Source organism: Mycobacterium sp. 1164966.3 (assembly GCF_001665395.1).
In the GTDB taxonomy this organism is placed as follows: Bacteria; Actinomycetota; Actinomycetes; order Mycobacteriales; family Mycobacteriaceae; genus Mycobacterium.
The window spans coordinates 57227-106518 of record NZ_LZSG01000023.1 but is presented as its reverse complement, the minus strand read 5'-3'; the positions used below and the strand labels follow the sequence as shown (position 1 = coordinate 106518).

Sequence of the window (49292 nt, the reverse complement as noted above, 5' to 3'; positions counted from 1 at the left end):
CGCCGAAACCCCGTCACATACCCCATATCGCTCAACACCTCTCGCTAAGGTGTTGCAGCGATCACTTGAGGCTAAGCGAGTGCGCCACGCCCTCAGCGCAGAATCAACGTGCCCGTGGCTGGAACCAGGCAAATTTTCGACATCGGGGTCGTCAGTTAACGCTGTGGTGACTCCCCTTGACGACTAGGTTTGTAGTCATGGACAGCGACCGGCGGACCCGCAATCGCCCGGCAGACCATCCGTGAGTCGGGTGAGCCCAGTGAATGAACAATTCGGCGAGCTGCAGGCAGCTCACGACCAAATGGAACAACTGGTGCGGGTCATCGTCGCAATCGGTTCCGATCTCGACCTCAATGTGACGTTGCAGCGAATCGTCAGTGGGGCGATCGAACTGACCGGTGCCCGATACGGCGCGCTAGGCATACTCGCCTCCGACGGCACCCTGGTCTCTTTCATCCACACGGGAATCGACGAGGGCACTGCGCGGCGGCTCGGGGGTGTCGAGGTAGGTGAGGGTCTGCGCCTCGATGATTTGAGTCAACATCCGCAGGGCACCGAACTGCGCGCAGATGGCGCACCGATGCGCGCATTCCTCGGAATACCGATCAAGGTGCGGGCAGCGGCCTTCGGCAACCTTTACCTCGCCGACGATCGGCCCGACCGCGTGTTTTCGGACGCGCAGGAGGGGGCCGTCCGGGCAATGGCGACTGCCGCGGCGGCCGCCATCGACAACGCGCGACTTTTCGAACGAGAACGTGAATCGGCGAGATGGATGAGGGCCAGTCGCGAAATCACGACCGCGCTGCTGTCCGGTGATCCACAGACGGGGCCGTTGCAACTCATCGTCAACCGTGCCCTCGAGCTGGCCGGTGCCGAGCAGGCCATCTTGCTCGTTCCGAAAGAGCCTGATGTGCCCGCCGACGAGGTCGACACCCTTGTCGTGGCCGCCACCGCCGGTCGTTACGCCTCGGAGGTGATTGGTCGCCAAGTCCCGATGGACGGCTCCACCACAGGCGGCGTTGCGCGTCGCGGATTGCCGCTGATCACTGAGTCCTTCCAATATCCGATCGAAGGATTCACCGATGTCGGTGAGCGCTCAGCGATCGTCATGCCGCTTATTGCAGACGATGCGGTACTCGGTGTCATCGCGGTCGCCCGCGATCCGCATCAGCCGCGATTCGGCGACGATTACCTCGACCTGGTCAGCGACTTTGCCCGACACGCTGCAATTGCGTTGGCGCTGGCGGCAGGTCGCGAACATGCGCTCAATCAGGAACTCGCCGAAGCAGACACCGTCAATGACGCCGTGTACGCCGCTGCCGAGGAACTGCGGCGACTATGGCGGGCACGACGGGTCCTGGCCGTTACCTTTCCGACGCAGAGCTCAACCGCGGAAAAAGCTTCTGGTGCAATGGACTTGGTATCGGTCGGGGAGGACACGCAGTGGGTGGATCTGCCGCCAGATACACGACAGATGCTCAGTTCAATGCGGGACGGCGACCTGCTCACCCCTAATACAACAAATCCCGGGACAGCGGCTATCGCGCTGCAGCATCCAGACGGCGTGCTTGTCGTTCGGATCGATCTGGCGGAGCAACGGCCATTCACTCTCGAAGACCAGACTTTGTTAACCGTGCTGGCCGGCCGCCTGGGTCAGGGCCTGCAGCGGGTGCACCAAGTTGATCAGCAGCGCGAAACCGCGCTTGCGCTGCAGCACGCAATTCTTGGTCCTGCCGCTCTGCCACACGGATTCGCGGTGCGCTATCAGGCTGCCTCCCGGCCTCTACAAGTCGGCGGTGACTGGTACGACGTCTTCGATCTGGAGGACGGCCGCATCGCTTTGATTGTGGGCGACTGTGTCGGGCATGGCCTCGCCGCGGCGACCATAATGGGACAGGTGCGCAGCGCTTGCCGCGCGCTGCTGTTCGAGAACCCGAGTCCCGCAGCCGCTCTCGCGGGGCTTGATCGTTTCGCATCCCGGCTGCCCGGCGCCCAAAGCACCACCGCCGTCTGCGCGGTGCTCAACCCCGAAACCGGTGAATTGGTGTACTCCAGTGCCGGCCACCCGCCGCCCATTTTGGTTCACGCCGATGGGACCACCCGGATACTCGATGATGGCCACACCATCGCGTTGGGAATACGATCCCACCGGCCCCGGCCCGAAGCCCACGTGACTCTACCGGCGCACGCGACCCTTCTGCTCTACACCGATGGACTGGTGGAACGTCGCCGTCTTCCTCTAGACGACGGGATCTCCCGTGCTGCCGGCCTGCTCAAGGCAGGCCTCACCTCGGACCTGGAGGATTTGGCGAACCAGATCATGTCGCGCCTCGCCCCAAGCGGCGGCTATCAGGACGACGTTGCCCTTTTGTTGTACCGGCACCCAGCCCCGCTGGAGTTGAAGTTTCCCGCCCATGCCAGCAACCTCGCCCCAACCCGAAAAGCTCTGCGCAGCTGGTTGAGTCGAGCTCGGGTAGACCCGGACCAAACTGTGAACGTGCTGATCGCGGCCGGGGAAGCTGTTGCCAACGCCATCGAGCACGGGCATCGTTTTGATCCCGAGGGCACAATCAGCCTCGGCGCCATCGCGCTTGTCGATCACGTGCACGTGACTATCACTGATACCGGCTCGTGGAAGCCTCCACAACCGGCCGCCAACCCTCATCGCGGCCGGGGCATCACCCTCATGCGCGGGCTTATGCACGACGTCACCATAAAGCTTGACACCGCCGGAACCACAGTTCGTCTATCCGCGAGGATCTCATGATGTCCACGTCTCTTACTCTCGACACCGCGCGCGACGACGACGGGACATTCGTGTTGGTCGCCGCCGGTGAAATCGATCTGAGCAATATCGGCGCATTCGAGCAAGCTCTTGCTACCGCCATGGCTGAGGCCACTAGTAGTGGCGAAAAGATCACTGTCGACCTCAGCGCCGTGGAATACCTGGACAGCGCTGCCATCAACGCCTTGTACACCCGGGCCGATTACATAAGTCTCATCGCCCACCCCACCCTGATGCCGGTCCTCACGGTCAGCGGCCTGATTGAACTGGTCGCCATCAAAGCGTCGGGCCCGACCACAGCACACTGACGCATCGCCCAGCCCCAAAATTACGTTGGCTCTGCGTCTACGACGCGAAAGTTCGAGTGCGCCACGCCCGTAGCGCAGAATCAACGCGCCTCAAACTAGTCAAATCCGGCGAGGGTGATGCGCAGCGCCTCTTCCAACTGGACATGGAAAGGAACGCTCGGGACGCTCTCCGGGACCAGCCACCGGTCAAGCACGAATTTGACGGTGGCCATGCTGGTGTGGACCATCAGCGCGGGACGAATGTCGGCAGACGGGTCCACGCCCATGCGGCGCGCGACATACTCTACAAATCGGCGCTCGTCGTCTTGGCTCACCAGCGATGATTTGCTCAACAAATGGGGAGCGGTCGAAACCGCTTGGTGCCAGGTATCGACGTTGGGCTGGCTGGCTTCCTCGGCGTGGGTGACGAAAAGCTGAATCAGCGCTTCAACCGCCGATTCTTCCGCAGGCCGCGCACTGTACGTGGTGACGATTTCGCTGATGGCTTCTCGCACCGGATCGACAAGCAGGCCTTCTTTTGTGGGCGCGTGCCGGAAATACGTACTGATCGAGATTCCAGTGGCGGCGGCGATGTCCTCGGTCGTGACCGCAGCAAATCCGCGTTCGGCGAAAAGTTGGTGCGCGGTGTGCTGGATCTCGGAAAGCAACTCTGCGCGCCGTCGGTCCCGCAACGAACCGCTGTTTGCTGAGGACATGTCCTCGCCTTCATCAAGCTGACTTTTCGACGCACGCGCGCGGGCCGGTGACGCTCGCGATTGAGTGACTCTACACTATTGAAAGTGGCTATCAACTAGGCTAGCGTGTTACCGCGTACCGGATGAGCTGCGGAATCGCGGTGCCTGATGATACTATCTTAGTCAAGATAGTAATCCAGGCACCAGACTTCTTCTGCTCGGCACTAAGGACTTAGTGGTGGGGGAGCGCCGATGGATGCGGCTGCTGGTGCCTGATGACCGATGACATCAATTTGCTCGACCAACTTCAGGTCGTGCAATGATCGCGCAACAAGCCGGCGTCACCGCGATCCAGGACTGGTCGGTCGGATACGTCCGACGCCATCCCGTGGCCTCTTTGACGACGGTCGGTGAGCAGTTCGTCCTGGGTGTGCGCACCGTTCAGTACTTCTTCTTCGATCTGGTGACCGGCCGATTCCAATGGCAGGAGTTTGTCCGGCAAGGCGCGTTCATGGCCGGCACGGCCGTGCTGCCGACGATCCTGGTGTCATTGCCAATCAGCGTCACCTTGTCAATCCAGTTCGCGCTACTGGCCGGGCAAGTCGGTGCCACCTCATTGGCCGGCGCGGCAAGCGGACTCGCGGTCATTCGTCAGGGCGCGTCGCTGGTTGCCGCGGTTCTCATGGCGTCGGCCGTCGGGTCGGCGATCACCGCCGACCTGGGTTCGCGGACCATGCGCGAAGAAACCGACGCCATGGAGGTGATGGGCGTATCGGTGATCCGCCGCCTGGTGGTACCGCGCTTCGCGGCCGCGATCATGATCGGCGTTGCGCTCACCGGAGTCGTATGCTTCGTCGGATTTTTCGCTAGCTATATGTTCAACGTGTACTTCCAAAACGGTGCGCCGGGCAGTTTCGTCGCGACGTTCGCGTCGTTCGCAACGACCGACGACATGATCCTGGCGCTGCTCAAGGCGATCGTGTTCGGTGCCATCGTGGCGGTGGTGTCAGCGCAAAAAGGCTTGTCCACCAAGGGCGGACCAACTGGTGTCGCGAATTCGGTGAACGCGGCCGTCGTCGAAGCGATCCTGCTGCTGATGATCGTCAACGTCGCCATCAGCCAGCTCTACATCATGCTGGTGCCCAGGACGGGACTGTAGCAGTGGCTGCGTCCGCTTACCTGCCCCTGGCGCCGGTCACGACGCGGTTGCTTCGGCTCTATCGCAGAATTGCAAGGCCGATCACTCGGCTGGGCCACATGCTGGTCTTCTTCGTGCGAGCGCTGGTCGCCGTGCCGATCGCAATGCGTCAGTACCACCACGAGTTTCTCAGGCTGCTGTCGAACATCACCTGGGGCAACGGCTCGATCGTCGTGGGCGGCGGCACCGCGGGCGTGGCCGTGGTGTTGGGTATGACGGTCGGTGCGCTGGTCGGCATCGAGGGTTACAACTTCCTCGACCTGCTGGGCCTGGGACCCGCGACCGGATTCGTGTCGTCGTTGGTCAATACCCGCGAGCTCGCCCCACTGATGGCCTCCCTCGCTTTTGCGATGCAAGGCGGCTGCCGGTTCACCGCACAGCTGGGATCGATGCGCATCGCAGAAGAGATCGACGCCATGGAATCGATTGCGATTCGGCCGATTCCGTTCCTGGTGACCACCAGGTTGGTTGCTTCCGTGGTGGCGACGGTCCCGCTGTATGCGGCGTGTCTGGCCATCGGCTACCTGACGACTCAGGTGGTGGTCGGGGTCAGCAGCGGTGGCTCCACCGGGTCGTATCTGCACTACTTCACGTTGATGCTGGCGGGCAAGGACATCGTCTATTCCTTATTCAAGGCGGTCATTTTCGTGTGGATCGCCTCGACGATCCAGTGCTACTACGGCTATTACGCCAGCGGAGGTCCCGAGGGCGTGGGAGTGGCGGCGGGCCACGGCATGCGAGCCAGCATCACCGTCGTGATCATGGTGAACATGCTGCTGACGATGGCGTTGTGGGGCGTCGACGCCGGCGCAAGGTTCGGTGGTTGATACATGCCGAATTCCTATGACACGGACGGTCGCGGCCCCTCTGACCGGCAGTTGCTGGGCTACGGTGTGGCGGTTGCGCTGGTGGCGTCCCTGCTCACCGCGGGGCTGTTGGTCAAGTCGACGGGCCGGCTCAACGACTACGTGCGGGTGGTCGCCGATCTGGTCAACGTGGGTGATGGCCTGCCGCAGAAATCCGACGTCAAGTATCACGGTGTGCTCGTCGGCATGGTCAGCAGCGTCGTGCCTGCGACCAACGGAAAACCCAATTACGTCCATATCGATCTGAAACCCGAGTATGCCAAGTCGATTCCGGCTGCCGTCACCGCTCGAGTGGTGCCTTCCAACGTGTTCGCGGTGTCCTCAGTTCAACTGGTGGGTAACGGGCCCGGGACGACAATCAGTGCGGGCGCCCACATCCGGGAAGACAAACAGCTGCCGACGGTGCTGTTCCAGACCACCGTCAGCAAGCTGCGCGATCTGCTCGCCGCCGCCGGACGCGGCCGCGAAGACAGGTCGGTGGGTATTCTCGCCGCGCTCGCGGCGGCCACCGATCATCGCCGGGCAGCGCTGCTGACCAGCGGAGCACAGCTGAATCGCCTTATCGATCAACTCAATTCGATCGTCAGCACCGACGCCGGACCCTCTACGGTTTCCGCACTCGTCGATGCGACGCGTGGACTGCAGGCGACAGCGCCCGATCTTGTCGACGCACTACACCAGGCCGTGGTGCCGATGCAGACCTTCGCCGAGACACGCGGGCAATTGGCCGAGCTGCTCTCCGGCGCCGATTACACGGTTGGCACCACGCGCCAATCGTTCGCCAACCACATCGATCAGCTCATCAGAATCTCGACCGATCTCACGCCGGTGCTCGGAGTGCTGGCGATGAAGTCCAACAACTTCGTGCCGGCGGTCACCAAGCTCGACAACTTGGCCAACAAATTCATGGAGGAAGTGTGGATGCCGGAGAACGGCCTCGGCAACATGCGCGCGCGGATCTCGTTCACCCAGACGTATGCATACACCCGAGCTGACTGTCCTCGTTACGGTGAGTTGAAGGGGCCCAGCTGTTTCACCGCTCCGCTGATTCCCAACAAACCTGACCTACCGGAAGTGCTTCTGCCGCAGAACTATCAGCCGCCCAAGGATCTGGCGCCGCCACCGGGAACGGTCATCGGTCCCAACGGCAACCTGGTGGCTGTGGGTCCGCCCCTGATCAACGGGCCGCCCAACCTGCAAGACCCCAATCCTCCGCTGCCGCCTTTCCATACCCCGTCGCCGCCGGTGCCGCAGAGCGCCAACCCCGACGACCCGAACCCTGGGCCGCCCGGCCGGGGAGTGGCGCCCCCGCCGCCGCTACTAGGGCCTCCCGCAGCAGGATCGATCAGGACGTCGTCCTTCGGCGGCAACGTCGGGCCCGTCGGCAGCGAGTACGAGCGAAACATGTTGAGCGTGATCACCGGAAGGCCCGCCACGGCCGCAACCGAGTTGCTGCTGGGACCGGTAGCCCGTGGGACGACGGTGTCGCTGGTTCGTTCACCGCCGGCTGGGGGACCCAAATGAAATTTCGTGGTCCCCTCATCGGCCTGACTCTCTTCATGGTCGTCGCGTTGACCCTTACCTGGCTGGTCTATGTGAGCCTTCGGCGTGACGTTGCCGGTCAGACGGCTTCGTATTCAGCCGTATTCAGCGACGTGTATGGGCTTCGCGAGGGCGACGACGTCCGGATGGCCGGGGTGCGCGTCGGCCGGGTCGAAAAGATCGATCTGCAAGGCAAACTCGCGAAAGTTTCCTTCGTGGTGCAGCAGGAACAGCACCTGTTCGGCAACACCGTTGCCTCGGTGATCTATCAGAACATCGTCGGACAGCGCTATCTGGGACTGTCTTTGGGCAAGGAAGGCAGTCCCGGCCAACTCGCGCCGGGCAGCACCATCTCGCTGGAACGTACGGAACAGTCGTTCGACGTCACCGCGCTACTCAACGGCTACGAGCCCCTGTTCAGCCTGCTCAACCCGCGCGACGCAGACAATCTCACCAAGGGTGTCATCGAGTCGCTGCAGGGCGACACCTCTTCTCTTGCCACCCTGGTCAGCCAAACATCGACGCTCACAGAGACATTCGCCGGACGGGATCAGGCGCTCGGTGACGTCATCACGAATCTCAACCGGGTAGTCGTCAATCTTGCCGCCCAAAACGACAATCTTGACGGCGTCCTCACCCAGACACGTGACGTCGTTGCCGCCCTCGACCAACGGCGTCCGGAGCTGGTGGCCTCGGTGGGCGCCATGTCACGACTGATGACCCACCTGTCGGCTGCCGCCGCGGAAGACTACCCGGCGTTGCGCGAATTCATCAGCCGCAGGCCGGGTGTCACGCGGCACCTGCTCGACGTCGAACCTCAGGTGGCCTTTTTCGGCGACAACGTTCCGCTGCTGCTGAAAGGGCTTGCCCGCATTGCCAATCAAGGCGCCTACGGCAACGCTTATCTGTGCGACGTGAACATCTTCGGGTTCTTCCCCGGGCTCAATGACGTGACGCCGATCATCATCAATGCGGCAACTCCGGGGAACAAGGCGTGGCACACCCCGCGATGCAGGAACACGGGCGGTGGGTGACCCAGATGCCTGATTCAACCGTGCGGTCTCGCCTCGAGCGCCTGAGAAAGCGCCCGCTCGAGAGCTACAACGCGACTTGGCTCGGCTTCATCGCGGCCGCCGTAGTCGCGGTGGTGATCGGGTCCATGCTGGTTGTCCACATGGTCGGTGTCGGCTATCGGCATTACACCGCAGAGTTCCTGCAGGCGGCATCCCTGCGAGACGGGAATCCCATCACGATTGCTGGCATACCGGTGGGCACCGTCACCAGCATGAAGTTGGATGGCGACCACGTCGAGGCCGGTCTGAAGATTCGCGACGACATCGTCTTGGGCAAGGATTCCAAGGCCTCGATCAAGGTCACCACCATCCTGGGTTCGCGTTATCTCGCGATCGAGCCCAATGGCCCGGGTTCCCTGCCGCGCAACACATTCGAGCTGTCGCACACCGAGGTACCCTACGACCTGCAGGCCGCATTGAAGGATGCCACAACGACTTTCGAGCAGGTCGACTCCGACCGGTTCGCGCAATCGCTTGCCGTCCTAGGCAAGCAACTCGAGAAGCTGCCCGCAGTTGTTCCCCAGGCAATGGCGAACATCAACTCGTTGTCGTCGATCATTGCGCAACGCAGAGACCAGTTGGGCCAGCTGCTCAAAAGTACCGAACGGGTCACCAACACCTTGCGCCGCCAGCAATCCAACATCGGCAACGTGGTCAACCAGGCGCAGGACCTGCTAGCCCAGTTCGTCGCGCGTCGTGCCGTGTTCCACGCCATGATGCAATCGCTCACCAGCGTGGTGAACACGATGAACCAGCTCGTGGTCAACGACCGGTCAGGTATCGATGCGTTGCTCAAAGACATCCGCGAGTTCACCGACATGATGTCTCACCACGACGATCTACTGCGCAATCTGATGCAGATAACCCCGATCTTCCTACGCGAGGGGACCAACCTCACCGGCGACGCCAACGCGGTCAGCTTCAATGCCCCCAACGCCCTACTCATCGATTCGTGGATGTGCGCAATCAGCGGCCGCGCCCAGCAGTTCGGGATGATTCCGTACTTCAAGGACTGCAAATGAGAGGCCGGGTCCTAACGATCGTCGCCGTCGTGGCATTGGTGGTGGCAGCCATCAGTGCGGGATGGTGGTATCTGGGCAGGGGCTCGGAACCGATCACGGTGACGGCCCAATTCGACAGTGCCTCAGGCTTATACGAAAGCAACGCGGTCTCCGTCCTGGGCATGCCGGTCGGCAAGGTGACCAAAATCAACCCGCGCGGCGGCTATGTTGAGGTCACGTTCACCGTGGATCGCAAAGTCAAGGTTCCGGCGAACGCGCAAGCGGTCACCGTGTCGACGTCGATCCTCACCGACCGTCACATCGAGCTCACGCCGCCCTATCACGGCGGCCCGGTGTTGGAGAACCACGACACCATCGGCTTGATCCGCACCAAGACCCCCATCGAATTCAGCCGCGTGCTAGCCGTTCTCGACAAGGTGACCAAGTCGCTGGAAGGCGACGGGCACGGTGGCGGACCCATCGCCGACGTCATCAACGGTGGCACCGAGGTCGTCGACGGCAACGGCGGCAAAATCAAGGGGGCACTCGACGAGCTGTCCAAAGCGCTGCGGCTGAGCAGTGACGGCGGCGCGCAGACCCGTGAGCAGATCACCACGATCGTCAAGAACATCAGCTCGCTGTTCGAGGCCGCCGCCACCAACGATGCCAAGCTGCGTGAATTCGCCTCAACCATCCATCAGGTCAGCCAGATCTTGGCCGACGAGGACATCGGCAGCGGCAGCACCGGAAAGAAACTCGACCAACTCGTCCAGCGGGCCGGCGACCTCCTCGACGTCAATCGCGAGGCCATCCGGCAAGCCCTGCTCAAAGGCAACACCACGGTGAAGGCACTCGCCGACCAACGGCGCGAACTAGCCGAAACCCTTGACCTGGCCCCGCTGCTGGCCGACAACGCCTACAACATGATCGACCGCGAGAACGGCGCGGTGCGTGCGCACTTCCTGACCGACCGAATGATCTTCGACAGCCAACTGACCAAAGAGATCTGCAACCTGATGGGCCTTCGACAACTCGGCTGCAGCACGGGGACCATTCAGGACTTCGGGCCGGACTTCGGGTTGACGTATGTGCTGGACGGCCTGGCAGCGATGGGCCAGAAATGACAAGCGCGCGAGGGAAAGCAGCTGCCGCGATCATTGCCGCGGCGGTCCTCAGTTCCGGATGCGCCACGAATGGCCTTGCCAGCCTTCCACTTCCGGCTCCAGGACTCGGTTCGGGAGGGTACAAGCTGACGGCCGTTTTCGGCAACGCGCTCAACCTGCCGATGAACGCCAAGGTGAAACTCGCCGGTGCCGACGTCGGCCAGGTCGAGGCGATGATCGCGCGCAACTATACCGCGGTCACCACGCTGCGCATCCGGGACGGCGTCCTCCTGCCGAAGGGCAGCACCGCCGAGTTGCGTACCGCGACACCGCTTGGCGACGTGTTCGTGTCCGTACGCCCACCCGCTGAGGCCGGCTCCGACGCACCCATGCTCAAGGACGGCGACACCATCGGTTTGGACTCGACGGCGTCCGCCGCCACTGTCGAGTCGGTGCTGAGTTCGGCGGCCATCCTGGTGAACGGCGGCGCGGTGCGCAACTTCACCAATATCATCAACGGTTTCGGCAGGGCCACCGGCGACCAGGGCCAGGCCTTCGGTGATCTAGTCCGCAAGTCCAACCAGCTGCTCGGCACGCTGGACTCCCGATCCGGACAGATTTCGAACGCGTTGACCGAATTATCCCGGCTCAGTGCGCAACTCGACGCCAAGAACCAGAGCCTCACCGAGCTTATGGCCGCCGCCAATCCCGCTACCGACGCCCTGGCCGCCAACACAACCGAACTATCCAACTTGGTGATACAAGTCGGTGACACCAGCCGGCTCCTAGCCAGGTTCCCGTCACTGGGGGGAACCGATACCAGCGGCCGAAGCATAATTCGTGACCTGAACACCATCGCCGGCGCCGCAAACGATGTCGTGGTGAGTCCGGATACCAGTTGGCTGTCCGTGAACAGGCTCATTCCCGCGTTGGTCAAATCGACTGCGGGGAACTCGATTTCGGTGAATGTGGGTGTCGACCAGCTAATCCTCGGGTCGATACCCGACATCGGATTCCCTGGTGACAGAGGGCTGCACGGGCCCAATAGGTACACCTGGAACCAGTTCGTCGGCTCGCTGAAGTACACCCTGTGGCGTCTGCAAGAACGGGTCGTCGGGCGCGGGCCCAACTCGGTACAGGTGCCGGTGATGCCCGATCCGAACGTGCCAGGCGAGATCGTTGTCGCTCCACCGCCTGCAGGAGCTCCGCCGGCTGAGCCGCCCGGGCCGCACCTGCCGGGCCTCCTGACACCAGGACCGCCGCCATGATCGAGTCGACCGCCAGCGCCATTGTCCGCGCGGTGCGGGCAATCCACCGTCGCCAGGTCTGGCTGTCGGTGGCCGGACTCGTGCTCACCTTGGTTGTCGCGACCGCCTACTTGTTAATCGGCGCGCTGCGCGTGACACCGTTCGCGTCGTCGTATCGGGTCACCGTTCAGCTGGCGGAATCCGGTGGGCTGCTGCCTAATCAGGACGTCGCGCTGCGCGGTGTGCGGATCGGACGGGTCGAGTCGCTGCAGATCACCGACCGGGGCGTCAATGCGGTCGCCAGCATCACGTCCAAGGTGAGGATCCCCGCGAACGCCGTGGTGCACGTGTCCGCGCTGTCTCCGGCGGGGGAGCAGTACATCGACTTCGAAGCCACATCCGATGCTGGACCGTATCTGCACGACGGCAGCTTCATCGCGCTCGACCGCACCACCGTGCCGGTCAGCTTGGCGCAACTGCTCGGCGATGCCGACGGACTTCTGGCGCAGGTCGATCCCCACAAGATCGAGCTGATCAAGAAGGAACTCAGCCTGAGCAAGGAGGGACCGGCCAAGCTGGCCGCGATCGTCGACGGTGGCACGATGCTGCTTTCGACACTGGATTCGGTGCTGCCCCAAACCACCAGCATCATCAAGACCAGCCGGGTCGTGCTGACCCTGGCAGCCGATAAGAACGCCGGTTTGGCTGCGGCGACCGTCGGCCTCAATCGAACCCTTGCGGGCGTGGCCAGCATGCAGGCCGGCTATCGGCGCCTGACCGAACGGACACCGCACACGCTTAACTCCGTCGACAGCCTGTTCAACGACAACTCCGAGACCATGGTGCAGTTGCTGGGCAGTCTGGCCACCACGTCGCAACTTCTCTACTTGCGCGTACCGGCGCTCAACGCGCTGTTTCCCAACTACCGCGGGTCGGTACTGGATGCCGTGGCGAGCGCTTTTCACGACCACGGCGTGTGGGCGACGGCCGAACTCTACCCCCGGTACGCATGCGACTACGGAACCCCGACGCATCCCCCTTCGTCCGCCGACTACTACGAGCCATTCATGTACACCTACTGCCGCGACGACGACCCAGGGGTCGGGATCCGCGGAGCCAAGAACGCGCCGCGTCCGGGTGGCGATGACACCGCCGGCCCGCCCCCCGGAGCAGACCTGGGAAGGAGAACCGACCCAACACCCAAGGGCCGCTTCACCATTCCCACGCCCTACGGTGGCCCGGTCCTGCCGATCGAACCGCCGCACTAAGCCCAACACATCTACGCCAAGGAGATGAGGATGACCGCCACGACCGAGAAGTCCGCCGAAGCCGAAGCCGAAGTCGAGGCTGAAAAGACCGAAGCCGCAAGCGAAGACGTGGAACCCGAAGAACTCGAGGCCGCAGACAGTGATGTCGACCATGTCGACGCCGAAGACGAGGATGACGACGGGCCGGTGCTGGGCAAGCGGGCCAAAAACGATACGGAGAAAGCCAAGCGCGGCAAACGGCCGTGGCGGAAGTATCTGCGTCGCAGTGTGCTGCCTTTGTTATTGGTTGCCTCCCTTGCGGTTTCCGGATTTCTCGGCTGGAAGCAGTGGCAAGAGCATCAGGTCAAGGTGGCCGGCCAGCAGGCGCAGCAAGCGGCGATCAAGTACGCGCAAGTGTTGACCAGCATTGACTCCAACAACGTCGACGAGAACTTTCGGCAGGTGCTCGACGGCGCGACCGGCGAGTTCAAAGACATGTACACCCATTCCAGCGTCCAGCTTCGGCAACTGCTGATCGACAACAAGGCCACGGCACACGGGGTCGTGGTGGATTCGGCGATTGCCTCCGCGTCCACCGACAAAGTCGTCGTACTGGTCTTCATCGACCAGACCGTGACCAACATGGCGGTGCCCGATCCGCGTATCGACCGCAGCAGGATCAAGATGACGATGGACAAGGTCGACGGCCGCTGGCGGGCAAGTAAAGTCCAACTGCTTTAAGCCATTCGGAGCTAACAATGTTCAGAAGATTCGTCGCCACCTCGATATTGGTGGCAGCGACCGGAATATCGGGAGTACTCCACCCGGGCACGGCCCATGCTTCGTCCGAGTCATTCTGCGGCGAGCTCGGCGGCGGCTGGGACGGCCAGTACTGCCACACCACGGTGACCTCCGAACGCAATGCCGTCCGTGACATCAAAGTCGCCGTCCCCGCCGACCTCGTCGACAACCCAACCACGGGCCCAACGGTCCGCGACTACCTGCGCACCCTGGTCGGCAACTGGCGAAACGCCAACGCGCACATGGCCGCAGACAGCTACGGCGAGGAGAATTACGAGGTTTTCCGGCACGGCAATTTGCTCAGCGCGGTCTTCCACGAGGACTATCACGCCGACGGGCCCAAGCCCAACAACGCGTACCGCACCTTCACCTTCGACATGGCTAGCGGCAGGCGAGTGCAGCTGGCAGATCTGACGAACGGCAACCCTCTCACCGCTATCCCGCCGTTGGCTCAGCCGTTCGTCGAAACCGCGCTCAATCAGGCTCCGCCACAGCATGATCCGGGTACCTACCCGTTCGTCGTCGATCGGTGGACTCCCGACAAGGTCTTTTCCGGCGCTTACAAGGCGTGGGCGATCACACCTGACGAACTAATCCTCTACATGCCCGACTATCCGGTGGCCCACGACGAGCCGATCAACTTCACACCCGGAGCGTTGCAGTGGTCAATGGACGGTGGCGCTGTCCAAGCGCATATCCCGTTGTCGGCGCTGGCTCCCGTTCTGCGTGCGGGGGCAGCCTAGGGCTAGTCCCCCTGGGGGCGGTCGCCCTGGGGGCGCCGCGCAGTTTTGGCTTCCGCCTCACGCCTTAACCGGACTGCCTTCGCGCGCGCTTCGGCGGCGAGCGCCTGGGCTTCGGCGGCTTCGGCGCCCGCCCACACCTCGGCGGCCCGCGCTTCGGCTTCGGCCGCTTCGGCCTCCGCCCTCGCTTGGGCCGCCACGGCTTCGGCTTCGGCGGCTTCGGTCCGTGCGCGCGCCCGGGCCTTCGCCTCAGCGGCCCGAGCTTGGGCTTCGGCGGCTTCTGCTTGCGCTTGTGCCTCGGCGGCCCGAGCTTGGGCTTCGGCCGCTTCTGCCTGCTTTCGCGCCCTGGCGGCCTGGGCCAGAGCTTCGGCGGCTTCTGCTTGCGCGCGCGCCTCGGCGGCCAGGGCCTCGGCTTCGGCGGCTTCGGCTTCTGCCCTCGCCTGGGCGGCCAGCGCTTCGGTTTCGGCGGCTTCGGCCCGCGCCTGGCCGCGTGCCCGGGCTTCGGCGGCAAGGGCCTGTGCTTCCGCGGCTTCGGCTTGCGCTCGTGCCTCCGCCGCCAGTGCCTCGGGTTCGGCGGCGAGTGCTTCTGCTGCGGCGGCTTCTGCTTGCGCGCGTGCCTCGGCCGCCAGCGCTTCGGCTTCGGCGGCCAACGCTTCGGCTTCGGCGGCCAAGGCCTGGGCTTCGGCGGCCTCCGCCCGCGCGCGTGCCTCGGCGGCCAGCGCTTCGGCTTGGGCTGCCTGAGCTTTGGCTTCGGCGGCTTCTGCCCGCGCCCGTGCCTCGGCTTCCAGCTCCGACGGCGGTTGCTTCAACTTGACCTGCGTCGGCGCTGGGGCCGGACGCGGTTGGGGGTTTCGCTTCGGTGGGCGGGCGGCGACCAGCGCCCGTTCCTTAGCCTCTCTTCGCTGGTAGCCATAGAAATCAACGACGACCAACGCAAAACCGGCCAGCACCAGCAGCGGTACGAAGAGTGCCGGATTCGTGGCGACCCCGGCCAGGCCGAGGACCGTCAACGGCACTGCGAACGCGATGGCGACCCACGGGTGTCGATCGCCCAACCCGACGGCCCATGGCCGCCGATCCGGTCTGCTTATGACCATTCTCGAAGACCCCACGATCCCGTCTTTTGAGGAGACGTCGGGATCTAAGCGTACTGTGAGAACCGCCACTGTGGTGGTTGAAAAATCAGGTTTATCGGCAGTGTCACAGCAGACCCATTCGTAACGGACCTGGACCCCGTCGCTGAGCGAGTCAGGGTGCCTGCAGAGCCGGTCAGTTGCCCTCTGCGGCGTACAAGAGTGAGTGCGTGACGCAAGTGCCATCGAAGCGAATTTCGTGCAGGGGACGCCGCAGCGGTTCGACGGTGCCATCTGGGTTCACGAGGGCTCCGCCACCGGCGGGGATGCCAACACCGGTGGCCGCTCCTTCGAGCGAACGGACGGCGGCCGACAGCCTCGCCCACTCGGTTTTCTCGTCGTGCGTGTCGATCACCAGGGGGACCAGCTTGAACACGTCGAGCAGTCCGGTCGCCGGGGATTCGGGTGTCTCGACCACCGCGTAGCGTCCCAGCTGAACCGCGCCGGCTGACACGCCCACCAGAACCGCTCCTCCGGCGTACCGGTCAAGGATCACATCTTTCATGCCGGTTCTCTCGAATGTGTTCCAGCCGAGCCGCACGTCGCCGCCTGCGAGGACGATCAGGTCGGCGCGACCCAGGAAGGTCCGGTCATCGGGTCCGAAGGACGAATCGATCATGCGGCGCTCGGCGATTCCGACCGCGTCCACCGCGGCGTCGAAGATCTCGTAAAACTCCGGGAGATCGCCATTGGAGGCACCGATGTAGGCCGCGGTCAGTGGTGTGTTCCGACCCAATCCATCGAGGGCCGCCTCGAGCAGCAGCCGGTCCCGTCGTTTCCAGAACAGCAGCTGGCTGTCCGCCAGCAGGTACAGCGGTTGCAGTTGTGGTGCCGTCTGGGTCACCGCCTACCGTCAGACGGTCCGCCGGTTGCCAGACGGATCGCGGACGTCATGCATGTTCTGCGATCCACGCCTCGGCGAATTGCACCCCTGCAGGAATGCTCTTGGACAAACTTGCTCCGATGGCCTTTTCGAACTGGCCGCCCACCAACGGGATCTTCACTTCCACCTTGACGGCGTAGCGCAGTCGCGAACCGTTGCTCGTGGGACTCAACCACACTTCAGCTTTGCCTGACCCCACGGGCGCCGAGATGCTGGACTGCCCGTGTACCTGGCCGTCGCCGACAGGTCTCCACGTCTCGCAGTTCACAATTTTCAGATCCCCGGGAAGCAATTTCAAAACTGGCTTGGGCAGTAGCTGCCGACCCACGTGCTGAGTGGAGCGCACCGACACCGTTCCGTCGTCGTCGACGGTCAGCGAATCCAGCGTGACCCGATTGTTGGCTTCACGCCCGCCTGCGATGCAGGCCAGCCAGTATTCTTCGCAGCCGAATGCCGCATGAAGTTGTTCAACGCTGGCGACCGATTCGGCCAAGATCTCGAACGAACGCGGCATAGCGACATTCTTACTGTCGGCATCACCGCGCTGCCACCGATTCGAACACTTCGGTCCGCATGACTTCTGGGGCGCGAGCGTCGCGACCAACTGGCGGTGCCCACGTGTTGTTAAACGTACTAAGTGTTAAACTGGCTAAATAAACCCTCAAGCTATTGGAGAACACGCGTGCCTCGCACTGACAACGACACCTGGGACCTGGCGACCAGCGTGGGCGCGACCGCGACCATGGTGGCCGCCGCTCGCGCGATCGCGACCAAGGCCAACCCTCCCGTGATCAACGACCAATTCGCCGAACCGCTGGTTCGTGCCGTGGGCGTTGACTTCTTCATGCGCTGGGTGGCCGGCGACTTACGTGCCGCCGATGTCGACGACGACGAGTCCAGCTGGAGACTCGAGCACATGCCCGCTGCGATGGCCGCCCGAACCCGCTTCTTCGACTCGTTCTTTCAGGATGCGACGCACGCAGGAATTCGCCAGGCCGTGATCCTGGCGTCCGGTCTGGATGCCCGCGCCTACCGGTTGGTGTGGCCGGACGATATGACGGTGTTCGAGATCGACCAGCCCCAGGTGATTGGGTTCAAGACCAGCACCCTCGAAGGTTTGGGTGCTGCCCCGAAGGCCGAATTACGCACAGTCGCAATCGATCTCCGCCAGGATTGGCCCTCAGCGCTTCGTGAGGCCGGTCTGGACACGAGCCGGCCGACGGCCTGGATCGCCGAGGGGTTGCTGGGCTACCTGCCGCCGGAAGCGCAGGACCGGCTGATGGACAACATCACCGCGCTCAGCGCCGCGGGCAGTCGGCTTGCGGTCGAAGCAATTCCGAACAGGCCGCAGCGGGACACCGAGCAAGCGCGCGAGATGATGCGCAGGTCCACCGCCAAGTGGCGCGAGCACGGATTCGAACTGGATTGGGAAGAGCTAGGTTTCGAGGGTGAGCGCAAGGACGTCGCTGAGTATCTGGACGGACTGGGTTGGCGGTCCGTCGGTACGCCGATGAGTCGGTTGTTGGCCGAGAATGGTCTTGAGGCCTTACCGCAGACGCACGACTCGGTGTCGATGGCTGACACTGTCTACTACACCTCGGTGCTTGGCAACTAACGCGCGTTGCGTTGGGTATGAGCGGAGGGCTTTGGGTGTGAATCCTGTGCTTTGCGCGTGAAGCTAGGGCGGGATCTGGCCGATTTTTCCGCCCAGGATTCACTGGCAAAGCCCAGGATTCACGCGCAATGCCTCGAGAGCGAATTTGCGGTGAGCGCCTGCCATGTTGGGTTCGCCCAAAATGCTGTCGGGCCAGGCAGCCCGGTGGTGCGCAGAACCGGCGTCCCGCCTGTTTCACATGAGTCCCGTCCGTCACAGAATTTGGGGTATATGTCCATTTGCCCATCTATGAGCGACAATCGTTGCGGGGCAATGCAATTTGTCTCTCGGAAGTGGAAAAGGCACAAGTCTCTTCTGCGGTGATGGAAGTGACCGGTGTGTGGCCACGGTATAGCGGAACATTAGTGGTACCGTCTCGCGGGGTTGGTTCAGCCACACTCGGGCATCGAATGAAAGACCACTAGAGCTCAGACGTCGGACGTTCGAGCTCGTCGAACCTCGCGAGCGCGGCGTCGAGGTCTGTCTCGTCGAACATTTCGAGGTGGCTGATTAGATTGCCTTCAACCGTGTAGACGTCGATCATCCGCCATTCGGCGTCGAAGTCGTCGTGCGAAATGCCACGCGCGGTGTGGGTAACAACCGCGCCGACATCGCTCAGCCGGTGCACGGACTCCATGTAGATGCTGATGCACGACGTTTGGTCCCAGAGGACATGGATGGATGCGGACAGCTCCTTCGCCTTGATCCTTACGAGCTGCCTGTGGTCGAAGTATGTCCAGTTCGGCGTCGTTGCGGGAAGTTCATGCCGATTGAAGCCGGCGTATAACCCAGCGATGACCGACCATGTCTGCGCGCATTCGGCCGCTTCGCCGGCGAGGTAGCGTGCGTCGAGCTCCTCGTAGGCGGCGTCGATGTCGTCGGGGTCGAACACGACGACCGCTGCGACCCTATTGTCGGAGTCGATCTCTGCAACGCTAAGCATCTCGGCGTAAAACGGCGCGGGCCGCGCATCTTTTGCGGAAAGAAGGGCTTTGACGAGAATGAGGCGCTGCCCGCGAGTGGCCAGCAACTTCGACGTTACTTTCGTAGTTCCCACGTCGGCGGTCGCTTGCAAACTTTCAATCTCGGCATCACGACCGTGTCGTATCCCAGCGTTTACCACGCGACGACGATCTTCGGTGCAAATATTGTCCGCCAATGTCGCGGCGATGGTGGACCAGGCGCCGGCCGTAAAGTATGTCTGGAGTCGTTCCAGCACTTGGCTTGCCGTGTTCTCAAGTCGCGGCTTTTGTTGCAGTTCTTCAAATCTCGCGAGCGCCGCGTCAACGTCTGTCTCGTCGAACAGCTCGCAGCCAGTCACCCGATCACCTTCGACCGTCCAGAGGTCGACCGCCCGCCACTCGGCGGCAAAGCCGTCTTGCGAGCTCGCGTTGGTCGTTCGCGTGACGACCGCCCCCAGCCCACCCAGCCGATGCACCGCCTCTATATGGATGCTGAAATTTGGCGTGAGGTCCCAACCGGCACGAAGCAGCGCTGTCGGATCACCCGGCTCCACCATTCCGATGCGTCGATGGTCATCGATGTTGATGGAGTCCAGTGGGAGCTCGTGCCGGTTGAGCGCGGCGTAGCGACTCGCAACTAGAGACCAGGTGTGACCGTGAGCGGCGGCCTCGCCAGTCTGGTATCGGGCGTCGAGCTCTTCGTAGGCGGCGTCGATGTCGTCGGGGTCGAACGAGAGCTGCGACGCGATCCGCTCGTCGGTGTCGATCTCGGCAACGATGAGCATCTCGATGCTGAATTGCCCTTGTCGCTGATCGCGATTGGGAGAACTGATGCGCGTGAGAGCGAGGCGCTCACCGCGAGTCGCGATGACGGCCCAGGTTGTGGGCGCCGCTTCGGCGAGGGCTTGCAGGTTTGCGATTACGGCATCGCGACCGTCCCAGAATCCGGCACTCGTCACCGTGTCATGGCGATCGTCAATGACACTGTTCTCGGCCAGGAGCTCGGCTAGCGCTGCCCAGTTGCGGGCCCGGAAGTACGTGAAGAAGCGGTCTTCCGCCCGACTTGCCGCGGTTTCCAGTCGTGGCCCGGGAGGTTTAGGGCGCAGTTCCTCGAAGCGAGCAAGCGCTGCGTCCAGATCTGCTTCATCGAACAGTTCGCACCGGTTGATGAGGTCGCCTTCAACCGCCAGAACCGCGATCTCGCGCCATTCGGCCTCCACGCCGTCCTGCGACGTTCCACGCGCCACATATGTGAAGGCCGCTCCGAAACCTGTTAGCTGATGATTCTTTTCGACGTGAATAGCGAAGTCGGGCATGAGATCCCAGGTGGCACTCAGGGATGGGATAAGGTCACCAGTCGCAGTCGTTGTGACTCTTCGGTGGTCGACATTGACCCAGCCCGGCGCCGTCGGCGGAAGTTCGCGTCGGTTCAGCGCGGAGAACGTTCCCGCAATGACCGACCAGGTGTCTGCGTGAGCAGCCGCTTCGTCGGTGAGATAACGCGCGTCGAACTCTGCGATGGCGGCGTCGATATCGTCGGGGTCGAACAAGAGTTGTGTGGTGATCCGATCGTCGGTGTCGACCTCGACGATGCCGAGCATTTCGATGCCGAACTCCCCGTGCCGCAAGTCGCTGTTCGAGGAAAGCATCCGGGTGAGAGCGAGGCGCTCTCCGCGTGTCGCAATCACCGTTAGCGTTAGGTTCGCCCCGGCCTCGGCCAGCAGGCGCATGCTGGTGATCTGGTCAGCTCGACCATGTCGGACTCCCGCGCCTACTACGCGACGACGATCGTCATTGGAATAGTTGTCGGCCAATATTTCCGCCATGGCGTCCCAGTCGCGGGCCTCGAATTGTTCTAGGAAGCGCTTGGCCAGGCGGCTTGCCCTGTTTTCCAGCCGCGGTGCCTGAGATTCCAGTTCCTCAAACCGCGCAATCGCAGTGTCGATGTCTGTTTCATCGAAAACCTCACAGCGGTTGAATACGTCGCCTTCGATTGTGAGCAGGAGGACTTCCCGCCATTCGGCGTCAAAGCCCTCTCGCGAGGTTCCACGCACCACATGGGTGACGACAGCACCAAGATTGTTCAGCCGATGTACGGCCTCGACATAGACGGTGACGTTGGGCGCGAGATCAACTGTGGCGTGCATGTACGCGGTCAATTCACCGGCTGCAAATGCTCTCGCACGTCGATGATCGATGTTTACCCAGTCGGGCGCCGAGAATTCGTGTTGGTTGAACTCGGCGTAGCCCCTCGTTATGACCGACCATGAGTGTGCACAGGCGGCCGCTTCACCAGCGAGGTACCGGGCATCTAGTTCCTCGAACGCCGCGTCGATTTCGTTCACATCTAACCAGATACGCCCTACGATGCGCTCGTCGGAGTTGATCTCGACGATGTTGAGTACCTCAGTGTGGAACGCGTCAGGCGGCTGATCGGGGCCGGACCACTGCCATCGGAGGCGGCTCAGGACTAGGCGTTCTCCACGGGTGGCGATAACGCCTGACAACACGACCTTGATTCCAAGCCCGGCGATTTCCCGCGCGCTTGCAACCGCGACATCGCGCCCCTTTAGGAGTCCGACGTTCACGGCATGACGACGATCGTCGACACAGTAACTGTCAGTTAGCATTTCCGCCATCGCGTCCCAGTCGCGGGTACCGACGCACGCCATGAGGCGCTGGTCCGCGCGACTTGCGGCATTTTCCAACCGCCATGACTGCGAGTGCAATTCGTCAAATCTCGCGAGGGCGGCGTCGAAATCTGTCTCGTCGAATAGCTCGATGCGGTTGATCAGGTCGCCCTCGACTGTCAGAAGATCGATCTCCCGCCATTCGGCGTCGAAGCCCTCTTGCGACGTCCCATTAATCGCTCGCATGACGACTGCTCCGAGGTTACCTAGCCGATGCACAGCCTCGATGTAGACGGTGGCGTTAGGCGTTTGGTCCCAGGCGGCCTGGATGTTTGCGGTCAGATCACCTGCCGCCTCGATTGTTGTGAGTCGCCGATGGTCGACGTTGGCCCAGCCCGGTGTCATGGGGGGGAGGTCGTGTCGGTTGAGCGCGGCGTAAGCACCTGCGATGACTGACCATGTTTGGGCGTGGGCGGCACCTTCGCCGGCGAGGTAGCGGGCATCGAGTTCCTCGATAGCGGCGTCGAAGTCGTCCGGGTCGAACGAGACGAACACGACGATCCGCTCGGCGGCGTCGATCTCGGTGATGAGGAGCAACTCTGTCAGGAATGCCTCTGGTTCTTGATTGCGGTGTAAGAAGTGGCAACGAAGGAGGACAAGGCGCTCCCCGCGAGTCGCTATCACATTCGACGTCGGGTTCGGGACCCACAAATCGGCGGTCGATCGCATGTCCGCGAGGTGGTGGTCTCGGCCAAGTCGGACTCCCGCGCCCACCACACGTCGCCGATCATCTCGACAAAAGTTGTCGGCCAGTATCTCCGCCATGGCGTCCCAGTCGCCTGCGCTGAAGTGAGCCGAAAAGTGCTCGGCCACGCGGCTTGCGGTGTTTTCTAATGGCCGCGTTTGCGGCCGCAGTTCCTCGAACCGGGCAACCGCGGCGTCGATGTCTGCCTCGTCGAACATTTCGCAGCGACTAATCAGGTCGCCCTCGACGGTGAAGATGGCGATCATCCGCCACTCGGCATCGAAGCCCTCCGGCGAAGTTCCATGCGAAACGTGGGTGATAACCGCTCCGAAACTGTTGAGCTCGTGTACCGCTTCGATGTGCGCGGTGAGGTCTGGGGTGACGTCCCAAATGGCTTCTAGGCCCGAAGCCAGAATCTCGGGCGCGAATAGGGCACCTCTGCGATGGTCGATATTTACCCAATCCGGGGTTGTCGCGGGCAGTTCGTGCGTGTTGAACGCGACGCAGTTTCGGGCAATGACCGACCACGTGTGCGCGTGGGCGGCCGCTTCGCCGGCGAGGTATCGGGCATCGAGCTCCTTGAAGGCGGCGTCGACGTCGTCGAGGTCGAACGAGATGAGCGCGACAATCCGCTGGTCGGCATCGATCTCGAACAGGCCGAGTAGCTCGGTGACAAATGCCTCGGGCAGTTGAGCGGGGTCAGACATGTGGCCCCGCATGAGAGCAAGGCGCTCTCCGCGTGTCGCCATGACGGTTGAAGTGAAGCTGGTGACCCACAGATCGGCGGGCGTCTGCATGGCTGCGATCTGGTTATCTCGACCATGCCGGAGTCCAGCACCCACCACCCGACGGCGATCGTCACCGGAATAGTTGTCGGCCAGCACCGCGGCCAAGGCGTCCCAGTCGCGGTCGGCGAAGTACGTTGAGAAACGCTGAGCCACTTGGCTTGCCGCGTTTTCGAGTCGTGCTGCGGGTCGGCTCAGCTGATCGAAGTGTGCGAGTGCGAGGTCGAGATCTGCCTCGTCGAAGATTTCTAGCCGGTCGATGAGATCGCCTTTGACCGTGAGAACGCTGATCGCCCGCCAATCGGCATTGACGCCGTCGCGCGAAGTCTCACGGGACACGGAGGTGACCACCCCACCAACGTTGTTCAGCCGATGCACGACCTCGATGGCGCTGCTCGCCTCGGGAGCGAGTTTCCACAAGTCGAGTAATGCGGGCAGTTCACCAGGCGCGAACGACGTTCCATGCCGACGGTGATCGATGTTGACCCAGTCTGGCGTGGTCGGCAGCATCTCGCGCCGGTTGAGAGCGGAGATGGCCCGCGTCATGGTCGACCACAAGTGCGCGTGGGTAGCCGCTTCGCCGACCTGATAACGTGCGTCGAGTTCCATGAAGGCGGCATCGATGTCATCGAGGTCGAGCCCGACGACCGCCACAATCCGCTCGTCGGCGTTGATCTCGACGATGTTGAGTACCTCTGTTTGGAATGCCCGGGAGCCAACACGACTGAGGGCAAGTGACTTTCCGCGGATTGCAATCACTTCTGACGTCATGCTCGTGACCCCGAGTTCAGCCAGAGCGCGCTTGTCCAGGATCTCGACATCCCGTCCACGTCGCAACCCGGCATTCACAACCCGTCGGCGATCATCAGTAGACAAGTCATGAGCCAAAAGCTCTGCCATTGCGTCCCAATCACGGTCGGCAAAGCTCGCCAGGTAACGCTCGTACACCCGGCTTGCCGGGTTTTCCAGCCGGGGCGTCGGCCAGCTCAGCTCTTCGAACCTCGCGATCGCGACCTTCAGGTCTGTCTCGTCGAATAGCTCGCAGCGGTTGACCATGTCGCCGTCGAGCATTAAGAGGTCAACCCCACGCCACTCGGCATCGAAGCCCTCACGCGAAAGGCCTTGCGCGGCATGGGTGCAGACGACTCCGACTTCATTCAGCCGATGCACCACCTCGACGTAGGTTCGGATGTTTTGACCAAGTTCCCACCCGGCACGGACGTAATCGACCAACTCGCCCGGGCCGTACGCTGCTCCACGACGGTGGTCGATGCTGACGCAGTCGGGAGCGATCTGGGTCAGCTCGTGACGGTTGGTGGCGGCAAAACCATCCTTCATCACCGACCAGGTGTGCGCGTAGGCGGACGCTTCGCCGGCGAGGTACCTAGCCTCGAGTTCCTCGACGGCGGCATCAAAGTCGCCGAGGTCGAATGTTACGATTCCGACGATCTGTCCGCCGGGTCCGGTTTCGACAATGACGAGCACCTCGGTGAGAAATGCCTCGGACTTTGCGAGGCCCGAGAATTTGGCACGTAAAAGGGCGAGGCGCTCCCCGCGGATGGCCACGACGGCCGACGCCATATCCATGCTGGACAGGTTGGCGATCACCCGCATATCCGCCACGTGGGCATCTCGGCCGTGCCGGATTCCCGCACCAACTACCCGACGACGGTCGTCGGTGGAGAAGGTCTCGGATAGCATCTCCGCCATGGCTTCCCACTCGCCTGACGCAATGCATGCCAAATAGCGCTCGCCCCTTTGGCTTGCCGCGTTCACCAGCCGATGTACGGACCCGCTGAGCTCTTCGAACCTCGCGATCGCGGCGTCCAGATCTGTCTCGTCGAAGATCTCGATTCGGTTAGTGAGGTCGCCTTCGACGGTAACCACGTTGATACCGCGGAACTCGACGTCGAGGCCCTCCTCGGAAGTCCCGTAGCCGGCCCAGGTAAAGACTCCTCCAAAATCGCTTACGCGATGGGCGGTTTCGATATAGACGCCGCCGTTGGACAAGAGGTCCCAAGCGGTACGTACGTAGGCCGTCAGGTCACCGGGCGGAAACGCAATGCCTCGTCGGTGGTCGATGTTCTCCCAATCCGGAGTCGTCGGCATTGGCTCGCGCCGGTTAAGTGCGGCGCAACCTCGTGTGATGACCGACCAGGTGTGCGCATGAGCGGCCGCCTCGCCAGCGAGGTAGCGAGCCTCGAGTTCCTCGATGGCGGCATCGAAGTCGTCCGGGTCGAAAGTGACGAGTGCCGTGATCAGCCCATCGGCGTCGCTTTCGACTATTTGTAAGAGCTCGACCTCAAAGGCGTCGGATTCCTTGTCGCTGCGTGAGTATCGAGCATGGGTGAGGACGAGGCACTCCCCACGAGTCGCGATAGCGTCGACCGTCTTGTCCGTGACCCCGAGGTCGGCAGCTGACCTGAAGTTTCCGATTAGGACGTCCCGGCCCTGTTGCAGACCGGCATTCACTACCCGCCGCCGATCGTCGCTGGAAAGTTGTTCAGCCAGTATGTCCGCCATGGCGGTCCAGTCGCGCGCGGCGAAGGACGCGAGGAAGCGTTCGTTTGCGCGGCTTGCCGCGTTTTCCGGACGACATGTCGGCCGGCTGAGCTGTTCGAACGTCTCGATCGCGGTATCCAGGTCGGTCTCGTCGAATAGCTCGGAGCGGCTGAGCACATCGCCTTCCACCGCCAGCAGGTGGATATCCCGCCACTCGGCGCCGAAACCTGCTTGCGACATCCCATGGGCCACATGGGTCACGACCGCTCCGACGCTGCTGAGCCGATGCACCTCCGCGATGTAGATCTTGGTGTCAGGCGAGTCTTCCCATGCCGCTTGGATATACGCGATCATGTCGCCGGGGGCGAATGCTGCTCCGCGACGGTGGTCAAGGTTCACCCAGTCTGGCGTCGTCGCGAAGAGTTCGCGCCGGTTGAACGCGGCATAGACGCTCGCGACAAGCGACCACGTGTGCGCGTTCGCGGCCGCTTCGCCAGTGAGGTAGCGGGAGTCGAGTTCCTTGAACGCGGCGTCGATGTCGTCGGGATCGAACGTGACCGACGCTACGATTCGGCCGTCGCCGTTTATCTCGTAGATGCTCAGTGCATCAACATAAAACGGCTCGGGGCCCAAGGCACTTTCCGAGTAGCGGGCACGACGAAGGACTAGACGCTCGCCGCGCGTCGCAATCACCGTCGACGTCACTTCTGTAGCGCCGACGCCGGCGTTCGCGTGAGCGTCCTTGATGGCGGCATCCCGACCACGCCGCAGCCCCGCGTTCACGGTTCGACGGCGGTCGTCACTGGAAAAATCGTCGGCCAGCAATTCGGTTTCTGCGTCCCATTCGCGGTTCGTGAAATGGGCCATGACGCGGTCGGCTATCCGGCTGGCGGTGTTTTCCAGTCGCCGTGCCGGTCGGGTCAGTTCGTAGAACCTCGCGAGGGCGGCGTTGACATCTGCCTCGTCGAATACCTCACTGCGGTTGATCAATTCGCCATCGACCGTCAGTACGGTGGTCTCCCGCCACTCAGCGTCGAAGCCTCCTCGCGAGGTTCCATGCGCGGCGTGCGTTAGAACCCCGCCAAAGTCGTTCAGCTGTTCCACAACCTCGATGTAGATGTTGATATCCGGGGCAAGATCCCACGTGGCCTGGAGATACGCATTTGTGTCGCCCGAGGCGAACGATCTCCCTCGCCGATGGTCGACATTCACCCAATTCGGCGTTGTCGGCGGAAGTTCATGCCGGTTGAACGCGGCGTAGGTCCGCGAGATAGCCGACCACGTGTGCGCGTGGGCAGCCGCTTCGCCTGCGAGGTACCGAGCGTCGAGCTCTTCTAGCGCAACGTCGAAATCCTCGGCGTCGAATACGACACGGCTCAGCACTCGTTCGTCTGAGCCAATCTCCACGAGGGAGAGCATTACGTTGTGGAAGGCGTCGGGCCCTTGATCGGTGCCAGTAAAGCGGGCCCGTGTGAGGACGAGGCGCTCCCCGCGGGTCGCAATGACGGTCGACGTCACACTTGCTCCCAGATCGGCTAGCACTCGGGCGTTTACGATTTCGGCGTCACGACCATGCCGAAGACCGGCATTCGCCACGCGACGACGATCGTGGTAGAGCATGTCCTCGGCCAGAGCATCAGCGGCCGCCTCCCAGTCGCGGTCGGCAAAGTAGCCATGTAGGCGCTTGTCCACACGGCTCGCTGCATTCTCAAGCCGCCGTGGGCCTGACTGCTCTTCCTCGAGCCGGGCGTGCGCGGCGTCAAGTTCGGCCAATGCGGTGTCCATGTCTTCGACGTCGAAGAACACCTGCAGCGCGATTCGACCATCCTTATCGATGCCGTAAATGTTGAGCAATTCGTCGCGCGGCGCCCCAGGGCTTGTATCGGCATCCGTAAGCACAAGTCGGGCGAGAGCCAGGCGTTCGCCTCGCACCGCGACGATTATTTGCTTGGCTCGTAAGGGCGCCGACTCGGCAACGCGCCTGTGTACATGTGGCCACTCTTCGGCCGGAACGTCCAGCTGCGTAAAGCCGACGATCTTTCGGTGACTCTCGACGAAGATATCCGGTGCGAAGAGTCGCTCGACCTCGTCCCACGCTCCGCGATCGATAGCAGCCAGCACGCGGTTGCCGGTTCGGACGCATTCGTTTTCGAGCTCGACAACTGGCGGCGCTTCGGGTGCAGGCCGGGGAACCATAACGGTACGTTCGCCAACAACGCGACGTGCCTTCTCCGCAAGTGTCGCAGCGCCTTTGCGCTCGTACAAGCCGACCGCTCGCTCGGCGGCAGCTCGTGCCCCAGTCATATCGCCTGCGGCGCCCAAAACTGTTGCCAGAACCAGACATGCATCGCCATGGTCAACCAACGCATCGGTGTGTCCCGCCAGGCTGACGGCCGCCTCGGCCGCCCGCCGAGCCTCTGCGTGATCACCTCTGCTCGACAACAGCTTTGCTCTGAGCGTGCGCCAGGCAATCGACGCCTTCAGCGCGTGCCCGGCGAGACGCTCACTCTCCGAACACAATTCGTCGGCCTCGTCCTCGCGGCCGAGGGCCAGACAAGTACGCCCCAGCAGTGCGGCAGTCTCGGCCGTGTCGGCGTCGAGACCCATGCGACGAAAACCGTTGTAAGCCTGGCGGAGATGGGGCTCGGCCGCTACAGGATCGTCGGCCACCAGTTCGACAATGCCGGCGAACTGCTCAACCTCTAGCAGCGCATGGCGCAGGCCGAGCTCGGTGACCGTGCGTCGCGCCGAATCGATCATCCGTCGTGCCGCGGCGTCGCGGCCGCGGAATGCCTCCAGCACGGCCTGGCATCGCGTCGATGTGGCCTCGACCGCGGGGGAGTCCGTCGTGATTCGCAACAGCCGGACCACGTCAAGGCACCGTCCGCCGGCGCGTGGAACCGGGTTGGGTCCCCACAGTGCCGCAAGGGGCGCGCCCGCCAAAACCGCGTTCACCCGGCGGTATTCACGCGCGCGCCGGGCCGCTGTAAGGGCGTCGTCCAGTGCAACTTCGCATTCGGCAATTCGGCCAAGGCGGCCCAGGCACGTGGCGCGAACAGTATGGGCATTCGCTTCGCCGGCGTCGTCGTCAAGCGCGGCAAGCCTGTCGGCGGCCGCAGCCAGTGCGACCTCCACTTCTTCCAGTCTCTCGGGATGGATCAGCACCGACACCTGACCGTCGAAGCAGGTCGCCCACGCCGCTAGCCGGGCCGAATCGACTGTCGCCTCTTGCAATTGGGTGACCGCACTCGCTGCAGAAGTCACGTCAGCGGCGGCCAGCAGTGCCTCACAACGCGCGATCAACAGTTCGGCGACTTGGTCGTCGCGGTCGGGCAGGTCCTCGTCAAGCTCTTCCAGCGCGTGCAGGGCGTGGTCGTACAGGTCGGCGGCACCTTCGTAGGCCAGTCGTGCCATGGCCTGATCCGCGGCACGCCGGCAGTAGAGGACGGCCTTGGCAGCGTTTCCGGCCCAAGCACATTCGAAGTAGTGATGAGCCAACTCGGCCAGCAGCTCGTCGTCGGCGCCGGGCTGGGTCTCCAGCGTCGCGGCAATGCGCTGATGCAGTCGCATTCGCCGCACCGACGCCAATTCCGCCAGCAGTGACTGCCGCACGATGGCGTGGTTGAAGCGATAGTGACCGCCGGCCTCTTCGATGACGATGCCGGCCTGACACGCTTCATCGAATGCGTCGATGAGATCGTTCCCCACCACTTGCTCGACGAGTTCCAACGCAAACCGGCTGCCCACGACCGCGGCGGCAGCAAGGGCTTTGTTGGTCTCAGCCGGAAGGCGCGTAAGCCGGCGGCTCACCGCCTCGCGGACCCCCTGCGGCAGAGTGCTCTGGTCCCAGACGCCGCCGCTTTCATCGACGTGGCGCAAAGCTTCGATCAGAAAGAACGGGTTTCCACCCGTGACCGACGCCAATGCGTGGGCGAGCTCTGCGTCGTCGTAGCCGGCCTCGGCGACATAGGCGGTCACGTCGTCCTGGTCGAGGCCACTCAGGGTGAGCCGGTAAGCGGTGCCATCACGGTGTAAGTCGGCGAGCATCGCCGCGAGTGGGTGGGAGCGGTCCAGGTCCGTGCTGCGGTAAGTGCCGACGATCTGCACGCGGGCGCGATCGCCGAACCGCAGCATGTGCCGCAACAGCAGCAGCGTCGGCTTGGCTGCCCAGTGCAGGTCGTCGAGTATCAGCACGATCGGGGCGCCGCTGGACGCAATGTCCAACAGCGCAACGACGGCGTCGAAGAGTGCGTACCGTTCGGTGTCGGGGTCCGCACGAGCTGGGGTGGCCAGATCGGGCACGACATCGGGCAGCCCGGGAACCAGTGGAAGCAGCGCCTCAACACCGCGTAGCCCCCGCAGCCGGTCAGCACCCATGCACGGCACCAGCGCACGTAGGGCTTCCGCGAATGGTTGATACGGCGCGCCGAGGTCCTCGTCACAACGGCCGTACAACACGACCGCCCCCTGCTCATACGCCTGCTGAGACCATTCGCCCGCCAGGCGCGTCTTCCCCACACCGGGCTCGCCGGCGATCAGCACCGTGCGAACACCGCCGGCGAGCGCGGCCTGCCACGCCGACAGGAGCCGTCCCAGTTCGTCACCGCGCCCGACAAATGGCCCGGGGCCGCTCAGTACCGGCGGGAATGCGGGCCGTTGCATCGGCGCTTCACTGGTCTCCGATTGCGGGCTGTCCACTGGACTTTCCAGGGGCCGCAAACGCAGCTCGAATACGTGCTCCGGGCGCGCGAGGTTTTTCAGCTGACGCATTCCCAGGTCAGTGAGGTCGACGTCGTCTGACAGTGAGTCGATGACGAGCTCGGCGGTCGCACCGGAGCACAGGATCTGTCCACCTTCGGCCAGCGACCGCAGGCGCGCCGCCCGGTTGACTGCCCGTCCGAAGTAGTCGCCGTCACGCAGTTCCACCTCGCCGGTATGAAGGGCGACGCGGATGCGCAGCGGCTCGCGCAACGCCCAGGGCTCGCGACCGATCGCCTCTTGCATCTCGATGGCGGCCGCCGCGGCTGCGGACGGCCGTTCGAATACCGAGAACGTCGCATCGCCCTCGCCGCGCGTTTTGATCAGCCGTCCTCCGCGCGCCGTGACGACCTGTTCGACGAGTTCGTCGTGGCGTGCCAGGGCTGTTGCCATGGCATCGGCGTCTGCTTCCCAGGCGGCGGTCGATCCCTCGATGTCGGTGAGCAGAAAGGTCACCGCCCGCGTTACCGACGAAAGGTTCTGCGCCACAGGGATATCCAGCGAGGCATCCTGCGCGACGATCGCGGCCTCAAGCCGACGTAGCTCCGGCCCGGGGTCGACACCCAATTCGTCGGCCAGCAGAGCCCGCGCACGTTGGTAAGCGCCAAGCGCTTCACCCTGTCGGCCTGCGCGGTAGAGCGCGAGCATCAGCTGGCCCCAACGCCTTTCGCGTAGCGGCGCCTCAGCCACCGCCGCCTCGAGGTCGCCGATGACTTCCGCGGCGCGACCCGTCGCGAGCAACGCGTCTGCCCGATCCTCCACCAGGGCGGCGTGCCCTTCGATCCAACGCGTCTTTTCGGACAAACCCCGTCGGCCGTCGGGCAGTTCGGGAACTCCTCGCCACAGGGCCAACGCCTCTTCGAAGCGGGCCACCGCCTGGCTGAAATCACCGCCGGCCGCGGCCTCACGCCCCGTTCTGGCCGCCAACTTGTATCGCGTGACGTCGACCGCGGCCGCGGCCACGATCCAGCCCGCGCCCTGGGTCAAGACGAAGCCGTCGCCGAGAGTGCGGCGCAGCGAGGAGATGTGGGTCTGCAGGGCCTTGGCGGCGGTGCGCGGCGGATCGTCTCCCCACAGCAGCTCGATGAGGGTATCGGCGGAAACCACCGATCCACTGTGCAAGCCCAGCATCGTGAGAATGGCGCGCGGCTTGGCGCCCGGGATAGTGACGGGCGTGCCGTCCTGCCGGACCTGGAGAGGTCCCAAAACCCCCAGTTCCACCGATGGAAGCGTACTCACATCCGCCATCGTCGGTAGCACAATTCAATAGATGGTCAAGATCGAGTAAAGGCCCGCCAGCAACTCCGCTCGGGGCAAGATAGGGCGCACTGATGCTCAAGAAAGTGAGGTCTGCAATGGGGCATTTTCGGCGGCGTTGCGCTATCGGGACGGTCGCGCTTGTCATGGCAGCCTTGCCGATGACCACACTTCCCGCTCCGGCAGTGAGCCGGGCCGACGACGATTGCGCTCCCGGCTGGGCCTGGAGCGTCGAGCTCAATGAGTGTGTATTCGTGCTTCCCGCCGCAAACGGCCCCGGCGGGCCAGGTGGCCCCGGCGGGCCAGGTGGGCCGGGTGGGCCGGGTGGTCCTGGGGGGCCGGGCGGACCCGGACGCCACTAGGCGCGGCTCTAAAATCGTCGCGGTAGTGTTGAGCAAATGACTGAACCGCGACGCCGGGGGCTCAACGACGCGGTCACGCGAATGTGGACTTTCCTGGCCCCGGCTTACGATCTGCCATTTCTGCAGCAGTGGGTTTACCGTCCGCCGCACGACGAGGTGATCGCCCGGTTGCGTGGCCACGGATCGCGAAGGATTGCTGATATCGCCTGTGGCACAGGAATTCTCAGCGATCGGATCGAGCGTGAGATACGGCCCGACGAGATCTACGGCATCGACATGTCCGACGGCATGCTCGAACAGGCCCGTGCCAGATCCGACCGCGTCAAGTGGCTGCGTGCTCCGGCTGAGCAACTGCCCTTCGACGACGGTGCGCTCGACGCCGTCGTGACCACCTCTGCGTTTCACTTCTTCGACCAGCCGGCTGCCTTGCAAGAGTTCCACCGCGTGCTGGCGTCCGGGGGACTGGTGGCCGTCGCGGCTCTGAGTGCACGGCAACAGCTGCTCCAGGCCCCGTCGGACCATCGGTGGAAACCGCAGCACAACGCCTCGCCCGCCGAGATGCGGACATTGTTCGAAAACGCGGGATTTACCGTCAGCGACCAGCACCGTATCCCGCGGCCGCTGTGGACCCGACTGATCTCCGACCTGATAACCGTAGGCATCAAGAGCTAGAGCCGCGTGTGGTGTTCGGTGGCATACGGGCGCTCGAACGTGGGGGATATGTACGCGTTTTTATTGTTTTTCGTCCGTACCACCCACGTTCGGCGAGTGAGGCAAGCAGGATGGGGAAATGGGTGACGACGCAATGAACGCGGAGCGTGATTTCAACGAGCGCAACATCGAGGAGTTTCGCCGCAATGGCGGAAAAGTGGGCGGACAGTTCGAGGGTTTCCCGCTGCTGCTCTTGACGTCGACGGGCGCGAAAAGTGGCGCCCAGAGAGTGAATCCCGTTGCCTACTTCGATATCGACGGCAAAATCTACATCGTCGGCTCGGCGGCGGGAAGGGATAACAACCCGGCCTGGGTCCACAACATTCGTGCCAACCCCCAAGTAAGCATCGAGATCGGTTCGGAAGCGTCGAAGCCGGCAACCGCTCGCGAATTGCCGCGCGACGAACGCGATTCGATCTACCCGATCGTTGTCGAGCGTGCTCCTGGATTCGGTGAGTACGAGCAGCGCACCGACCGAGTCATCCCTGTCTTCGAGTTGGTTCCCGCGTGACTAAGACCGCAAGACCGCCTCAGCCAACATGCGCCGCGCCCAAGCTTTGTAGCGACTCACGGCCCACCCGTCTCGGTGGGTGATGCGGAGGAACGTATCGACGCTGCAAATCACGGCGCTGGTTTCAACGAGCTCGTCGAAGGAGACGTCTTCCCGTAGCCACCCCTGGTCGCGCCAAACCCCGAGCACTCGCCGAACCTGTTTGTTGATACTTGCGATGAAGTCATTGAGGTAGCGATCTAGTTCGGGATCGACGCTGGCGCCCCCAATCAATGCAAGGCCAAGTTTCGCGGTCCGTTCTTGCAGCTCGGCCACAAATGCGACGAGATAGTCGAGCGCTTCGTCGCGATCCTGAATGGCGATCAAGCGGCGACCGACCTCCAGATTGAGAAGGTTCTCCTCGCCGGCGACGCCGAGCGCGGCGTATTCGGCGGCCGAGATGAGCAGTGCCGCCTTGGGCCCCTGCCCTTGCACCGTTTCGGGCGAAACGCCGGCCGCGTCGGCGATCCTCGCCAGGGTGGTGCGGGCGTAGCCGTTCTCGGCGAAGAGTTCGGCCGCTGCGGCGATCACCCGCGAACGAGTCTGCTCCGCTTGCTGTTGACGCAGCTCTGATCGATATGCCCGCGACCGGCGGGACGGCTTTTCGGATATTGACTGCGGTGCCATAGTAATGAATACTACTACCACGCAGTGAAGCGTGACCCGAAGGGGGCGCACCATGAAATCCATCCTCATCGCCAGCTTCCCCGCCCAGGGTCACGTGACGCCGATGCTCGGTATCGCTCGCGGATTCGTAGAACGCGGTGACCACGTGCGGTTCGTCACCGGCGCCCGTTTCGCCGACAGGGTCGCCGCGACGGGTGCCGCGCACATCCCACTCCCGCCCGACATCGACTACGACGAGAGTTGCATCGATCAGTACCCCGAGCGCGTGAAGTTGAAGGGAATGAAAGCAGCCGCGTTCGACGTCGAGCACTTCTTCGCTCGTCCGGCAGGAACCCAATACGAAACGCTCATGGCGCTCCATGCCGCGCATCCTGCCGACATCGTCTTGGCCGAAGGGAATTTCATCGGGGCGACGATCCTGCTCGGACACCCGCGCGCAGCGCGCCCCCTGGTCGTGATGTGCGGCGTAATACCGCTCACGATCAGCAGCGTGGACACCGCGCCGTTCGGCCTGGGGCTTCTGCCCGCTCGTTGGGGCAACAGGCAACGAAACGCCGTACTTTCCGCGCTAACCCGCCGAATATTCCTTCAGGCCAACAACATCGTCGACCGCCAGTACTATCAGGCGCACAAAACACATCTTCCATGCTCATTTATCGACTGGGGCACTCAGGCGGACGCAATCGTCCAATTCACTGTTTCCGCGTTCGAGTACCCGCGTTCGGATGCACCGCCGCACCTGCATTTCGCCGGGCCATTGAGCGCCACCGGGTCTCAGGCCCCGCTGCCGGAGTGGTGGGCCGACGTCGACGGCACCCGCCCCGTCGTTCACGTCACCCAGGGGACAATCGCCAACGTCGACTACCGGCAAGCCATCGCTCCAACGCTTCAGGCGCTGGCCGGCGAGGACGCCCTAGTGGTGGTGAGCACCGGCGGACGACCCCTCGACACACTGCCCAAATTGCCGGAGAATGCCCGCGCCGCAACGTTTCTCCCGTATGACGAGCTACTGCCACGCACGGCCGTCGTCGTCACCAACGGCGGATACGGCGGCGTGCAGTATGCGTTGCGCTACGGGGTACCGGTCGTCGCCACCGGCGGCAAAGAGGACAAGCCCGAAGTCGGCGCGCGCGTAAAGTGGTCCGGCGTCGGGCGCCGGCTCCGGACCGACCACCCCTCGCCCCGGGCGCTGCGACGAGCGATCCTCGACGTGCTGAATCAGCCGCGCTACCGCGAAGCAAGCCAGCGCATCGCGGCCGACATGGCCGCGGCGCCCGGTTTCGACTGCCTGGCCGAAGTGGTCGACAAGCTCGTCGCGACCAAGCAACCGCTTTGACTGCCGCAAAAGTGCCGTTGGCGACGGTGCTACTCGAGAAATACGTTGCCAGTTGCAGTTTCGCGGTGGCAACCCAACCCTTATGCGGTCGAGTTGATCAGTTCTTCGATCTTCTTGATTCGTTTGGCCACCAGCGCCTTGATGTCGACGGAGTGGTCGGGGGAGCAGGTGACGATCTGCGAAACCACGTTGGCCATGGCGATCACCGCGAAGTCGCAAATCCATTGGTCACCTTGAAGTTTCGTTGACCATTGGGCGACTTCGGCAGTGCTCGGCTGCAACGCTGCCGGCACAACGGTCACCTTGCGCTGATCGTTGCCCCACGATGTGATCGGGTGCTGGCAGCCGGACACGGTATTGCGAACGGAGTCCAGAAAGCTTGCGGCGTTGAAGCCGCTTGGATAGGTGGCCGACACCTCGAGCAGCTGGTGTTGATTCTGCAGGGCGTCGGACTGGGTACGTGCCTCGCGGCCCGTGTAGTTCTTTGGGAACAGCGCGTAGCCGCCGTACCCGGCGACGCCCTGGCATTCGGCTGGATCTGCGCCGCTGAACAGCGCGGACTGCATGTCTTGTTCGAACAGCGGACTGCCGGATACTACCGACAGTGACTGCGAGGGCGTCAGCAAGTCGACCAGCTGAGAAGGGAAGATCGGGCCATTCGATGCGCCATGCTTGCCGGCCTTCGGGGTACCGACGACCACGCTTGTGCAACCGGCGAGCACGAGGCAAACGCCCAGCGCAAAGCCGCAAACCACCCATGTGGTTCGTAGGCGATCGGGCATATGGCGCCACAGCACGATTGGGTCTCCTTTGCCGATGTCGACGTCCATCTTTGCCTAAAGCGGGCGGCATAGCAGCGACACACGTTGAACTGTGGGCTGGCGTTGCTCAAACCATTTAGCCTTGTCCTGCACGCCAGCGCGTAGTCAGGTCCGTCGCGACTGTCGTCGGGGCACATGCGCTCCCAAACGGTTTGCGGCGGGCGTTGGCGAGTGAGGAGTCGGCGATGGGTGATACCCCCGGTTCGCGGGAGGGTACGCAATTCGGGCCGTATCGGCTGCGGCGCCTGGTGGGCCGCGGCGGCATGGGCGATGTCTATGAGGCTGAGGACACCGTGCGCGACCGCATTGTGGCGCTGAAGCTGATGTCGGAGACGCTGTCCCGCGATCGGGTTTTCCGCGCACGCATGCAGCGCGAAGCCCGCACCGCGGGCCGGCTGCAGGAGCCGCACGTCGTGCCGATTCACGACTACGGCGAAATCGACGGGCAGCTATATGTGGACATGCGCCTGATCGACGGCATCGATGTGAGCACGATGTTGAGCCGCTATGGGCCGCTCACGCCGCCGCGGGCGGTGGCGATCGTGCGTCAGATCGGTTCCGCGCTCGACGCGGCGCACGCCGCCGGGGTGACCCATCGCGATGTGAAGCCGGAAAACATTCTGGTCAGCCGCGATGACTTCGCCTACCTTGTCGATTTCGGGATCGCCAGCGCCACGTCCGACGAAAAGCTGACGCAGCTCGGCAGCACGGTGGGCACGTTCAAGTACATGGCGCCCGAGCGATTCAGCGACGCCCCAGTCACCTATCGCGCCGACATCTATGCATTGACCTGCGTTTTGTACGAATGCCTGACCGGTTCTCCGCCGTATCGGGGCGACCAGATCAGCGTGATGAGCGCTCACCTGCAGCAGCCGGTCCCGCGGCCCAGCGCAGCCAGGCCGGGCATTCCGCTGGCCTTCGACAGTGTGATCGCACGGGGTATGGCCAAGAAGCCCGCCGACCGATTCGCGACCTGCGGTGATCTGTCCGCGGCCGCGTACGCAGCCCTGGCCACGCCGGATCAGGATCGTGCCACCGACATTTTGCAGCGGAGCCAGGTGGCGAAGCTGCCGGCCGGGTTTGCATCCCCGCCGCCCAGCGGCTTCGCGGCGATACCGCCTGCGCCCCCTCGGCCACCGACCTACAGTTCACAACTGGGGACGGGGTGGCCAGTGCCGTCGGCGCCCGGGCAGACCGTTACTCCCGGTGGACCGTTGCCGCAGCCAGCGCCCTGGACCGGGACTCCGCCATGGGGTCAGCCGTCGCCGCCCCCGCGCTCACGTACAGCCTGGGTGTGGGTGGGCGTCGTGGCCGCCGTCGTGATGGCCCTCGTCGGCGGGGTACTCATCGTGGTGGCCAAGCCCTGGGAGTCGCCCACGCCCGAGCCGTCGCCCTCGCCGTCCGCTCCCTCAGATGCGGTTGCGCTCAAGGTTCTCGACGACGGAGTGTCTGTCGGCAGTTCAGTGGCGCCGGTGACCATCGACGTCTTCAACGAACCACTCTGCCCGCCATGTGGCACCTTCATTCGCTCGAATGCCAGTGGCATCAACACCGCGGTGAACAACAAGAAGCTGACGGTGCGCTACCACCTGCTGAACTTCCTGGACAACTCGTCGTCCAGCAAGAATTACTCGACACGTGCGGTCGCTGCGACGTATTGCGTTGCGGCGCAGAACGATCCGAAGATCTACACCGATTTCTACGCCGGCCTGTTCGCCACCGGCTTTCAACCCGCGGAAGGCGGCAGTACCGACCACACCGACGGCGAACTCGCGCAATTGGCCAAGTCTGTCGGCGCTGACGACTCGGTAGTCAGCTGCATCAACTCCGGAGCCGACCTCGGCACCGCCACAACCAAGGCGGCAAACGGCAACAGAACGATGTCCGGGCTCAATTCCACTGGGACGCCGTTCGTGTGGGACGGCTCGAAGTCGGTTGACATCAAAGAGCCGGGCTGGCTCACGAAGCTGACCGGCTAGCAGCACGTCGCCCTGCGCGCGGTCTGGATGCGCCAGGCAACGCAAGCGGTCGAAAAGGGTCAGGTAATACTCGACGAGGAAAGCGCATCCGACAAAAACGAAGGGTATTCAATGGCGAAACCACTCGAAGGTATCCGGGTCTTGGAAGCTGCCGTGTGGACGTTTGTGCCCGCGGCCGGGGCGGTGCTGGCCGAATGGGGTGCCGAGGTGATCAAGATCGAGCCACGCGTGGGCGGCGATCCACAGCGCGGCCTGGTCACGATGGGTCTGGTCCCCGGCGGCCCGGACGGTGTCAACTACATGATCGAGATGCCCAACCGTGGCAAGAAGTCGATCGGTATCGACATGACAACGCCAGGCGGGCAAGAGGTAGTGCACGAGCTCGCCAAGACCTGCGACGTGTTCCTGACCAGTTATCTGCCCAGCAGGCGCAAGCGGTTCGGGATCGAGCTCGACGACATTCGCGCCGTCAACCCCGACATCATTTACGTCCGCGGATCCGGCTACGGCCCCAAGGGCCCCGACGCGGACAAGGCCGGTTATGACGGGGTCTCGTTCTTCTCCCGCGGCGGCATCAGCGACGCGTTCACCCGTGACTTCCCCGAACCGGTCATGCAGACACCGGCATTCGGCGATCTACTGGGCGGCTTGACGATCGCCGGCGGCGTGGCGGCCGCGCTTTATAAGCGCAAGGCGACGGGGGAGACATCGGTGGTCGACGTGTCCCTGCTCGGCCTCGCGTCGTGGGCGATGAGTCCGCAGGTCACCGCGGCCATGCTGTACGGCGGCGACCCGATGCCGAACTTCACCCACCGCGACATGCCCAATCCGCTGGTTGGCACCTATAAGACCAAGGAAGGCCGCTACATCACATTGATGATGCTGCAGGGCGAGAAGTACCTGCCCGAGTTCCTTTCCGTGATCGGCCGGTCGGATCTCTTGGAGGACACGCGGTTTGCCGACCCTCATTCGCGCTACGAGAATCGAGGCGAGTTCATCGATATCCTCGACGCGGAGTTCGCCGCGCACACCGTCAACGAATGGCGCGAGATTTTGGCGCCGCTGTCGGGCGCATGGAGCGTGCTGCAGAAGCCGAGCGAACTACGGCACGATCCAATGGTTGTGGCCAACGGCTACATTCCTGAGGTGAACGCGATGAACGGGGCGCCCTACATCCTGCCCACCAACCCGGTGCAGTTCGACGAGCAGCAGGTGAAGCCCACGGGAGCGCCCGAACATGGTCAGCACACCGAGGAGGTGCTGCTCGAGGCTGGCGTCGAGTGGGACAAGATCGAGCAGTACAAAGAGCAGGGTGCCATCCTGTAGTCCTTGCTCTGCTCGAGCAGCCGCAAAAGCTCCCGACGCCAACGGTTTTGGGGAGCTTTTCGGCTGTTGGAAGTGGCTTTGGGTGTAACACCAGCCCCGACTGCCACTCCCGTCCCCGGATGGGAGCATGTATCTAGTTGCCCGACTCACAGCGACAATTCGCTTGGCGCGCAAAGGTTGTTGCTGATAAATGGACAGAAGAGATGCGAAACGGTCGGCCAACCGGTTATGGGCACCATTCCAGCTGTCTCGGGCCGCCGCAATGAAACGGCCCGGTTGTCGGGGTGAGGCGGGCAAAAAGACACACCGGGGAAATCTTGTGACCCGTGGGACTGGTGATGAACACTTCGAGCACCCGAGTCCGCCGCATTTGCGTCTGCCCGGCTGAGCAGCGCCTTACCATTTGCCCATGGCGCTTGAGGTCGGTCAAGTGTTCGCCGGTTACACGATCTCGCGGGTGCTCGGCGCGGGCGAGACGGGCTCGGTGTATCTGGCTTCGCATCCGCGGTTGCCGCGCGAGGAAGCGCTGAAGGTGTTGCCGGCGGAGCTGACGACCGATCCAGAGTTTCGGCGACGGTTTGCGCGTGAGGCCGAATTGGCCGCCGGACTGTCGCATCCGCACATCGTGAGGATCCATGACCGAGGCGAAACCGACGGTCAGTTCTGGATTTCCATGGATCACGTCGCCGGCACAGATGCGGCGCGGCTACTGCATGAGCGGTACCCGAGCGGGATGCCTTTGGGTGAAGCGTTGCCGATCCTCGCTGCGGTGGGCTCGGCGCTGGACTACGCTCATCGTCGCGGCCTATTACACCGAGATGTCAAGCCGGCCAACATCTTATTGACCGATCCCGACGGACAGGGCCGGCAAGTGTATCTGGCCGATTTCGGCATCGCGCGATCCATGGACGATGCCGAAGGCTTGACGGCGACCAATTCGACGGTGGGCACGGTGTTCTACACCGCCCCCGAACGGCTGCGCGGCGAGACAGTCGACGGTCGCGCGGACCAATATGCGTTGGCGTGTACCGCCTTTCACTTATTGACCGGGGTGCCGCCGTACGGCGACTCAAACCCCGCGGTGGTGATCAGCCGCCACGTCAGTGCGCCGGTGCCGTCGCTCGGTGCGCATCGGCCCGAGCTGGCCGTGCTCGACCCGGTATTCGCCACCGCGATGGCCAAAGAGCCTTCGGCCCGCTTCGGCAGTTGCCGAGAATTCACCGACCAGCTAAGCCGATACCTGACTGATGCGCCGCACGCCACTGCCGTACCCCCGACGGGCACCAAGCGAAAGCGTCGCGGCCTTCTGGTGGGGGTGCTGGCCGCAATTGCGTTGCTCGTCGGTGGGGGTGTGTTCGCCGTCGTCAAGCTCACCGAGCAGCAGCATCCGGCGGTCGCTGCGCATAGCGACGCGCCAGCCGAAGCCCGGCGTCCCAACACCGGTCCCTTCACCGGCGTCTACCGGGTCCAGTTCGGCCAGGGTGCTTTCGTCAGCGGCGCCCCGGCCCCGGGTGCGCTTCCGACCACCGAAACGTTCGCGGTCCGTTCGGTGTGTCGCTCCAGCGGGTGCGTGGCGACGGCGTCGCGGCTCGACGGCGACACGACATACGCGTTGCATCCGGTGTTCGATGAGGTCGGCGGCCGTTGGATCGGGGTGAACCTGGGCACCCATACCTGCCGAGACGACAACTCCGCCGAAGTGTGGGACGTGTTCAACCTGCAACCGGCTCCGGGCGGCGGCTTCACCGGCGACTACAGCGTGTTCTCCGGAAACGAATGCGGCGGAAAGCATTCGGTGACGTTCACCCGTACTTCGGATGTGGACATCGACACGCTTCCTGACCCGGCCGCCTTACCGCCCCGGGTCGTGTCACCTGCCGAGGCGCTACGTGGGCGCTACCACCAGCGCAGAACGTTCAAAGTGCAAGGCGTACAACAAGAAATCGACTTCTCGGTCAGTACCGAGTGCCTGCGCACGGGCGATCGGTGCATGAGCTACTTCTACGCGACGTCCGGACAGGTGGAACCGTTGCTGTTCGGCGGCGGGAAATGGGTTCTGGACACATCGGTAGAGGGCAATTGCCCGCGCAGCGGCGCCCCGATGCACATGACTAGAACCGCGCAGTACCCGCTGCCCCAGGCGCCGCAGAACCCCATCACGCTGCTCACCGGGCACGGCAAGCACATTCAGACCCCGCCATGCGCACTGACTTCGGAATTCGACGAAACATTGACGCGCACCGGCGATTAGCGCCAACCCCCGCACGCTCGGCAGAAGTACCATTTGGCCATGCCGATTGAGGTTGGTCAGGTGTTCGCCGGCTACACCATCGAGGGTGTGCTGGGCACCGGCGGCATGGGCACGGTCTATTTGGCGGCCCATCCGCGCCTGCCGCGCAAGGATGCGCTGAAGGTATTGCCCGAGGATCTCACTACCGATCCGGAGTTTCGGGCGAGGTTTCTGCGCGAGGCCGACTTGGCGGCCGGTTTGACCCACCCGAATATCGTGTCGATCCACGACCGTGGTGAAGACGAGGGCCACTTCTGGATTGCGATGGATTACGTCGCCGGCACCGACGCGAGCGAGCTGTTGCGCGAGCACTACCCGCATGGGATGCCCGTCGACCAGGCGCTGGCGATCGTTACCGCCCTCGGGCTGGCGCTGGATTATGCGCATCAGCGGGGCTTGTTACATCGCGACGTCAAGCCGGCCAATGTGTTGCTGGCCGATTCCGACGGACAGGAGCGGCGGGTATTTCTCGCCGATTTCGGCGTCGCGCGGCGCATCGACGATGCGGCCGGGCTGACGGTGACCAACACGACGGTGGGCACGATTGCCTACGCGGCGCCCGAGCAACTGAAGGGCGAAGCGATCGACGGCCGCGCCGATCAATATGCCCTGGCCTGCACGGTATTTCACTTATTGACCGGCGCGCCGCCGTACGTGCACTCCAACCCGGCGGTAGTGGTCACTCAGCAAGTCATCGCTCCGCCCGCGTCAATCGGTGCACGGCGCCCCGAGCTGGCCGCGCTGGACTGGGTGTTTGCCGTGGCTATGGCTAAAAATCCGTCGGTCCGGTTCGCAAGCTGTGGGGAGTTCACGCACGAATTGCGCCAGTCGTTGAGTCCGGGTTACGCATCCGGCCGCCGCGCGGTCAGCTTCCCCGAAACCCGGCCGATGGTCGCCGCCACCGGGCCCGCTCTGCCGTCCGTTCCGCTCGGAAAGCCGCGGATGCGTCGCCGGCGGCTCCTCATCGGTGTCTTACTGGGCATCGCGTTACTGATCGCCGGCGGCGTATTCGCCGTCGAGAGGCACTCTCACCGTCGACAGCAGCAGCCGACCGTCACCGAGGGTCCGTTCACCGGCACATTTCGGACCGACTTCGGTCCGCTCATCAATGGCGTCGACGCGGTCCCGAATTCGGTTCTGCCGTCGGCGATCACGAGCACCTACAACGTGCGCTCGGTGTGTCGTTCGACCGGCTGCGTGGCGACGGCGGCCCGCATCGGTGGCGCGCCCGTCGGGACGCCGACGGTGGTGCTGGACCAGATCGGGGGGAGTTGGGTGGGCGTGGCTCTCGCCTCGGATCAATGTCAGGGCGCGACTATCGAGTTCTTCCTGGTGTTTACCTTGCAACCACGTTCCGCCGGTACTTTCACCGGTGCATTGACCGCGACGTCCAGCAATGTCTGTTCCAATAGTCGAACGGTAACCTTCACCCGCACCGGCGATGTGGACGTCAACAAGGTTGCCGATCCGGCCGGTCAACCGCCCCGGGTGGTGTCGCCCGCCGAAGCGTTGCACGGCCGTTATCAATCCACCCGAACTTTCACCAACGGGCTCCCGCAAACGCAGCAAAACTATGCGGTCACGACGAGATGTCTCCGCACCGGCGATCGGTGCATGAGCTACTTTCATGCGCAGTCGAGTGACGTACCACTGGTATTCGGCGGCGGAAAGTGGATCTGGGACGTCGACGGACTGGGCCAATGTGGGTCCGGAATGAACACCCATCTGAAAGACACCGGAGAGTATCCGTTGCCGCAACCACCGCAAGATCCGATCGCCCGGTTAACCGGCCATGGCCACCACGAACAAAGCGCGCCCTGTGCCGCCACAGCGGACTTCAACGAAACGTTCACGCGCACTGGCGATTAACCCCAATTCGGCCGCGACCGGAAATGACAAGATCTACGATTTGGCAATGCCACTCGAGGTTGGTCAGGTGTTCGCCGGGTACACGATCCTGCGGATATTGGGTGCGGGTGGGATGGGAGCGGTGTATCTGGCCTCGCATCCGCGGTTGCGGCGTGCGGACGCGCTGAAGGTGCTACCGCCGGATCTGACCGTTGATCCGGAGTTTCGGGCCCGGTTCATGCGCGAGGCCGAGCTGGCGGCGGGGCTGTCTCATCCGCACATTGTCCGAATTCATGACCGCGGCGAAGAGGACGGACAGTTCTGGATTTCCATGGATTACGTCCCCGGTACTGATGCGGCGCGGCTGCTGCGTGAGCACTGTCCGAACGGAATGCCGCAGGGCGAGGTGGTGCCGATCATCGCCGCCGTTGGTTCGGCGCTGGATTATGCACACAATCGAGGGCTGCTGCATCGTGACGTCAAGCCGGCCAACATCTTATTGGCCGATGCTGAGGGACAGCTGCGGTGGGTCTACCTGGCTGACTTCGGCATCGCGCGCCACATGGATGACGCGGCGGGTCTGACGGCGACCAACATGACTTTAGGCACAGTCGCCTACGCCGCGCCCGAGCAGCTGAAGGGCGAACGGGTTGATGGGCGCACCGATCAATATGCGCTGGCGTGCACGGCTTTTCAGCTACTGACCGGCAAGCCGCCCTATGGCGAGTCCAATCCCGCGGTGGTGATCACCCGCCATGTCAGCGCTCCGCCGCCGTCGATAGGTGCGGTCCGGCCCGACTTGGCCGCGCTGGACCCGGTATTCGCCACAGCCATGGCCAAAGAGCCGTCCGGTCGATTTGGCAGCTGTCAGGAGTTCACCGACCAGCTGGGCCGGTTCCTGAATACACCGGACGGCGGCGCGGTGGGTCGCCCGGATGCGCCTTCTCGCAAGCGGGCTCGTGTGCTGATCGCCGTATTGGGGGCCGTCGCGTTGCTGATCGCGGGCGGTGTTTTCGCGGCGGTCAAGGTCACCCACAAGCACAACCCGAGTGCAACCGGCGCGCCTGCCGTCGCCCCGCCAACTCCGTCGACCGCCGTCAACAACGGCCCCTTTACCGGCGTTTACCAGGCGCAACTCGGCGAGGGAAGCACGCTGGACGGCAAGCCGGGCCCGGGTTCGGGTCCGATGTCGGCGACTTACGCGGTCCGGTCGGTGTGTCGCTCCAACGGGTGCGTCGCGACGGCGTCGATGCTGACCGGCGGAGCCAGCCTTGCTTCGTCCTCGGTCTTCGACCAAGTGGACGGGCGCTGGGTGGCCGTAACCCTCGACCCGAACCAGTGTCGCGGCATGGCCGCTGAAATCTGGGAAGTGATCACGCTACAACCTGGCGCTGACGGCAACCTCACCGGCGAGTACCGCGGCGCCGCGGCCAATGCCTGCAACCAAAAGCGTTCCGTGACGTTCACGCGCATCGGAGATGTCGACGTCAACAGCCTTCCCGACCCGTCCGCTCTACCGCCGCGGGTGGCGTCGCCGGCCGAAGCGCTGCACGGTCGTTATCACATTGCCCGGACCTTCTCGAGCAGGCTTGCGCCACAACAGGAAAACCAGGCGGTCGTCACCGACTGTCTACGCACCGGTGAGCGGTGCATGAGCTATTTCCACTCTCTGACCGCCGACACACCGCTGGTATTCAGCGGCGGGAACTGGGTGCTCGACATTCAGCACCCTGAGGAGTTCACCGGCTGCCGCAACCTCCACGTGAAAACCTCTGCGCAGCTTCCGATGCCGCAACCTCCGCAGAATCCCATCACTCGGCTCACCGGTCACGGCCACCACGAACAGACCGGGAATTGCGCGATGAGCGTGGATTTCAATGAAATCTACACGCGCGCAGGAGATTAGGAGCTAGTGCCGCGAACGCGCTCAAGTTCTGCTCGGGCTTGGCTGATTTGTTGATATGTGTAGTTCGCGGCACAAACACCGTCGCCGGTGTGCTTGAACAAGCAACCCTCCCGCGACTCAATCGCCTGGCGCAGAGTTTGATCGTGGTCAGCCAGCGCAGCCCGCATCCCGCCTGGGTCTGCTTCCCACCGACGCGTCGCACCCTCCACATCGGTGAACAAGAACGTCACGATTCCCGACGGCGGACCAGTTCGACCAGCGGACACTAACGCAGAATGCCACAGCAAACGCGGTCCCACCTCGAAATTTGTCGCAACGCGGTTGCCGCGGCCGGTGTGGACGGTTCACCCTTAGCTGATGAACCGCGATATTGCCACAGAGGTTGCCGACGACGGTGTCGCGACACTCACCCTGACCCGGCCAGAGCGACGCAATGCGCTCTCTATCAAGCTTCGTAACGAGATCACCGAACAGCTCGATAGCTGGGCGACGGATCCGACGGTTCGCGCAGTCGTTCTCACCGGTGCAGGATCGACGTTCTGCGCCGGGTTCGACCTTGACGAATTCGCGCGAGCCGATCTTGCGCCACGAATCAAGGACAGCTCACATCGCTATCACCTTGCCGTCTGGCAGTTCCCGAAGCCGTTGGTGGCCGCTGTCAACGGCCCGGCGGTGGCCGGCGGCATGGACCTGTGCGTGCTGTGCGACTTCCGGATCGCCTCGGACACTGCGGTATTCGGGCACCCCGAGATCAAGTTCGGTGCGCCGCCGTTGTTTACCCCACTGCAATGGATTGTGGGGATGGGTATTGCGCGCGACCTGTGCCTGACCGGGCGGCGGATCGACGTGCACGAGGCGCTACGAATCGGCCTGGTCAACAGCATTACCCACCCCACCCGGGTAGTCGATGATGCTTCTGCGATGGCACGCACCATCATCGAGGCGCCGCAGGCCGCGCTCGAGTGTACAAAGCGCTACCTGATCAGCAGTCCCAGTGCGACATTCGAGGAGGCGTTTGCCGCGGAGCACGACGCGGTCTTCGATGAGTTCCTGCGAGGTCCCGTCGGCCCCCGCCAGAAGTCATGACCGGCACCGTCCGCGTCCCTGTCATTGACATGTGGGCACCGTTTGTTCCCTCTTGCGAGATCATCGACGACCTTCGGGCCGGTTTTCCTTCTGAACTGCTGTCGTACTTCGAGGTCCTTACCAAGACAACGATCAGCGCCGAGCAGTTCAGCGACTACGTAGAGTCACGCCGATGGACAGACGACCGAATCTTGGAGTCCCTTGACGCTGCCGGCATCAGCCGCAGCCTGATCACGGGATTTGACGAAAAGTCTACGTGTGGTGTCACTTTCGTGAACAACGCACCGGTGGCGACCCTCGCGGCCCGTCACCCCGCTCGGCTGGTTGGGTTATGACTGAGGGTCCCAGCGGCACCCGTCACATCGGTCACTTCTGTCCCTGCAGGCGTTGGCCAGTGATTTCTGATAGCGCTGGCACTATCAAATTGCAGACCACAACATGCCAACATTTTTTGGTACTTGAGTGGCCGGTGTGACTCAACAGTCCGCCAACCGATTTCGTAGTTCGCGCTTCAAAACCTTGCCGTAACTATTCTTCGGCAGCTCGTCGACAAACACGTACCTTTTGGGCCGCTTGAACCGCGCGATGCGTTGCAGCATGTGCGTGTCCAGTTCGTCGGCTGCTGCTGATCCGACAATGAACGCCACCACCACCTCACCCCATTCGGGATCAGGACTGCCGACCACACACGCCTCCGCCACACCGGGATGCTCGAGCAGCACTTCCTCGACCTCGCGCGGGTAGATGTTGCTTCCGCCACTGATCACGACGTCCTTCGATCGGTCGCGCAGGGTGAGGTAGCCGCGCGCGTCGAACGACCCCATGTCGCCGGTGTACATCCAGCCGTTCTTCAGCGTCTCGCGCGTGGCCGCCGGGTTGTTCCAGTAGCCGGACATGAGAGCGTCTCCGCGGCAGACGATTTCGCCCACCTCGTCGACAGCCGCCGGCCCTCCGTCCGCATGCAGCACCGCAACCTCCATGCCAGACCGGGCGTAGCCGACAGAACCGAGGATCGAGTCGTCGGCCGTCTCGTGGTCGCCACGGCGCAGACCGGTGATGGTCATCGGCGACTCGCCCTGGCCGTAGATCTGCGCGAACACCGGTCCGAATGCTGCCATCGCCTTCTTCAGGCTTTCGACATACATGGGGCCGCCCCCATAGACGATGGTGCGCAGATTGGCCGGACGGCTTCGGCCCGTCTCGACGAGTCGCTGCACCATGGTCGGCGCCAAGAACGAGCTGGAACCCGGGTGGTGCCCGCACAGATCGAGGAACTCGTCGGGATCGAAGCCACCCGATGACGGCACCACTTGCCGGGCACCGCGCAGCACATAAGGCAGGACGTACAGCCCGGACCCGTGTGACATCGGAGCCGCATGGATGAGGCTGCATTCCTCGTCGGGGTCGTCGATATCGGCGAGATGAGCGACCGTCATCGCGGTCAGGCTGCGATGCGACAGCATGGCGCCTTTGGAGTGCCCGGTCGTTCCGCTGGTATAGAACAGCCACGCCAGGGCCGCTGAATCGCTTGCTGGCGCAACGAAGGGGGTTGTCGCACGCCACCGCGAAAAGCACTCTGCGTCAAGCGCTTCTGTCGGAACATTGGTGACCAACCCGGAAGCAATCTTGCGCGAAGCGAACACCTGCGACACGCCCGCATCGTCAATGATCAGCGCCATCTCTCGGGGATGGAGTTTGTAATTGATTGGGACCAGCACACACTCGGCTGCCCAGACGGCGAACATCAGCTCGACAATCTCGGGACGGTTCTCGCTGGCGACGGCTATTCGCGCACCCGCAGGGTAACGCTGACGGATCCCCGCCGCGATGCGCAGCGCGCGGTCCCGCAACTCTTGCCATGTACACAGGCGGCGTTCCCCGTGGTAGAGAGCGCCGCGATTGGGGAAGCGCGCAGCGGCTTGGTCGAGCACCGTAAACAGATTCAACGTGCGGTCCATTCGAGGGGAGAACTCAAGAAAGTCCAACATGCCATGACCCCGCGCGGCTAGCTGAGCTGTAAACCCAAGCCCCAATCGGGTATGGGGGTAGCATGCCGCGGATGTGGTGGACCGAGCTGGCGGAAGAGTCTTGGGATGCCCTCTTCGAACCACACCGCCGACAAGGCCCACTGCTGCGCGCGATCGAATTGCTCGACGAAATCGAGGACGATCCCGCGGCCGCTTGGGAAAAGGCTCAGGAAGTCCGCCTGCCCGGGGTCACGCGACCCGTCCGGCGCACGCTCGTCGAGTTGGGCACGCCAAGTTTGTGGATCTACTGGTCACTCGATACCCGGCGAGGCCCGATAATTCTCGACTTTCTCTTTGACGATTAGCCCACTTCACGCTTCAGCGCTTCCAGCCGGCGCAAGGTCCATCGCCACTTGGAAAGCACATCGGTGCTGCAGTCGGCTGACTCGTGGACGCCTCTTGCAATAGCATCCGCCAAACCGGCGATGTACGTCGAACGTGCCGGCCCCGCCGGCGGCAATTCCGCCGCCATGAAATCGATGGACCGCGCCATGCCCATGGGCTTGCCGCCGCGGTCGAACAACGGCTC

32 protein-coding genes and 1 pseudogene (1 of these 33 cut by a window edge) are annotated in these 49292 nt (G+C 63.4%); 24 read left to right on the top strand and 9 right to left on the bottom strand.

All coding sequences use genetic code 11. The features are described 5' to 3' along the window. Positions 1-301 precede the first annotated feature (301 nt). Together A9W99_RS08480 and A9W99_RS08475 are read left to right on the top strand one after the other, a co-directional pair. Positions 302-2767, top strand: a complete 2466-nt coding sequence (locus tag A9W99_RS08480; RefSeq protein WP_082929911.1) for a SpoIIE family protein phosphatase — start codon at positions 302-304, stop codon at positions 2765-2767. Continuing rightward, positions 2767-3093, top strand: a complete 327-nt coding sequence (locus tag A9W99_RS08475; protein WP_067375749.1) for an STAS domain-containing protein — start codon at positions 2767-2769, stop codon at positions 3091-3093. Before A9W99_RS08480 ends, A9W99_RS08475 begins: the two co-directional genes overlap by 1 nt. A 95-nt stretch (positions 3094-3188) precedes the next feature. On the opposite strand, the gene A9W99_RS08470 is transcribed toward A9W99_RS08475, so the two are convergent. Then, the gene (locus tag A9W99_RS08470; protein ID WP_067375720.1) at positions 3189-3788 is read right to left on the bottom strand and encodes a TetR/AcrR family transcriptional regulator; all 600 of its coding nucleotides are present in this window, start codon (positions 3786-3788) and stop codon (positions 3189-3191) included. A 298-nt stretch (positions 3789-4086) separates the two neighbouring features. Here A9W99_RS08470 and A9W99_RS08465 point away from each other — a divergent pair, with 298 nt between their 5' ends. The 10 genes from A9W99_RS08465 to A9W99_RS08420 are packed head-to-tail and all read left to right on the top strand — an operon-like array spanning position 4087 to position 14588. Further along, positions 4087-4926, top strand: coding sequence for an ABC transporter permease (locus A9W99_RS08465; protein WP_067375718.1), 840 nt, complete (start codon positions 4087-4089; stop codon positions 4924-4926). A 2-nt stretch (positions 4927-4928) separates the two neighbouring features. After that, positions 4929-5792: an ABC transporter permease gene (locus A9W99_RS08460; RefSeq protein ID WP_067375716.1), complete on the top strand. Its 864-nt coding sequence runs from the start codon at positions 4929-4931 to the stop codon at positions 5790-5792. Positions 5793-5795: 3 nt separating this feature from the next. After that, positions 5796-7355: an MlaD family protein gene (locus A9W99_RS08455; protein WP_067375714.1), complete on the top strand. Its 1560-nt coding sequence runs from the start codon at positions 5796-5798 to the stop codon at positions 7353-7355. Further along, the gene (locus A9W99_RS08450; RefSeq protein WP_067375712.1) at positions 7352-8407 is read left to right on the top strand and encodes an MCE family protein; all 1056 of its coding nucleotides are present in this window, start codon (positions 7352-7354) and stop codon (positions 8405-8407) included. Before A9W99_RS08455 ends, A9W99_RS08450 begins: the two co-directional genes overlap by 4 nt. 5 nt (positions 8408-8412) lie before the next feature. Continuing rightward, positions 8413-9468 carry an MCE family protein gene (locus A9W99_RS08445; protein ID WP_067375747.1) on the top strand — a complete coding sequence of 352 codons (1056 nt, stop codon included), beginning with the start codon at positions 8413-8415 and terminating at the stop codon, positions 9466-9468. Next, the gene (locus A9W99_RS08440) at positions 9465-10571 is read left to right on the top strand and encodes an MCE family protein (protein ID WP_067375710.1); all 1107 of its coding nucleotides are present in this window, start codon (positions 9465-9467) and stop codon (positions 10569-10571) included. The genes A9W99_RS08445 and A9W99_RS08440 overlap by 4 nt, the downstream gene beginning before the upstream one ends. Beyond that, positions 10568-11818, top strand: a complete 1251-nt coding sequence (locus A9W99_RS08435) for an MlaD family protein (protein ID WP_067375708.1) — start codon at positions 10568-10570, stop codon at positions 11816-11818. The genes A9W99_RS08440 and A9W99_RS08435 overlap by 4 nt, the downstream gene beginning before the upstream one ends. After that, positions 11815-13065 carry an MlaD family protein gene (locus A9W99_RS08430; RefSeq protein ID WP_067375706.1) on the top strand — a complete coding sequence of 417 codons (1251 nt, stop codon included), beginning with the start codon at positions 11815-11817 and terminating at the stop codon, positions 13063-13065. Before A9W99_RS08435 ends, A9W99_RS08430 begins: the two co-directional genes overlap by 4 nt. A 24-nt stretch (positions 13066-13089) precedes the next feature. Continuing rightward, entirely contained in the window at positions 13090-13785 is a 696-nt protein-coding gene (locus A9W99_RS08425; protein ID WP_067375704.1) for a tetratricopeptide repeat protein, read from the top strand. Positions 13786-13802: 17 nt separating this feature from the next. Next, a complete protein-coding gene (locus A9W99_RS08420; protein ID WP_067375703.1) occupies positions 13803-14588 on the top strand; it encodes a mannan-binding family protein in 786 nt (261 codons plus the stop codon). Between the two features lie 2 nt (positions 14589-14590). Here A9W99_RS08420 and A9W99_RS26950 read toward each other — a convergent pair whose 3' ends face one another. The 3 genes from A9W99_RS26950 to A9W99_RS08405 form a co-directional block, all read right to left on the bottom strand. Then, positions 14591-15682 carry a hypothetical protein gene (locus A9W99_RS26950; RefSeq protein WP_156623016.1) on the bottom strand — a complete coding sequence of 364 codons (1092 nt, stop codon included), beginning with the start codon at positions 15680-15682 and terminating at the stop codon, positions 14591-14593. A gap of 172 nt (positions 15683-15854) precedes the next feature. Further along, complete coding sequence (locus A9W99_RS08410; RefSeq protein ID WP_067375700.1) at positions 15855-16562, bottom strand: Type 1 glutamine amidotransferase-like domain-containing protein; 708 nt, start codon at positions 16560-16562, stop codon at positions 15855-15857. Between the two features lie 46 nt (positions 16563-16608). Further along, the gene (locus tag A9W99_RS08405; protein WP_067375698.1) at positions 16609-17115 is read right to left on the bottom strand and encodes a DUF2505 domain-containing protein; all 507 of its coding nucleotides are present in this window, start codon (positions 17113-17115) and stop codon (positions 16609-16611) included. Positions 17116-17283: 168 nt separating this feature from the next. On the opposite strand from A9W99_RS08405, the gene A9W99_RS08400 reads away from it, so the two are divergent. Further along, positions 17284-18216 (top strand): class I SAM-dependent methyltransferase, encoded by a 933-nt coding sequence (locus tag A9W99_RS08400; protein WP_067375696.1) that lies wholly within the window; start codon positions 17284-17286, stop codon positions 18214-18216. Positions 18217-18676: 460 nt separating this feature from the next. On the opposite strand, the gene A9W99_RS08395 is transcribed toward A9W99_RS08400, so the two are convergent. Continuing rightward, a complete protein-coding gene (locus A9W99_RS08395; protein WP_256389945.1) occupies positions 18677-31858 on the bottom strand; it encodes a BTAD domain-containing putative transcriptional regulator in 13182 nt (4393 codons plus the stop codon). A gap of 434 nt (positions 31859-32292) precedes the next feature. Here A9W99_RS08395 and A9W99_RS08390 point away from each other — a divergent pair, with 434 nt between their 5' ends. Both A9W99_RS08390 and A9W99_RS08385 read left to right on the top strand, forming a co-directional pair. Continuing rightward, positions 32293-32928: a class I SAM-dependent methyltransferase gene (locus A9W99_RS08390; RefSeq protein ID WP_067375692.1), complete on the top strand. Its 636-nt coding sequence runs from the start codon at positions 32293-32295 to the stop codon at positions 32926-32928. Positions 32929-33046: 118 nt separating this feature from the next. Beyond that, entirely contained in the window at positions 33047-33478 is a 432-nt protein-coding gene (locus A9W99_RS08385) for a nitroreductase family deazaflavin-dependent oxidoreductase (protein ID WP_067375690.1), read from the top strand. Here the strand turns inward: A9W99_RS08385 and A9W99_RS08380 are convergent, their stop codons facing one another. Then, positions 33479-34048, bottom strand: coding sequence for a TetR/AcrR family transcriptional regulator (locus A9W99_RS08380; protein WP_172828835.1), 570 nt, complete (start codon positions 34046-34048; stop codon positions 33479-33481). Positions 34049-34196: 148 nt separating this feature from the next. On the opposite strand from A9W99_RS08380, the gene A9W99_RS08375 reads away from it, so the two are divergent. After that, entirely contained in the window at positions 34197-35480 is a 1284-nt protein-coding gene (locus A9W99_RS08375) for a glycosyltransferase (RefSeq protein WP_067375688.1), read from the top strand. Positions 35481-35560: 80 nt separating this feature from the next. Here A9W99_RS08375 and A9W99_RS08370 read toward each other — a convergent pair whose 3' ends face one another. Then, the gene (locus A9W99_RS08370; protein ID WP_253869679.1) at positions 35561-36181 is read right to left on the bottom strand and encodes a sensor domain-containing protein; all 621 of its coding nucleotides are present in this window, start codon (positions 36179-36181) and stop codon (positions 35561-35563) included. 305 nt (positions 36182-36486) lie between these two features. Between A9W99_RS08370 and A9W99_RS08365 the strand changes: the two genes are divergently transcribed. The 7 genes and pseudogenes from A9W99_RS08365 to A9W99_RS08330 all read left to right on the top strand — a co-directional run. Further along, positions 36487-38280, top strand: coding sequence for a serine/threonine protein kinase PknE (locus A9W99_RS08365; protein WP_067375686.1), 1794 nt, complete (start codon positions 36487-36489; stop codon positions 38278-38280). A gap of 111 nt (positions 38281-38391) precedes the next feature. Next, positions 38392-39606 carry a CaiB/BaiF CoA-transferase family protein gene (locus A9W99_RS08360; RefSeq protein ID WP_067375741.1) on the top strand — a complete coding sequence of 405 codons (1215 nt, stop codon included), beginning with the start codon at positions 38392-38394 and terminating at the stop codon, positions 39604-39606. 409 nt (positions 39607-40015) lie between these two features. Continuing rightward, a complete protein-coding gene (locus A9W99_RS08355) occupies positions 40016-41857 on the top strand; it encodes a serine/threonine-protein kinase (RefSeq protein ID WP_067375684.1) in 1842 nt (613 codons plus the stop codon). 39 nt (positions 41858-41896) lie between these two features. After that, entirely contained in the window at positions 41897-43765 is a 1869-nt protein-coding gene (locus A9W99_RS27595; protein ID WP_067375682.1) for a serine/threonine-protein kinase, read from the top strand. A gap of 46 nt (positions 43766-43811) precedes the next feature. Beyond that, complete coding sequence (locus A9W99_RS27590; protein WP_067375680.1) at positions 43812-45650, top strand: protein kinase; 1839 nt, start codon at positions 43812-43814, stop codon at positions 45648-45650. Between the two features lie 357 nt (positions 45651-46007). Continuing rightward, positions 46008-46736 (top strand): enoyl-CoA hydratase/isomerase family protein, encoded by a 729-nt coding sequence (locus A9W99_RS08335; protein ID WP_067375676.1) that lies wholly within the window; start codon positions 46008-46010, stop codon positions 46734-46736. Beyond that, a pseudogene (locus tag A9W99_RS08330) lies at positions 46733-47062 on the top strand (amidohydrolase); the annotation flags it as partial. The gene A9W99_RS08335 and the pseudogene A9W99_RS08330, both read left to right, overlap by 4 nt. Positions 47063-47212: 150 nt before the next feature. On the opposite strand, the gene A9W99_RS08325 reads toward A9W99_RS08330, so the two are convergent. After that, positions 47213-48694, bottom strand: coding sequence for a long-chain fatty acid--CoA ligase (locus A9W99_RS08325; protein ID WP_067375672.1), 1482 nt, complete (start codon positions 48692-48694; stop codon positions 47213-47215). Positions 48695-48795: 101 nt separating this feature from the next. Here A9W99_RS08325 and A9W99_RS08320 point away from each other — a divergent pair, with 101 nt between their 5' ends. Further along, entirely contained in the window at positions 48796-49068 is a 273-nt protein-coding gene (locus A9W99_RS08320) for a hypothetical protein (protein WP_067375670.1), read from the top strand. Here A9W99_RS08320 and A9W99_RS08315 read toward each other — a convergent pair. Next, on the bottom strand, positions 49065-49292 hold the 3' end of the coding sequence (locus A9W99_RS08315) for a hypothetical protein (protein WP_156623015.1). It continues 387 nt past the right edge of the window; the window shows 228 of its 615 coding nt (coding positions 388-615); its start codon lies beyond the right edge, outside the window; the stop codon is at positions 49065-49067. The two genes, A9W99_RS08320 and A9W99_RS08315, sit on opposite strands and share 4 nt — an antisense overlap.

Coding starts and splice junctions, on each gene's coding strand:
- A9W99_RS08480 (WP_082929911.1), top strand. CDS start 302: ATGGAACAACTGGTGCGGGTCATCGTCGCAATCGGTTCCGATCTCGAC.
- A9W99_RS08475 (WP_067375749.1), top strand. CDS start 2,767: ATGTCCACGTCTCTTACTCTCGACACCGCGCGCGACGACGACGGGACA.
- A9W99_RS08470 (WP_067375720.1), bottom strand. CDS start 3,788: ATGTCCTCAGCAAACAGCGGTTCGTTGCGGGACCGACGGCGCGCAGAG.
- A9W99_RS08465 (WP_067375718.1), top strand. CDS start 4,087: ATGATCGCGCAACAAGCCGGCGTCACCGCGATCCAGGACTGGTCGGTC.
- A9W99_RS08455 (WP_067375714.1), top strand. CDS start 5,796: ATGCCGAATTCCTATGACACGGACGGTCGCGGCCCCTCTGACCGGCAG.
- A9W99_RS08450 (WP_067375712.1), top strand. CDS start 7,352: ATGAAATTTCGTGGTCCCCTCATCGGCCTGACTCTCTTCATGGTCGTC.
- A9W99_RS08445 (WP_067375747.1), top strand. CDS start 8,413: ATGCCTGATTCAACCGTGCGGTCTCGCCTCGAGCGCCTGAGAAAGCGC.
- A9W99_RS08440 (WP_067375710.1), top strand. CDS start 9,465: ATGAGAGGCCGGGTCCTAACGATCGTCGCCGTCGTGGCATTGGTGGTG.
- A9W99_RS08435 (WP_067375708.1), top strand. CDS start 10,568: ATGACAAGCGCGCGAGGGAAAGCAGCTGCCGCGATCATTGCCGCGGCG.
- A9W99_RS08430 (WP_067375706.1), top strand. CDS start 11,815: ATGATCGAGTCGACCGCCAGCGCCATTGTCCGCGCGGTGCGGGCAATC.
- A9W99_RS08425 (WP_067375704.1), top strand. CDS start 13,090: ATGAGGATGACCGCCACGACCGAGAAGTCCGCCGAAGCCGAAGCCGAA.
- A9W99_RS08420 (WP_067375703.1), top strand. CDS start 13,803: ATGTTCAGAAGATTCGTCGCCACCTCGATATTGGTGGCAGCGACCGGA.
- A9W99_RS26950 (WP_156623016.1), bottom strand. CDS start 15,682: ATGGTCATAAGCAGACCGGATCGGCGGCCATGGGCCGTCGGGTTGGGC.
- A9W99_RS08405 (WP_067375698.1), bottom strand. CDS start 17,115: ATGCCGCGTTCGTTCGAGATCTTGGCCGAATCGGTCGCCAGCGTTGAA.
- A9W99_RS08390 (WP_067375692.1), top strand. CDS start 32,293: ATGACTGAACCGCGACGCCGGGGGCTCAACGACGCGGTCACGCGAATG.
- A9W99_RS08385 (WP_067375690.1), top strand. CDS start 33,047: ATGGGTGACGACGCAATGAACGCGGAGCGTGATTTCAACGAGCGCAAC.
- A9W99_RS08375 (WP_067375688.1), top strand. CDS start 34,197: ATGAAATCCATCCTCATCGCCAGCTTCCCCGCCCAGGGTCACGTGACG.
- A9W99_RS08365 (WP_067375686.1), top strand. CDS start 36,487: ATGGGTGATACCCCCGGTTCGCGGGAGGGTACGCAATTCGGGCCGTAT.
- A9W99_RS08360 (WP_067375741.1), top strand. CDS start 38,392: ATGGCGAAACCACTCGAAGGTATCCGGGTCTTGGAAGCTGCCGTGTGG.
- A9W99_RS08355 (WP_067375684.1), top strand. CDS start 40,016: ATGGCGCTTGAGGTCGGTCAAGTGTTCGCCGGTTACACGATCTCGCGG.
- A9W99_RS27595 (WP_067375682.1), top strand. CDS start 41,897: ATGCCGATTGAGGTTGGTCAGGTGTTCGCCGGCTACACCATCGAGGGT.
- A9W99_RS27590 (WP_067375680.1), top strand. CDS start 43,812: ATGCCACTCGAGGTTGGTCAGGTGTTCGCCGGGTACACGATCCTGCGG.
- A9W99_RS08335 (WP_067375676.1), top strand. CDS start 46,008: ATGAACCGCGATATTGCCACAGAGGTTGCCGACGACGGTGTCGCGACA.
- A9W99_RS08325 (WP_067375672.1), bottom strand. CDS start 48,694: ATGGACCGCACGTTGAATCTGTTTACGGTGCTCGACCAAGCCGCTGCG.
- A9W99_RS08320 (WP_067375670.1), top strand. CDS start 48,796: ATGTGGTGGACCGAGCTGGCGGAAGAGTCTTGGGATGCCCTCTTCGAA.